Here is a 57,671-nt window from a genome sequence, read left to right on the forward strand (position 1 = left end):
AGAAATTGTTGAAAGTTTTCTGATTCCCGGTTTGTATTTCCATTATCAACGAACTTTTTGTACGCGATTATACCAGTCATAATAAATAGTTATCCATTATTCACTCCATTCTCACCGGACCACCACTAAATCATTTCGGGGGTGCTTCTTTTCAAGTATTTCGGTTTGCTTTTCAGTGCTTACGTGGGTATAGATTTGTGTTGTCAGGATGGAACTGTGCCCTAAGATGTTCTGAATGTATTTGATATCGACATCCTGCTCCAACAGCAAGGTGGCAAACGTATGCCTAAAAACGTGTGGCGTTACGTTCTTTGTGATGTTGCATTTTTTTCGGTATTTCCGAATCATCAACCGGACAGACTGTTCTGACAGCCGGTTACCAAAGCGGTTAATAAAGAAGTATTCCTGTGTCCCAATTACCGCTGAAAACAACCGGTAGTAATTTCTCAAAGCTCTTTTAATGTCTGCATTTATGATTTGAATATTCCGCTCTTTGCTCCCTTTCCCATTCACTCTTACAGATGAAAAATCAATCCCGATATCAGCGTACTTCAGTGAACAAAGTTCAGAAACGCGTACCCCGGTACCAAACAGTAATTCAAATACAGCCACATCCCGTACTTTTTCCATATAAGCATACGAGTCGGGCTTCCCTTCCATATCACGAAGTTCCCGGTAAGCTGCCTGGAACAGTTGGGTAATCTCCTCTATGTTCATGACCCGGGGTAGAACTTTCGGTTCTTTTATCCGAATCCGAACCTTCCGAAACGGATTTGTCTCGATAAATTCTTCAAATTCCAAAAAATTAAACATGGCTTTGGTGGCCGCCAGCTTTCTTTTGATAGTCTTGGGCTTGAAACGAGAGAGAAACTGCACATAATGTTTTAGTTCCTCCTTTCCAATCTGAGACACGTCGGTCAAACCGTATTGCGTAAGCATATGTGATTTGAACTGTGCCAAATCGATTGAATATGCTTTCAATGTTTTGCTACTTAACCGCTTTTCAAACTCACAATGAAATAGGAACTTCTCAATTGCCTCCATGCTATGTTTATGTTTACTATTCAGGAGGACAAATAACGCACTTATTCCTCGCAAACATTCAATAGCAAGTAGTTTTGGTCTCCCAAATAAACGAGAAACCAAGGGGTTCCGGTCTGCCTCGTTACCGCCATGCACTTCAAGGCAGAGAATATTACTTGAACAGCAATATTCCTCTGTGCTAAAACATTATCAAAGTCAAAGGAACAAAAACACACAAAAACAAGGAGAGTAAACTATTACAGGAAATACCAAACGGGTGAGCATTTGCGTTCTTTTCAATAGACAGATGAAGGATGTAAGGGTAAACATCCATCACCACGCGATAGTATATCGTGGTCTTAGTTCAGTCCCTGGAGCCGGAGTGTTTCAGGGGCTTTTTATGGGCTTAAAATTCTTTTTATAGAGAACTTCTTCCTGTACTTTTATCTCTTAAGAAACAATGATTATGTTGATTAATAGAAAGGCTTACAAGCGAATTGTTTCCTTCTTTTGTTGGAAGATGCTAATCTTCCGGGGACTTGTCATAAAAGTACCAAAAGGACAAGTTAAAGTGATCCTGCTACCCGCGTCATGGTTTTGTTTTTTCCGGCCCACATGCCTGAATCCCCATTCCTTTTTGCTGATAATAACCGCTGTAGTTCGTAGCAAGATTTATGTAGCGAATGCAACCGCCTGCTATGTATTGACATAAAAAAGCTCCAACCTAAATGACCGGTCGGAGCTTTCCTTATTATTTAAATCAATCAGATTACCACCTTTTCAAATCAAACCCAATATTCAACTGCAAAGCGATTGGAAAAAAACCATTGTTTCCTTTTGTATCGAAATAGTAAACGGGCCCAACATCAAACAGTAGGTGAAATTTACCGTAGCTACGCTGAAGTCCCCACGTGGGACCAAACGCAAAATCAATATTGTCTTTTCGGATAATATTATGGGAGGCAATCTCTTTAAAATTTGTCAGTAATCTTAATGACCAGTAGTTACCAGAATTGAATGCGATATTTTTTCCTTTTGTCAACCGGGAGTCTCTGTTGTAAAAAAGTTTATATGATAAATCCAGAAATGGTGCTACAAAATACGTAATTCCGGAATTCGTGTAACTCAGGTTTAAATAACTGCCACTTACTCCAACACCTGTATTAGCAGTTAATGTCGTTCTATCTGACACAGGTAACTCACATTCGACACCCGGACTGAGGATATTAGCCCTCAGAATCGTTTGTAAATCCGGAGGTGCTTCCTGACCAAAAACATTAAAACTGACTAAAACAAATAGAAAACACAGTAGTTTCTTCATCGCATATATGTATTATTGGTTATTTAAAAGTAATTCTAACTCCTCTCCATGTAGCTCCCCTTCTGGCAGCACCATACATAATTGTATTTTGCAGAAATGTATATTTTGCCGTGAGATTTTTATATCCGGCAAAACCTAAACCATTTCCACCACTATAAGTTGCTCCAATAGTCCCTCCACTACTATTCGCAATAATCATGGTATACTTATCAGTACTCGATCTGCTATCATAAAAAGGAGCTAAAGAAACTTTGGTTGTAGTAATATAACTACTTCTTGGCAATAAACGAATTGCCTCCAATTGTTTACTCGGATTTGTAAACTTGTTGTTCAAAAACTTAACCGATGCTTTTCCTGCTGCAGTACAGGCATTCCAGAGTGCGCCAACTTTGTCTTTTTGAGAAAAATCAATATCTAATCCCAAAATATCAAACGTTTTCCAGTTTCTACTCAAAAAACGCGATTGACTATATTCAAGATCCTGCACTACTTTGGTCTTATAACGAAATGTAGGAAGATGATTGTTATTTGGGTCAAAATCGGGGCCGAAAATATTCTTAGGCCACTTCTCTTTTAGGTTTAAAACTTCCCATCCGTCAATAATTTCATCACACCCCTGCTTTCGCCAAACACCTGTCCATCCTTTTTTCTGAGTTTTTGTTTTTATCCCCATTTCAGAATAAAAGGGAAATCTCTGTGCATAAAATTTAACGTCAACACGATGTTTGCTGTCAAAATAGTTTCTGACACTTTTGGAAAATCCCCAAATATTGTCCCACGATTTGCCGGCGATTGTTCTACCATCATCGATATCCTGCCACTCAGTATCCGACGGAAAAGATGCTGATTTAATAATCTGTATGTCAACACCAGGCGATACATCTATTGGTTCTTTCTGTCGAAAAGTATCATAGAAGTATAATCCGGAATACTTGCTGACTTTGTACATTCCAGCTTCAATTGAATAGCCAAGAGCATTGGTTACTGGTTCACAATCGTCAAGTATTTTATCATCTATAGTCAATTCTTTCAACCAATCTGAATTTTCCAGGTTCGTGAAAAAAGTACCTTGTTTCGTAATCCTAAAAAAAACATTTCCGATAACAATCTCGTACTGTTCATTTAGAAAATGTTTTAACAAATCACTACAAATCAACGTGTCTTCCTCATCTCCTCCAAGTGTCTCGGATTTCAACGGCTTAGCCTCACTGAGACTCGTTATATGGCTGATCTCTGTGGGGAGCACATTTTCGTTACGAAACTGTTCAACAGAATTTAAAAATTGCTCTTGTGAAGAAAACTGAGCCACGTCTTTTAATTTCTGATTCACTATTAAATTCTCATCTGTCTTGGTTATCTGCTCTCGCTCACAAGAAGAGAATACACCAGTTAATATGATTGCAATATACAAGATTAGATTTAAGTTCTTCATGTTTATTTTATTAAATAAATATTCAAACTACAATGAAAAAGAACAAGTCTTTAAAGCTCTATCTTGGGGTAGTTTTATAGCAACAGAGCCCAACGAAATAAAGACCTTTTAAACGAATTATCTCATAGACAAATAGATTTAGTATGTTTGTACTAAAATGACAAATAGGTATACAAAGGTTTTTGACAAAACCTCTGTATTATTCTATAGCAGCACTATTAAAATCTTTATGATCTCCTAAGAAATAGGTGCGAGAAAAACATAGATACTGACTGAATCTAATTCAATGATCACTAATCAAAAACTAATTATGTTTCGTCGAATCGCAATTCATATCAATTGTAGTGCTAAACGTGTAAATGTTTTGGTCTTTTTTCATTTCTGTTGATTTCGAATGGCGGGATAAAAGTAATTCAAGTATTTGATAAATCAATATTTATTCGTTCACCTCAATGATGTTCTAAATAACATAATTTTTCTTCGCTTAACAGATCTGACCGTTCATCAAAAAAATGCTCACGTTTATCAAAAATTTCGGTTACTCAAAAAAAAATCAAAAAGCTGCATTTTCTTTCGTTCGGGAAATCTTTACTAATGAAATAATCGATTTGTTGGGTCTCCACATGCGAACTTCTGCCCGGGTTATACCGAGACTTCGGGAACTGGCCATCGCACCTATTGCCTTCGGGCGATATGGGGAATGAGAAATTTTGATTGACCCAGGCACCCTGAATAGAAATATCGAGGAACAGGACATTATAACTACCAGCGGAAAATACTTAGTACTACATGGAGTAAAACCTCATAACCATTTGCAGAAAATACTTAGTACCATTTTTGAAGAAGCCTTATAACCACATGTGGCTGGTAGTAGTAAGATAATTTTCCCTGCTGCGAAGCGCTGGAGTTTCTTCTTCATCTCGCAAGGGAAAGTTCTTCATCTTCGTCAGGAAAGTTCTTCATCTCGCGGAGGTGAAATGAGGTTTGGGCTGTGATGGACCCTAAAAAGGCTGATTCCATGAGAATAAAAATACTTCTTTCTGTACTTCTATCTTGTTATAAAAGTACCAAAAGCCCCGATGCTTCGGGGAAGTCAAAGTGATCCTGCTACCCGCGTCATGGTTTTGTCTTTTCCGGCCCACATGCCTGAATCCCCGCACAAAACCATTCCCTTAATTCCACATTTTCTTTCATCTGTTTGAATTTTGTAATTTCACCAAATGAATATAAGCGAAGATTTAAATGCATTTTATCGCAGGATTAAATATGAACCCGGCGAAACCATATCGCGCAGTAAGCCTCATATCAACGTCTTTGAACGAAAATCCTGCATAAGCAACTACCCTTATTCAAGAAGGGATTATTACAAAGTGACACTGATTTTGGAAGAAGGTCAGCTTGATTACGCCGACAAAAGCATCCATATCGATAGACCGGCATTGCTATTTTCCAACCCGATGATTCCCTATAATTGGCAGAGTCTTGCAAATAACCAGGCTGGTTGGTTTTGTATTTTCAACGAACCATTTGTCAAACAACGGGACGAGCTGTTAACCGACCTTCCAATGTTCCGGTTGGGACACGAGAAGGTTTATTTCCCGAACGACACCTCAGTAAAGGAAATAGCCGATATATACCGGAAGATGATGGAAGAAAATGAAGGTACCTATGTTTACAAACAAGACATTCTGCGCAATTACCTGCACCTGATTATTCATCACGCGCTTAAAACGGAACCGGTCAGGAATTATGAAAAGACACAGAATGCTGCATCGAGGATTACCTCTCTTTTCCTTGAACTGCTGGAAAGACAGTTTCCTATCGACTCGATGCAAAATCAGTTACAATTAAAATCGGCCGGCGATTTCGCCCGTCAGCTTTCGGTACACACCAACCACCTCAACAGGGCCGTGAAAGAGATTACCGGCAAAACAACCACCGAACACATCACGAGCCGGATCGTTATTGAAGCGAATGAGTTGCTTGTTCATACTGATTGGCCGGTTGCCGAAATCGCGTACTGCCTTGGCTTCGATTATTCCGCTTATTTCAATATTCTTTTCAAAAAAGCAACAGGCATGACCCCAAAAGAAGCAAGGATGAAAATTGTTTGAATTTTATAATTTTCCGCTTGAATCGTCTTACTTTCCCGTAGATAACTGCCCTAATTTTGTCTTATCATCATTCAAAACATTCACTATGAAGTACAGAGTATTAGGAAGAACAAATGAAAAACTTTCCGCCATTGGATTAGGCTGCATGGGTATGTCTCATGTTTACGGTGAAAGAGATGACAAAGAAAGTATTGCTACGTTGCACAAGGCACTCGACCTCGGCATTAACTTTTGGGATACAGCTGACTTCTATGGAGGCGGTGAAAATGAAAAACTCATATCGAAAGTATTAAAAACCAACAGGGATAAAGTTTTTATTGCCACCAAATTCGGTTTTAAATATACCGGAGAAAAGCATCTTGCCAGCAGTTTCGAAGGCTCTCCTGAGTATATGCGCAAAGCTGTCGAACTTAGCCTGCAAAGGTTGGGCATTGAAACTATCGATTTGTATTATGCACACCGCGTTGATCCGAACGTCCCGATTGAAGAAACAGTTGGTGCGATGGCTGAACTGGTTGATGAAGGGAAAGTACGTTACCTCGGCCTTTCCGAAGCATCCGTTACCAATATCAAAAAAGCAAATGCAGTGCACCCCATTTCGGCATTACAAAGTGAATATTCCCTCCTGACCAGGGATGTCGAGAAAAAGATACTGCCGGAAATCACTGCAATGGGTATCACGTTCGTTCCTTTTTCACCACTGGGCAGGGGTATGTTCACCGAAAATTTCAACATAGCTAATATTCCTACAGGCGATATTCGTCTGGGTTTGCCGCGTTTTCAGGGAGAACACCTGGTGAACAATCAAAAACTGATGAAAGCGTTGGATGAATTTGCCCTCGAAAAAAACATCAATACAGCTCAACTTGCATTAGCCTGGATATTGGCTAAAGGAGAAAACATCATCCCTATTCCCGGCACCAAGAAACGCAAATACCTGGAGTTAAATGCTGCTGCTGCAAACATCGAATTTACGGCAGATGAAGTAGCAGAAATTGAGTCCATCATTACCCGGTTTCCCAATACGGGTGACCGGTATCCTGAATCGGCAATGAGACTGGTCGACAAGGACTAATGTAATTTGAACAATGTTGTCCTCTGTAACCTATAATTGTTTTCATCAAGGTACGGAAATAAAGGATGTCATGGGAAAAGCGACCTTCGCTCCGCGATAGGATATCATCATCCGTATTCAGCCCCTGGAATGCGTTTTCAGGGGCTTTTTATGGGCTTAAAATTCTTTTTATAGAGAACTTCTTCCTGTACTTTTATCTTGTCATAAAAGTACCAAAAGGACAAGTCAAAGTGATCCTTCCTCCCGCCTCATGGTTTGGTCTTTTCCTACCCACTTCCCGGAATCCCTGTGCAAAACACAAGACCCAATATCGATTAATCAGGTCGAAAACAGATAGATAGCCACCAACGCCAATCCAAAACCGATCATCATGGCCGGATTAGGCATAACAGCGTAAATTAACAACGACAATACGATTGTTATCATTGGAGATAGAGACGTCATCGGAGAAACGACAATCGCTTTTCCGTAACGCATGGCATAAACCAGTGTAAGCGCTCCAACAGCGTTCAGCACCTGAATCATGGCGGCCAGATAAGGCCCTTTAAATCCCCAGTTGATATTCTGCTCAAAGTCGGTCATCATTAACGCAAACGGAATTAAAAGGATACCAGATAAAGCCATATAAGTGAAAATACTTTCGGCAGACATTTTATTATTGGCAACTTTCATAAAAAATCCTTGTACCCCCCACATAACAAATACCAAGACCGATAATCCCAGCCATAAATATCCCTTTACTTCCAGTTTCTCGGGTTTCATATAGGAAAGAAGAAATATGGCAAGCAATGCCAGAATAATTCCAATCCAACTTCTTCTGTTGGCCGTCTCTCTCAATATCGAGACTGATAGAATGATAGTGACTACAGGATAAAGCGAAACGATTGGAAAAATGATGTAGGCAGGACCTTCTCTCAATGCTTCGAATAAAATAAGTTGTCCTCCGGCGCCAGTCAATCCAATCAGAGTCCCATAAAAAACAGATTCAAGATTATATTCCAACTTGAATTTTATCAGTTTCAACGCAATCAGCGCACATGGAATCATCGTTAGTGCCCACATTGTATATCCAAGTGTCGCAGGAAATCCGGCTTTTTCCGGGATTTCGATTAAAGCTCCCCATATTCCCCAGGTAATCGTTGTTACGACGGCATAGATTAGCCATAAATTGTTTTTCATTCCAGTTCTGCTCTTCATGCGTAAATTTTCCTTTCCTAAAAAGTCATTTTCCGGCTACAAATATCAAAAACGGGAAAAAGTTCGTTAAAACCAACCTCTTCCCGTTAATTTGACACCTTACTGTTTATCCATTTTTACTACAATCTTATCATCAAAATCAGGTGTGACGAGATTACCAATATCTGACCAATCAGAATTCATAATACTCATATAGAACTGAAATGCATCACTATTTATATTATAGCTTTCCCGTGGAATCCCAAATTCCATTTTTATGACTCCATTCTCTTCCTGAATTGTTCCTGGAATAATAGGATTTGCTGGATTGTATTCAACGAATGGCCAGCCTGAGTCACCATTGACCATATCAACCATCGATGGCCATATGTCACCGGTATAGAAGTTTCCTTCAATGCCGTAGTCAACTCCCATTCCCTTCATCGTGAATCCGGTGGCTATCGAATTGTCGGTATCCATGTAGATACCAAAAATGTGAGAATCCAATCCGGCTCCTTCCACTGCGTTAAATTCGACATATATGTAAACGTTGTTTGCATCATAATCAACTTTCCCTCCAAGCACATTGTCTTTGCCCCCAAGTTGAAAATCGGGATATGTAACACTGTTCCAATCATCAAACGAATTATCATCCAGCTTTATTGATGATGCTTTATCAACCCTTAATACTTTGTGATAATCGTAGGATTGTCCATCAACAGTCGCTGACATAGTAATCAGGTAATTGCCAATTGAGTTATACTGATGAACAACAGAATCTCCCGCCATTGACGATGAGCTATCTCCAAAATCCCATGAAACATCTGTAGCAGATGAAACATTGTTCACAAATGAAACATCCAGTCCGTTGAAATACACTTTAAAATCCAGTGGCGGTGGATCCTGCAACGCGTATTCGCCTTCTTTACTACAAGAGTAAAAGGAAAGAAGAGCCAAAGAGAAAAAGAATATAAAGAATGATTTTATTGTCTTCATGATGTCGATTTTTTAGTTAGGAACAACCAGGTTATTTGTGCTTAACTCACTGCTTGGTATTGGATAAAGCATTCGGGGATCATTCGCTGGAATAACTGCTCCGGGTGCACCCAAACCAGGCTCAGCAGAAGTTGGAATACCATTGTAATTGTCTAAATGGTAGCCCCAGTAATTTCTGACTAACGGTAAGCTGTTTCTTTCGATATCGAATAGTCTGTGTCCTTCAAAAGCCAATTCAATTCTTCTTTCTTTCAACACGATATCCAATATATTATTAGTAGTAATCTGATCCCGGCTTACATCATACAGATAATCATTCATAGTACCGTAATTCCCGGGAATCATACGGTTTTCCCGTATGGTATTAATATCGGATACAGCATCGTTAACTTGCCCCAATTGAGCATAGGCTTCAGCACGATTTAGATAGACCTCAGCCAGACGTAACATTACCGGTGAACTAAGTGTTGCACTATTGTCCTGTCCGGAAAATTTGCTGATGTAATAAATCGTGACTCCGTTTTTAGTTCCCGGTGTTTGGGTATTGATATATTTCCATCGCTGGTCAGCATGTTGAAGGTCGGTTCCATACCCCATCACATTCAACAAAGACGGAGCAGCCCCTTCTTCCCCCCAACAACTGGGACCATTATAAATCATCGATGCAACAGAAGCTTCCTTTTTATCATCGACTGACAAGAAAGGAATGCACCAAATAGTCTCATCAGAGGTTTTGGCATTGGCAAAATAATCGGGGTAAGAATCTGCACTCTCCAAGGCATACATACCCGAATTAATTACTGAATCGGCATAGGCAATCACATTACTGTAATCTGCCTTATACAAATAGCTACGAGAAAGCAAGGCCCACGCTGCGTACTTGGAAGCAAAACCTTTATTCTGACGTTCAGCCGGTATATCTTCACTCATCAGTGACGCTGCTTTTTGCAAACTACTGATGATATAATCGTATGTTTCACCGACCGTAGCCCGCGCTTTGGGTTTCGTGTCCAACGCATCTTCCCGAAGGATAACACCGGGGGCTGAAGCGTTTGCTTCACTGTATGGCTTGGCAAATAGCTCTACAAGACTCTGTGTGGCGAAAGCTCTTAGGAAATACCCCTCACCTTCCAATTGTTTCGTCAGGGCGTCGTCGCCTTTCCGTTCGGCCATTTCAATAGAAACGTTGGCCCCGTATATCACTTTATAGGAAACTTCCCAAAAACTGTTGATATTGGACTTTTCAGAAGACCGGTCATTGTAGCGAAAGCTATTGGTCAAATCGTCCTCCGATTTGTAGCCACAAACGATATCGTCACTAGCAAAATCACTTAACTGAAAGTACTGACGCAAATACCAGTTATTGGTTTGGTTCGGATCCGGATAATCTTTAAACAGAGCATAACTTCCGTTGACCAAACTAGGTAAACCATCTGATGTTGTTGTGATTTGAGCTCCCGTCAACGCATCGCTTGGAACAACGTTCAAATCACACCCTGAGAGCCCAATCAGGACAGCTATTATACTGATATATAAGATTCTATTTTTCATCACAATAAGGTTTTAGAAATTAATATTCACACCCAATACATACTGTTTGCTGTTAGGATATTTAAACTCAGCATATCCTGGTAGTCCATTCAGTGGATTGATAGAAACTTCAGGATCCTGTCCCCAGAACCGGGTAAAGGTGTAAACATTGTCAGCGCTCAATGAGACGTTCACACTTTTCATCTTCAGCCGCTCAATAATTCCTCCGTGAAGTTTATAGGTCAATGAGATATTTCGGATCTTTAGGTAGCTCCCATCTTCGATATACCGGGTTGATGGATCGAACGAGTTACGAGCATTCTGCGGTAATGGATGATTTGCTATATCTCCTGGTTGCTGCCACAGCTTCCAGTCATCCCTCGGCATCATCGTATTGAACTGGGGATCCTGCAGATCATTATCTACATACCTTCTGAAATAGTTATATATCTTATTTCCCGTCACGAATGAGCAATTGGCACTCAAGGTTAAATCTGCATAACGGAAACTGGTTGAAAATCCGCCCTCGATTTTGGGAATAGGACTTCCATATTCGACTTTACGCGCTGCCTGGTATTCATGAGTTGGATTTCCATCTTCTCCAACCCAAAGCATGGAACCGTCCTGAGGATCGACGCCATAGTACTCCTTTGCATACCATGTATAGAGAGAACCTCCATCCCTGTAAATTTGCGTAATACCGTAAGTGTTGGCATTAATAATCGTATCATTGCCAAAATCCGTAAGAGAATTCTTATTGAAGCTGATTGAAAAATCTGTCGTCCAGGTTACTTTTCTTGTGTTAATGTTTGTGGAAGACATGCTCAATTCAATCCCCTTATTAGTAACCGACCCCGTATTTTGCCATTGCTTACTGAATCCGCCTGAAGGTGGAAGATTCCTGTAAACCAGCAAATTATTAGTTAAATTATTATATGCATTCACATTCAGGTTTACGCGATTAAACAATCCAACTTCAAGGCCAACGTTCACCTGGGTCGTCTGTTCCCAGGTAAGATTAGGATTCGCTAACTGAAAAGGAACTGCTGCCACCTGACCATCGATCTGGGTTGTGTAAGCAAACTGCCCAAGATATTTCGAAGCACCGATGTCTTTCATCCCTGTTTTTCCCCAACTGGCTTTTAGCTTCAAATTATCGATAGCTTTAGTAGTTTTCATGAAATTTTCCTGACTTAACAACCATGCACCGGATAAGCTTGGGAAATAAGCCGTCCGATTCTCTGGGCTGAAAGCTGAAGATTGATCGATACGGTACGAGCCGGTGAAGAAATACTTCCCTTTATAGTTATAGTTTAATTGCGAAATGAACGACTGCATGACGGTATGTCCGGGAGCTCCGCTGATAGCAAAATTTGAAGAGGCAACAGACGGAGCAGAAAGTCCTTCCGGCATTCCCTGTCCTGAACCAGTAATATAATCATTGTTCGTTCTTTGAGCTTCTGCACCTACCAATCCATTCAGTGAGTTATCATTCTTATCAAACCGAAACTTGAACAAATTGGTCGTAATACCTCCATATGAGATATTGGATGTAGAGCTTACATAACCGGTACCATAATAAGAGAGGTTATCGGCGTTTTTTGCATAGAATTGTTTATCCATGCCATTGTCAACACTCAAACGATTGGTACTGCTGAATGTAAGCCAATCCAAAAGCTTGATATTTAAGTCAAAATCATAATCTACATTCAGCGCCAGATTGGTAAGATTCGAATTATCAGCCGCCTGAATAGGATTTATTTTATCCTTTGACCATATACCATCTGCTTCTTTAAAACTCCTCGGGTTTCCATTTTCATCATACGGATTATCCCATGGCATATTTACATATGAATAGTAAATATTCATATAGTCAGCACTTCGGGTTTTAGAGCCTGAAAGATTGATGTTATTGACAATTGAAATCCTGTCGGATAAGCGATAAGTTGTATTCGCCCTCAAGTTGATACGCTTAAAGGAAGTATTGATAAAGGTACCTCCCTCGTCATAGTAACTTCCACCAAGGTAAAAGGATAATTTTTTTGTTTTCCCGGTAGATGATACATAGTAATTCTGAACCAATGCTGGTTTGAATGTCTCTTTCAGCCAATTTGTATTGACATCGAGAATGGATTTTGGTCTTGCCTGCAGAAATTTGCTGTCATCAATAACAAACAACTTAGGATCGCGATACAATTCTCTCTGATAATTGTAAAGCGTTCGGCTGTCCATCATGTGCACATTTCCGTGATCAGCCATTCGAATTCCTGTAACAGCTTTAATATTTACAGAAGGGCTGCCCCCCGAAGCCTTTTTCGTAGTAACGACTATCACACCTCCATTGGCCTGAGAACCATACATACCAGTAGCACCGGCGTCTTTTAACACGGTTATACTTTCCACATCGTTGGGATCAAAAGTTCCTCCGATTATTCCATCAACAACATAAAGCGGCCCTTGCGGCGCACTCATGGAAGAAATGCCACGAATGCGTACATCAGGCATAGCTCCCGGCTGACCGGAACCATTGAAAACCTGTATACCGGCAACCTTCCCTTGTAACATGGTTCCTATATTATTTGATGTTACGTCCTTCAATTTATCGGCAGATACGGTAGTCACAGCACTAGTGATTTCATTCCTTTTTTTGTCACTATATCCCATGACAACGACTTCCTCAAGCCCTTTCACATCTTCCTGAAGAATGACGTCTATTACACTATTATTTGCCACCTTTTTTTCCTGGGGTACATACCCGATGAAGGAAAAAACGAGAATATCATCCGGAGAATTAACATGAATCGAGTATTTACCATCCAAATCAGTAATGGTACCTTGTGTTGTCCCTTTAATGACCACGTTAACACCAGTAATTGGTTCGTTGGCATTTGTTTTGACTGTTCCGTGCACAGTAACTCCCTGGGCAAAGACCTGGGTACTCCAAATGCCTAGCAGCATGAATACCAGAACCCATTTTTGAGCAATTTTACTAATAAGTTGATTCATAGAAGCAAGATTTATAGGTGTTTGTTTACATAATATTTGTCTGAAATATTGATTTGTCTCATGAGAGTTCGGAAAACCGGGGGCACTTACACTCTCAATTTCCCAAGCATGAACCTACTCAGGCCTGGCTTCTACGAGACAAGACTTCTTAAAATCAAGGTGCAGATGTCCGACAGGACCTTCTACTTCTCCCAGCACTTTGTCGTGGACGTAGTCATAGATTTGATACTTTTTAGCATCTAATCCCCTGAATTCGACTCCGCCGTTCCACGAATCAGCGTAAAATGCGTAATACAATTGGTGATCACGCTCAATCACATGCGTTTCGGGTTTATCATAACCTATATCATATAATTTCCCCAGGTACTTACCTTTAGAAAGCATCATTTGGTTATAAAGAGCGAACCAGTGTTTCCAAATCTTTTCCCTTCGGGGGGTTAGTAAGAAACTACCGTCTTTGACATAAGGATTATCTTTCGGCCAGGTAAACTTTGTCCCCAGAACAGCACCAATACCAAATGATGTAGCAAAGTCATCTCCCCCGTCACTAAGTTCCACATGGTCTCCAAAATAAGCTAATCCGGGTGCCAGTGCTTTTATCGTTTTACCTTTAAGCCTTATTTGCCAGCTACTTTCAGGATCAGAAGCTACAGCCTGATTAGCATAAGCCAGGTTGAACGGAGACACACAATCGCCGCAGGGACAATACTGTACTACCGCATGAGGATTAATTGATCTGGCCGTGTTGTAAACAGCCTTGAAAAAATCGGGAAGTTGATGAACCGCTTCAAGCGGATTGTTCCCATGGGCAAAGTCTGGTGGCACGGCATTCATATGCTGTCCGTCCAGTTTCAGTCCATCAAATCCATAATCCTTCATAAACTTAACCACCTGCTCCTTGCTGTTATTGATTACGGTAGTATCGACAGGAGACAGATAATAGCTGTCCCACCAGGTAATGTAGCGGGGAACGCCTTCGTCTGACAATAACAGTGTATGAGGATTTTCTTTCAGGTAATTACTTCCTGGATCAGCGGCCAATGGGGCCCACCAAATCTGAGCTTTCAATCCCATTTCATGGACTTTATCCACCAGTTGCTTCATTTGCTTTTCGCCTCCGGGGAATGTGCGGGAATTCAAATTCCAGTCTCCTTCGGCCTGTTGATAGCCATCATCTACAACTACCCATTTTATTCCAAGCTCTTTTACTTTGGGAAGCGTATTCAGAATTTCATCAACGGTAAAATTTCGTTCATAGCCCCAGGCGCACCACATTGGCTCATAGGCCCAATTTTCATCCTGTGGTTGATGAACACCGCGTTGGTAGAGGAAATTTGCATATTCTCGCAATGAAGCGAAGTAGTCGCCATGTTGCGGCATAACAAAGGTTTCAAGAGTTACAATCGAGTCTCCGGGATTTAATTCCAATTCTTTCGAATAATCCTTTTCCACTTTAATTGTGGCACTCTTATCATACTCTCCCATGCCGACAGGTAAGGATACCAGCCGCGGTACCGTATCGCAGTGTCCAATAGCAATACCTCCGTTTTTTCGCCATAAGCTGGTTACCGGAATGCCACCTCCATAGTCAGAGTTATTCATTCCCATGTAATTCTTCTGGTAAAAGCCTGGATTTACTTTCAAAACCCAGTCTGCCCTATGGCTACTCGAACCTCCCTGAAAAGACCAGAAGGCTGGCGAGTCATCTTCGCTTTGAATGGCGTATTCATTATTAATCCAGGACGATACCGGAATATCTCTTTTCCCGGTATTCACATACGTTACCTTCGTGGTCAGCATCCCGGGAAAACGTTCGAACGTATGAATCGTTAGTATCTTCTTAATGGAAATTCCATCCTCATCATGTGCCCCAATAAACTCATATGATCTGCCCGGACCATTTGAAGTTTTAATGGCTGTATTATTTGAGGACATTAAATGGAAATCAGTGATTTTCTTCAAACCTGAAAGCAAATATTCAGAATCTGAAAATCCGGACATCAGAGGCACGTTGGATGGCTGACTCAGAACAACTTTGGTCTGCATGTTCCCGTTCAGTTCAAACTGCAGATCTCCCGTTCTTATGATGTTCTTGTTTGTGCTACTCCAAAGAGCGACAATCAAGAATAACATAGGTTGAATTTTTAGAAGTTTATTGGCAGCCATAGCAGTTAGTTTTTATCGATTAGTTTTTCAGCATTTTTATAATAAACTTTCCGAAGTACCCTATCACTTAACTCAAACCCACTATAGGACCAATGGTAGTTAAATGAAGGATAATAAAAGTGTTCATCAGAGGTTTCAAGAATCCGGAAAGTAATCTTATACATATCCGAATCCATTCCCATGTCAGTTCCGTAAAGCAGTTTGTTTTGGTACTTTTCGTAAAATGATTTCATAAACCGGGGAATCGTGGCCGTTTCACCATAGCGGGCTGATATGTCGGCATAAAAATTTGGGTATTCTTCCAATAATTTCCCCAGCCTCCCTAAATCAAAACTGCAATTTGCCAGGTGACAGGCTATGAACGTTGTTTTAGGGTTCTCCCTAACGGCATTTTCCAGTGTTTGAATTAGTGCATCGAATCCCAACTTTCCCTTTTGATTCAACTCTATATGCCATTCAGCAGCATTCATCAAACCATCATTATGTTTGTCTACCGGAAGATACATCCAGTAAGGATCAGCAACATGAATACTTATCGGCATATGCAATTCAGCACATTTCTCAAGCAACGGTTTCATCCGCGGATCGTCCAGATGCATCCCGAGCGCTTTTGTGGGAAACGAATAAAATAACCCGTCACCTTTGTCCCCCAATTCGCCAACGCCCCTGGCTCCCATATTGTAGCAACGCTGGAGTTCCTTCACGGCTGCCGGACCAAATCCAGGTTTATCATACCCCGTGTAATCGAATCCGCACCACAATTCAAAACGTTTGCCATATTTTCCATACCTGGCTGCCAGCGAATCGAACTTCGCCCCTGTCGTCATCGTCAGTATTATTGTTTTCTGGATTCCCATCGCATCCATTGTCTTTATCCAGCTTTCGATTTCTTCATCTGTAGCAGCATATGGATGGGAATGGATATCGATTACCTTGTAGCGGGCATGCTCAATTTTAGTTTGAGGAATGTTATAAATTGATTTTGGCTGATAATCTTTCAGCAGTATATCTTTACCTTTCTGCGCTGAAGGATCAAGCGAGCCGAAATTGCTCATATCCAACTGAGCCTCTGCCACCAAACTAATCAGTAGAAGTTGCAAAATCAATGCAATGCCAATTATCTTTCGCATCAGAATCATTTTTAGGTTAACAGTAATAGCTTCGATTTAATCAACTCGGTAACCGAAGTAACTGCCAGCGGAAACACTTTTCGCAAATCAATTTCCGATGTTTTTTCCATTTGCTGTCTCAGTGCCCGCATGTAAGTGTCCTTGATTTCAGTAGCCAGGTTAATCTTGGTAATTCCATGCGAAACTGCTTTCAAAAGCATTTCTTCAGGTATACCTGAACCTCCGTGCAAAACAAGAGTCGCGTTAGTTGCCTGACGGATTTTCTCCAGCAAATCAATTTGAAGATTCGGTGGATCTTTGTAAAAACCGTGAGCAGAACCGATGGCTACAGCTAATGAATCAACTCCGGTCATCCGTACAAACCCTGAGGCATCTTCAGGCTGCGTAAACACCTGATTTCCCTGACTTTGTCCGAGTTTCGCCACATAACCAAGTTCTGCTTCTACATGAGCACCATACTTCCGGGCGGCTTCTACAACTTCAGAGGTTATGCTAACATTCTCATCAAAGCTTTTCTCACTGGCATCAATCATTACCGAATCAAATCCCGCCTTCAAACATCGCCTGGCTAGTTCGGGGCTATCTCCGTGGTCCAGATGAATCCATCCTTCAACATTGTATTCTTTCAGACCACTTCTGGCCATATTTACAGCCATTTCCAGTCCGATATAGTCAATCGAGCTTTTTGACAGTTGTAGAATGATGGGAGCTTTAACTTCTCTGGCAGCATTGAGAATTCCTTCCAACGTTTCGAGGTTGTAAAAGTTTGTGGCCAAAATTGCCTTCCCCCTGCCTCTGTATTCTTGTAATTTCTCTTGAAGCTTCATAATCAAAAGTCAATTGATATATTAAACTTTCTCAGGGCAATTTCGCTGAGTAATTCTTTGGAGGCAAAAGCTCCGGTTCCACCTACAGCAGTCGTATTGAGCGCACCCGTCAGGTTCGCAAAATCCAGACATTCTTCCAAAGAAGTTCCATTCACATACTTATAAATAAAACCTGCATTGAAACTATCTCCGGCACCGATGGCATCAACAACATCCGTATTCAGATAACCTGAGAGCTCAAGCAATTCTTGACCGGGTCGGTAAAGGACAGAGCCTTTATTACCTCTTTTAACAGCCAGATTCCTGACATAGGGCTTCAATTTCTCTATTGCAGCCTCAACTGTAGCGGTATTTGTCAGGTGCAGTAATTCCGTTTCATTGGGAAGGAAAACATCGACAAACGGTAGAATGGACTCAAAGTCGAATTCCCATTTTTCTGCCGGATCCCACTGCGTGTCGAGCGAAGTTGTAAGACCAAGCGCTTGAGCTTTGGCAAACAACCGATGAATGTCCTTTTTTAACCCTGCCTGGAGGAATAGCGATGAAAAATGAATATGTTTTGCACTTGCCAAATGCTCATCGGTAATATCTTTCATGCTCAAAAAATCCATTGCTCCGGGATGAGTTACCATTGCCCGGTCCTCGCCATAGTTGAGCACAACGGTTGCACCTGTAGAAAGAGACTTTTCTGCAATCACGAGTGAAGTGTCAATTCCCCTTCCTGCAAGTTTTTGAGTAACGAATTCACCAAATGCATCCACCCCCACTTTCCCCAGGAAACCAACTTTAGCTCCCAGACTCGACAGGTTGGAAGCAAAAATCGCCGTCGAACTTCCCAAGGTAAGCGACATGTTACCTGCCAGTTTTTCCTTGCCAACTTCGACCTCGCCGTCGATTTCATTCAGAATCAAATCGACATTAAGTTCTCCAATGGCTAATACATCCAGCTTATCCATTTTTACAAGTATTTATTTAAACCAACGAGATTAAAACTGTGGAAATAATTGTCCATATCCCGTTCTATTCTGGAAAGTACAATTTCTTCAGCTTCAAATCCATTCGACTTAAGATTCTCATAAAGCTGGTAGCGTGCAATAACAATCTCAGGCTTCTGCCAGATATAGCGACAGCCTGTTGAGATGAGCCATTCCTGACGTTCGGGAGAAATCTGCTCAAACGATTTGCCTTTCTCATCGTCAAACAACCACTTCATCCAACGTCCGGATTCGATCACCGAACTCCACAACAAATCCTTCATATTGGATTTTATGGCAATTCTCCCTTCTTCATACAGCTTTTCTTCAATTTTCTCCAATTCAATGAGAGCTTCGTACTCGCTGATTGTAAATTCCGGTCCAACATTGGCTGCCCCCATGCCGGTAAGTGGATATGCTTCCGGATTGGTGACGCCATCAGTGTAGTGTCCCTTTATCAGACTTCCAAATGGCTTGACTTTTTGGGTCAGAGTACTTGCAACTTCCGGATCGAATGTGGCTGTATGCAGGTCTGTCCCAACTTTACCCACAATAAAACAAGGCCATACATCTTCCAGATTCGCCTCTTTCAGTCCACTTTTCAGCAACTCGAGGAACGTATCGAAAGTTTTTTCATCAGCCAGACCTCCGTGCACCTCTTCCGTACCAACTTCATAGGAAATCGGAGGATATTTATTTTTGCGCCTGAAGTCTTCAATGTGCTTGATGAGTTCAATTGTTCTTTCTGCTACTGCGGCAATTGAGATTGTCTCATTTGGTTCAAGAAAAATATCAACAGTTGGATCCACGTGAATTAAGTCAAATCCAGCTTTTACAGCTTCTTCAAATGACTGTTTTACTCCGTCCATCGCCTCATTCAGCGACCACTTCTCAGTGGATTGCTTGTCTTTAAGCCAGGGACCACCGTGGTCAATAGCAATAATGACCGGTCCACCGAAATTGATTTTCTGACATTCCCGTTCAACATAACGCACAAACTCACTATGAGAGAATCCGGTATAACCTCGATCTGTATCAACCTGATTCAGCGTTGTTGCAAATTTTATCGGAGCATTGTTTCGCTTTGCGGCTCTAAGTGAAGCCTGAATTACCGAAATAGAATTTGGACACGCAGCGAAGAGTGTTCTGGGCGAATGTCCGTCAGCCTCTAATTCTTTAATTCGTTTGAGAACATACTCCGTTTTTGGCATGTCTAATTTCCTCTTTGTCTTATCGATTGCTTTAATCATTTTCTTATTCTTAACGTTCATAGATGATTACACCTTCAACCACTCTCGATATAGTCCCCGACAACGACGGTGCATCAGGATCCAATCCCAGGTTTAGTGATTTATAAAAACCCAGTAATTGCGCCAGCATAATCTCGGCCACACACAGATACTCAATTTCCGTTGTTGAATCAGATGCACTCCCAAAGCGTACATCAAGGTCAAAGGCAACCTGTTCAATGGTCAGCGGCATATGCGAAACAGCTATTTGAGCCATTCCTTTAACACTATCATTTATTTGCCGAACCAAATCGTATTCATACTTTCGGGAATAATCATCATCCGAGAACAAATAGACCAGGAGAGTTTTGTCATTCACAATAGCACGTGGCCCGTGCCGGAATCCAAGGAAGGAATTGAATGCACACATGACCTTCCCATCTGTCATTTCTTGCAGTTTTAAATGGCTTTCCTCTGCTGTTCCCAATAATGGACCTGCTCCAAGAAAGACTGCTCTTTCAAATTCCAGTTCAGCGATCTGGGCAATTTCCTTTTCATATTTAGAAAGGATTAGCTCTCCCCATTTTGCCAGTTGGTTGATTTTAGTCTCTTCTTCCGCCAGCCGATCAACTTTCGCAGTCAAAATATAAGCGAGCATCATCGATGAGAAACTACTTGTCATAGCCAGGCTGACATCATTTGTCTCAGGCGGCAGAAGAATTCGGAGGCTCCTGTTGTTATCAGTCATTAAATAAAGCTCTCCCTCCTCATTGCATGTGATGATCAAATGATAAGCGTCCTGACAGTAAGCATCCAACATTTTTACGACCGCCAAACTTTCCGGACTATTTCCTGAGCGTGCAAAAGAAACCAAAAGAGTAGCCTGCTCTTTTTGCAAAAAATATTCAGGATGGGTCAGTAATTCAGTTGTCGGAATGACACGTCCCTGTTTTTGCTGATACGGCACCCTTATTCCATGCACAGCTCGTCCAATAAAAGCAGAACTTCCAGCTCCTGTGAGAATCACATCAACATCCTTATCAGAAAGTCCCCGAAAAAACTTCTCTATATCGGACTTCCGTTCCTTAATCATCTCATAAGTCCTATTCCACATTTCGGGCTGCTGAGCAATCTCCTTTCGGGTAAACCTTCCTTTTACTTCGACCACATTGTCAATTCTTGCCATAGTAGTATTTGATTTCATTTCTATTATCCACCCAAAGAAACATTTTGTTTTGTTTCGTTTGCTTTCGTTTTGTTTCATACAAATAAATTGAATTATTTTTAAAAAACAAAACGAAACCTTTCGAAATGAATAAAAAATTAAAATTTTAAGTAATATTCGGCTCTATTTAACCAACGTTGCCCCTTACTTCGGATTACTTATTTTCAAATTTATGGGGAATGTTTATATCTTTGAACCAAAAGAAAGACAATATGAATACTGAAAACCTGACCCCCGAAAGAAGGGACTATATACTAAAGAAAATAAGTGAACTGGGTAGTATAAAAGTTAAAGATGTAAGTGCAAAATTCAATGTTTCGGAAGTTACAGTTCGAAAGGATTTGGAACTTTTGGAAAAAAAGAATTTGTTACTTCGCGTAAGAGGTGGTGCAATTCAGCTTAATTATAACCCGATTGAAGAAGACACTCCTATAACAATTAAGCAACAAAAGAATTATCGGGAGAAACAATTAATTGGCAAAGCAGCTGTCTCGCTGATTAAGGAAAATGACACAATAATTCTCGATTCGGGAACAACCACCCTGGAAATTGCTAAAAATCTTCACAAATTCAAGAACTTGTCGATTATCACCAATGCGTTGAATATCGCTTTGGTCTTAAACGAGTATAAAAAATTCCAGGTAATCATTCCCGGGGGTTATTTGCGGGAAAAATCCGTATCGCTTGTTGGCCCGATTCCAGAATCATTTCTTAAGAACTTTTACTGTGACAAGCTTTTTTTAGGTATCGATAGTTTCAATTTGGAAAGAGGAGTTTCCACTCCCAACCTGGAAGAAGCCAGTATGAACCAAATGATGATTTCCATCGCCAAGGAGGTCATTGCTGTTTTCGATTCAAGTAAATTCAATAGAGGTAGTTTTGCATTCATTGCCCCGGTAAATAAAATCAATACCATAATTACTGATTCCGGAATCGATCCCAATATGAAAGAAGAATTGGAAAGACTCGGAATAAAAGTAATAGTCGCCTGAGCTTAGCAGTGATATCATAATCCATACGCTAACCAGGAGTTGAGTATCTCAAGAGCGCTTGGTAATTTAAGCTCTCTTCTCGAGATAGATTTTCTTCTTGCACTCCTACCACGTCATAAGAGGTACCAATCCAGAATTTACGGAGTCAAGTCAAAGTACTTCTTCCACCCGCTTCATGGTTTTGTCTTTCTAGGCCCATACTCTGAATTCCCGCTCACTCCTGCCCTGTGAAATATGAGTTTGATTTCACGGGGGCTGCCCGGGCTATCTCGAATAATTGCAGGGAACGGGCCGCCACACCTATCGTCTCCGGCGATGTGGGAGAATGGAAATGATATTGATAATTGGAACGGCCAGAAGAGTTTTAGATAAAAATCAACGATCGAGCCAAAGTTTAAAATCTTTAGCACGTTCGCGGCTTACAATAATATCCTCCTCCGAATTGGGGGTTATTTCGATTTTGAAGCGACTATTAAACCAAGTATGAATATTCCGGATGCTTTCAATATTTAGCATGTATTTCCGGTTTACCTGGTAAAACAGTGCAGGATCGAGTAGTGATGAAAGCTGGTCGATGGAATAATTAACCGGAAAACGGGTATTATCGAACGTAACGGCAAAAGTCAATCCATCATCATAAATAAACCAGGCTATATCTTCGCTTCTTATCGACCGGTAGCGATCGCCAAGTTTTACCAAAAACCTTTTTTTTATTTCCGGTTTTTCACGGAAAACAATCCTTTTAATCAGTTCACTCTCAGGCGGCAGAAACATTTCCCTGAAATTCCGAAACTTATCCATCGCATCTTTAACTTCATCGTAATCATAAGGTTTTACAATATAATCAATGCTATTCATCTTAAAGGAACGCAACGCATATTCATTGTACGCGGTTGTAAAAATTATCGGTGTTTCCACTTTTACCTCGTCAAAAATATCAAAGCAATCGCCATCGTTTAAAAGAATATCCTGAAAAACCAGATCAGGAAAAGCATTATTCCGGTACCATTGTATACCTTCCTTGACCGAACCGATTACATCGAGCACTTTTATTTCCGAATCATATTTTCCAAGCAATTGAATTAATCGGAGTGCAGTATGTTTTTCATCTTCAAATATTAAAACGTTCATAATCGGAATAATTTAACACCGGTATTTTAACTTCAAATTCACCGTTGGTTTTGTTAACGATTACTCTTTTTTGTGATACCAACTCGTATCTTTTTGAAAGATTTTTTAATCCCGTTTGTGTGGAAAGTCTTTTGGTATCGCGCGGATTCAAATTGTTCCTTACCACAATAAAATCATTCTCTTTGCTAATCGTAATTCTCAACGGATTTTCAGGATTATACTTGTTGTGATTAATGGCATTTTCCACCAGAAGTTGCAAGGTAACCGGGGGAAGAAAGGTATTTTCAGCAAAGGATTTGTCCAGCCTGTTTTCCAAAAAAACGCCATCATCGAGCCTTGTTTTAACAAGGAAAAAATAGGCCTCCAAAAACATCAATTCTTCTGACAGTTTTACCAAATGAAACTCATTCTTTTCAATAATATAACGAAGTGTTCTGGACATTCTGACAATAAAATCAGCTGAAAGATCGGCATCTTCATAAACGAGCGATGAAAGCACGCTTAAGCTATTAAATAAAAAATGAGGCTCAATCTGAGCCTTCAATGCCTTGTATTGGGCCAGAATATTTTCTTTCTCCAACTCTTTCGCTTTTAATATTTCATTTTGAAGGTTCTTTTGCATTTCGTAATAACCATCGAAAGCGAGAATTAACAGGTAAATACTGGTCAGCGAAACAGTTAGTTCAGGATTCAGAAATGAGTTTTTGCTCCATGTCTCCGCATTTCCAAAGAAATAAACATCACCCAAACGGTAGAAATGGTTTAACGAGACTACAAGAATAAAACCAAGAACAGCATGTAAAAAGGTAATAATAACGATTTTAAGACCTACTCTTTTTATATTCCTTGTCCAGCGTTGAAAAAAGCGATTAAAATAACCGGCAATCTTCCAAATTACTAAACCATAAAACACAAAAAAGAGGGTAAACACCAAGCTGCGCAAATTCAATTCAAAAGGCCCATTCGGAAACGACTTGTCAAAACTTTTTATAATGGTTTGAATAAGAAAAACCACCCAAAACCGCAGCCAAAACTTCCTTATCCCTTTCATTCCCTTTATTTTATATAATTATTCTTTCTGAACCACAAGATAGTTTTTTCTATTGACTGATATATCGGAGTCATCTCAAAATCAATTTCATTCATCGCCTTTTGAGCGGTATAGAAATTATTCTCACACAACATTTTTGCATTGACAGCGGTAAGTTGAATAGGAATATGAAATATTTTTTCTAACATATCTCCAACAAAGCCTGCCGTTTTAAGCACCCATGAAGGGATTTGAATAAAAACAGATTTTTGACCTACTACACCCGTAATCATTTTAAAGAACTCGAGGTATGAAAGATTTTCGCCGGCCAGCAAATAACACTCTCCTCTTTTTCCATTAAGCATAGCATTCACCACTCCTTGTGCTGCTGTCTCCACGTCTACAAAATTCTTCCCTCCGGGAGGATAAAAGATTACAGGCTTCTTTAGCACATGAAAGAATATTCGACCACTGCTGGGTTTCGTATCATTATCTCCAATCATAAAAGTTGGATTAACAACCACTGCATTCAGTTGTTGTTTTATTTCCTGTAAAACCATTTGCTGTGCCAGTAATTTACTATAAGCATAGCCCGATTTTTTCAACCAGGGCATAAAAGGCTTTTGCTCATTACCCGGAGCACTTTTCGTACCATTGCCAAAACAATTGGCCGAACTAACAAAAACAAAACGTTTCACTTTGCACCTCAAGCAGGCATCAATCAAATAGCGGGTACTTTCAATATTGGTTTTGTAAAAAGCCTCCACATTTGATGGTGCCTGGGAAGTTTTAGCTGCTACATGTATAACATAGTCGCAACCACTAACCGCTCGTTCCACCTCCTCCTTATCGGTTATTCTGCCTTCGAAGAGTACACAGGTTACTCCTTCCAGCGCTTTACGATTACTGCCTTCACGCACCATCGCACGCACAGCAAATTTCTGTTCGGCCAGTTTTCTTACAACATGTGACCCAAGTAATCCATTTGCTCCTGTTACAAGTACATTCATTTACAAATATTCCCTACGATTGGCTTCGTGCTTTTTATCTCATTCCTTAGTGAAATACGCATTATCTTCAAACGCATCCAAACCGGAACAATTTTGAACATTAGCCAACTTAATTTATTCATGACCCCAGGAATTATTAGCTCGTCATCTCTTAGTAGCTGACGTATACATATTTGCGCAACTTTTGCAGAGGACAGCGCTGTACTACGAATAAAACGATTGTGGCTGTCTATCCGGCGAGTCACATCAGCGTTGGTTCGCATTCCGCCGGGATGAGCTACACTCACCGTTATTCCCGTTCCCTTTAACTCGGCTCCCAATCCACGTGAAAAAGAATACACAAACGCTTTCGAGGCAGGATACACCGTTTTAAACGGCATCGGTCCAAATGAAGCCATGCTTGCGATGTTTAAAATGTACGCCTTACCTTGTCGTTTTAGAACCGGTAAAAGCAACCGGCTTAACAAAACCAGCGCCCGCATATTCAGCATAACAATCTGGTCGATATACTCAGGTGTCGCCTCCAAAAAAGATTGTGTCCCACCAACGCCGGCATTGTTAATTAAGATCTCAATCTCCAGATCATCAATTTTATCCACCAAAAATTCAACTGCTCCAATCTGCGTTAAATCCAGTTCAAACGTTTTCACCTGCACGTGGTACTTCTTCGCTAAATCCAGTCCCATCTGATTAATTTCTTCACCGGGAAGTGCAGTTAATATCAGGTTCTTCCGTAACCGGGCACACTCCAGGGCTAATTCTTTTCCCAGGCCTGTGCTGGCCCCGGTAATAAACGTATATTTTTCAATCTTCATTTTTGGATTTTATCTTTCTTGTTAAAATGGAAAGTGAAACATAGTAACCTAGAAACATGGCTAAAATACCGGTAATAAAACCACCCAAAAGGAGTGAAAGAAATACATCGGAACCGGCTTCAATTACTGTTTTTGCAAAACCTATATTTATTTGCTTCGGGATGTGAAAGGAGGAATCGATTCCGAGAATTTTCTTGCCCAACCAATAATTAAAAGCAAAAACAAATACACCGGTAACAACATTTGTATTAAAAACCCCCGCAATAGCTGCCCCCTTATGGAAACGCAAAAGAGAAGCCAGCACAGCAGAAATCAACATTTGAAAACCGGGAAATGGTAGCATCCCGACAAATGAACCAAGTGCAAAACCACGTGCGACAACCTTAGGATCGCCATTTAAAACGAACAACCGTTTTACCCCATCTATTTTTAGCATTTGAATCTTCATTGTGTCTCAGCCAGATATTTTAATTCATGAAAAGAATCGATGAAAAGTTTTTGAATAACCGGATCCTGTATAAACCTTGGAAAAACAGGTTTTGTGAACGAAACAGCCCTGTAGTCAATTAGGGTATTCCCCTCACCTGCCGAAATAAACTTCCATTCCCCCATATAATTCCGCATCCGCTCTATTCCTTCTTTTTGTGGGAAAGCTTTAGGCTCAGCAGTAATAATAATCTCAGTTTCCGACCTGCCTTTCCTAACAACGTGCCGTGTCACTAAATCTTTTTGTTTCATCGGCCACGGGTAATCCATTAACGCATAGGTCACCCAACTTGAATCGTTGATTGTTTTTATCCGGAACTCTTTAATTCCAACAGCCCAGGAGAGATAGTTTTCTGCTCTGGTGAATTGCTGCAAAATCGCCGGAATTTCAGCGTGGATAAAAAATTGTACGCGCATTTCACGCGTTCTCAATGAATCGGTATTCAACCACCGATAATATATGGAGATGCCTTCAGTTTCCCGGGAAAGTTTCCAGCCTCCCATATCTTTATTTCTATCTGCCGCGGACAATTCTGTGGATATACACAGTAACGCTACAAATAAAATTGTTTTGAGAATGACCATTATTCATTTGTTTACAGTTTCCACCGCTAAAATACCGCGCAAAAGACTGCTCCAAAAGTGAATTTCCGTGAAGCGGCATTTTACTCTTTCAACTGTAAAAAACGCTTGCTGAATTGTTTTCTAGTCTGAATTAATGACAAGACCTTTGGGGAATATCGGGAGTTAGCAGGTGCTATTGCCAAACAGAATACTGTCAAAAAGCGGTGTTGCACTGAGAGAGCAAATTTAGCTGTTTACCGGCAAGAGGAAGGAATGCGTTCCGAGAGACAGCCTTAAAAGTGATCAACAAAAACGAGAAACAGATACATGTCGCGTCTCCGGGTGAGGTTGCATTTAAGATTAGATGCGCCGCGTTTAAGTAGGTGGCCCGGTTCCCATAAATATCGAGGCATTACTGCCATATACATTGAGGTCCAAAAGAACGAATCCCGATGGGAATCGGGACTCGTCAAAGTGCTCCTTTGACCCGCGTCATGGTTTTTTCTTATCCAACCCACTTTCCGGAATTCTCGTGCAAAACGCCAATGAATAACTAAGAATGAGTATGATATATTGAGTAACCTGTCTTCAGTTCTCGGTGTCGGGTCAAAATGATTTTAACTCTCACTCGTTAAAGAAAAGAAGGATGAAACCAGCCTATTTCCTATTTAGAAAGCCGCTCGCCTCCATCCATTTCCGGCAGGCTTCGGGCCAGGTCGATTGAGTGCTTCCCCCGGGAGCCATCCCATATCCATGTCCGCCCGATTGGTACACGTGGAGTTCGCAGGGGATCTTGTAGTTCTTCAAGGCCAACGCATAATCAATGCTGTTCCGCACCGGAACGACATTGTCATCCATCGACTGCACCAAAAATGCCGGTGGAGTTTGCGCATTGACCTGCAACTCGTTTGAAAAATGCTTCACCTGTTCCGGCGTAGGATTGTTGCCAAGCAAATTCACGCGCGAGCCCCAATGGGTAATTGTTGAATCCATGGAGATGACCGGATAGATCAGCAGGGAGAAATCGGGGCGGGCGCTGGTTGAATCTTCGGGGTCATACACCTTTTCATTATAATGGGTTGAAATTGTGGATGCCACATGTCCGCCTGCTGAAAAACCCATGATCCCGATTTTGTCCGGATTGATGCCCCATTCTTTGGCATGGCGCCTGACAATGCGCATCGCCCTTTGCCCGTCCTGCATGGGGGCAATCGATTTGTTTTTCATGATGGCATCGTCTGGCTGACGGTATGTCAATACGAAAGCGGTTACCCCAAAACTGTTGAACCATTGGGCTACCAACAGACCTTCATGCCGGATAGCCAATCCTGCATAGCCACCGCCCGGGCAAATAACAACTGCCGTGCCGTTTGCCTTTTCCTTAGGAGCAGGATAAAAATAGAGATCAGGAGTGGTAATGTCATGCTTATCGATCCAACCTTTGGTTGTATCTACATGCTGCTTGAATTCGTCACTTTGAATAGCTCCGGGAACCTTGCCGTTCCAAATGTCAATTACCTGAATTTGCGCCGACAGACTGCCGATTGTGGCAATTACGTAAATCAATGCCACGACTAATTTTTTTAAATCTAACATGCTCATTTTGTTTTATAGTATTCGTTCATAATGTACCAGGCTTTCTTCTTTTCTCCGTGTTCAGAGATCAGTCCTTTCCTGTTGTATCCTTTCTGATACACCTGATTCATGCGCCCCAACGACCTATAGTCGAACAGAATCCAGGGACACACGCCACAAAGGTTAGGGACTGTGCTGAACATCGTTGTCTGGTCCATATAAATTTGCTTTTGGTAATCTTCGCTCCATTGCCCGGCTTCGTCGCCCGGCCCATCGCTTCCGTACAAAGCGCCACCGCCGAACTCAGAGATAAACACCGGCTTATCGGGCCATGCTATTTTCCATTTAGTTTCCGATGGCTTCCCTTGCCAGGGAATGTACCACCCGATGTATTCATTGAGAGCAATCAGGTCGGAATAGTTATAGAGCGGATCCCACACGTTAAAGGTGTTGTTGTTATAGCTCTGCGTATTTATCACGTGTACAATTAAGCGGGTAGAATCCAATGCCCGGCATTTCTGTGTAAGCTCAATAAGGGCTTCATTGCGGTTCGGTGTTCCGGGGTAGGTCTCGTTGGAAAGGCTCCAAATCACCACGCCACAGCGGTTCTTGTCCCTGCGGACCATTTCTTTCATCATGGTTTCCATTTTTGCGGGAACCAGACTATCGGAAAACTCGATGTGCTGATACACCGGGATTTCATCCCACACCATGATGCCCATTTTTTCGGCTTCCTTCACCATGTTTTCTGCATGCGGGTAGTGGGCCAGCCGAACCAGGTTGCATCCCAGTTCTTTCGCTGCATTGAGCAGTATCTTAGCATCCACCTCCGAATAGGCCCTTGCTGCTTTGTAGGGATTTTCTTCATGAATATTGACCGCTTTCAGAAAAATCGGTTTCTTGTTCAACAACACTTTGCTTCCATCAACTTCAATGCTCCGGAAACCAATTTCATCCGCAACGGAATCTGTTTCACTTTTGATAATTACCTGATAAAGCTTCGGATTTTCAGGCGACCAGAGTTGAAAGTCGGCAGTAAGATCAACTTTTGCCAGCCCATTTTCGTCCGATCGGATTTTATAATCCACGTTGAGTTCCGGAATTTTTACTTCTACAGCCTGCCCTGCTTGCGTTCCATCCAGGTGAACCCAGCCAAGCACTTCATCGAGGCTGCCTTTTTTCAACTGAATAGAATAATCATCGATATAGGTGTTGTTCGTTTCAACCAGTGCGACATCGCGGGTAATTCCACCATAGTTGAGCCAGTCGTAGCCCAAGCCGGGCACCCCGTTTTTCAGACGACGATTATCCACTTTAACGACCAGCGAATTGGCTCCATCTTTGACTTTGCCGGTAATTTCAAACTGAAAAGGGGTAAACCCACCTTCGTGGCTGCCGAGCTTTTCACCGTTCAGGTAGACATCGGCCAAGTAATTTACTGCCCCAAAATAAAGAAACAATCTCTTGTCCGACTTCGCTATATAGTTGAATTGCTTTTTGTTCCAAACAATCCCTTCTGTATATGTCAGGTCACATCGTTGGGAATTAAAGTCTCCCGGCACACTAAGTTCCGGCCCGCCTTCAAAGGAATATTCAATAAAATCGGTCTTTTTTTGTGGTTTCCTTTCCTGCCAAACTTGTCTCCATTGACCGATGTCGGTGGGGTCGATAATTACTTTCCATTCGCCGTTCAGGCTCGTTAGATGCCGGGATTGGTGATTGATCATTGCGGTTTGCGCGCTCAAAAGATCAACGAAAAGAAGAATGATTACAAAAGTCAAAGTTAGTTTCATATGAGCGAAAATTTTTGTTTCCTTTTAATCCTTTTTCCCAGAAATTGCTTTGATCTCAACAGCATTTTTTGCCAGCCCTGGTGACGAAACCGTAAGCTGAATATCGCCTTGTCTATGCATACTTCTAATCACAACCATTGCCCTTCCATGCCATGCCTTGCGGGTATTTCCCACATAAGGATCAGTATCTTTCATATCGCTATTGCACACGCCCGCAATGACACCCGGCCCTTCAATGCTAAACTGCAATCGGTTGGCGGCGTTTGGTTGAACAATCCCATCGTTATCGGTAACTTCAATCGTAATATATGACAAGTCCTGTCCGTTGGCGACCAGCTCGTTTCGGTCAGCCGTTAGTTTCATTTTTGCAGCTTCTCCGGCCGTTTGCAGCGTGGCCGATTCAACTTCCTGATCATTTTCAACCCCGACAGCTTTTAATGTACCGGGCGAATAAGGCAAAGTAAATGTTGCTTTGTGCTCCTCCTTTTCTGTTGTTTGTTGTTCACCCACCAGTTTATCGTTCAGGTAAAGCCGAACTTTTGGGTATTTGGAATACACTTCTACCTGAATGTCCTTTCCTTCGTACCCCGGCCAGGTCCAGCTTTCCCAGGTTGGCCATACCGACCACCAGGTCAGTTTGATCTCACCATTATCCGGATTCGGCTCGCGAACGGCCATGTAGAGCTTTTCAGTATCGTTCCACAAGATGTTACGATAGTGCGAAATAGGTTTTCGCCATCCCGTCAGATCAACATCTCCGCAGTAGGCTCCGTGGACGGGAAAAAAGTCGCCTTCCCAATGCTCGCCCGGAGGATCGTTCGGATAATAATAACGGCCAATACCCGATTCACCCAAATAGTCCATCGCTGTCCAGACAAAATCGCCAATAACGTAGTCGTTGTTCTTCACCAACTCCCAATTTGCAAAAGCATCCCGGGGATACGATTCCGTTTGAACAATGATGCGGGAAGGAACCCGCTGGTGATCGGAAGGTGCGCTGCTCAAATGATAATTGTACCCTGCGACATCGTGTACCGCCATCAATGGGTCGAAAATATCCCAATCGTTTCCCCAGCCAACAATAGCTGATGTTACAGGACGCGTCGGGTCCAATTTCTTGATTTCTTTCACCAGCATCTTTGCCGTTTCAACCGCCTGCGGCTCTTTTCGTTCAGGTATTTCGTTGCCGATGCTCCACATAACAACAGACGGATGATTGCGGTCGCGCAACACCATGGCATCCAAATCGCGCTGCCACCAGTCATTGAAATAGTTGGAGTAATCGTATTTGTTTTTACCAACCTTCCAGCAATCAAACGATTCGTTCATCACCAGCAGTCCCAGCCGGTCGCAGGCATCCAAAAAGGCCTCGGAAGGCGGATTATGGGAAGTTCGAACGGCATTATAGCCTGCTTTCTTCAGCAACTCTACTTTGCGTTCCTCGGCGCGATCGAAAGCGGCGGCGCCCAAACAGCCGTTATCGTGATGTACGCAACCACCGTCAAGTTTTACGGTTTTACCATTCAGTTGAAACCCGTTTTCAGGAGTGAATTTAATGGAACGAATGCCAAAGGTAGTCTTGCTTTCGTCGATGGTTTGACCTTCTTTTAAAACCTGAATTTTGGCCGCGTACAAATTGGGGGTTTCGGGTGTCCAGAGTAACGGATTTGAAACCTGAATCGACCGGGTGACCTCTTTTTCGCTGTTAGCCGGTAACTCGACCTCCGCCTCATCCTGAGCCACGCCTTTCGAGTTTTCAGCCAACAAGTCGGTTTTGAGGGTGATATGCTGCGATGAGTTGGTCCCATTCCTGACGATTGTTTTTAATTGAACGGTTGCATTTTCCGCCGACACTTCAGGAGTCGTAACAGCAACTCCCCATTGGGCCACATGCACTGGGTTGGTGATCCTCAACCACACGTGGCGGTAGATGCCCGAACCACTGTACCACCGGCTGTTGACCTGTTGTGAATTGTCCACCCGCACCGCAACGACATTCTTTTTGCCAAAATCCAGATACGGCGAAAGGTCGTAGCTGAATGATGTGTAACCGTAGGGATGAACGCCCAGCGATTTCCCATTGATGAAAACTTCGGAATTCATATAAACACCTCCAAAATAAATGGAAATGTTCCGGCCTTTCCATGCATTGGGAACACTGAAAGTTTTACGGTACCAGCCAATGCCCGCCGGGAAATATCCTCCGGCAGCACCCATCGGGTTTGTATGGTCTATTTTCCCTTCAATGCTCCAATCGTGAGGCAGGTCGAGGCTGCGCCAGTTTGCGTCGTCGAAACCCGCTGAACTGGCTGCGGCGGTATCGCCCAAAAAGAACCTCCAGTTGGAGTCGAATAATTGCTTTCGCTCAATGTTGACTGATTGCTGCGTACAGCTCAACATACAAACGAGCATGAGCAGCAATGCTGCCGGGATTCCTTTCTTATAATAACGGCATTTTTTTTGTGTGCCTAGCAGGTTCATCGTATTTATTGGTTTGAATTAGTATAAAAGGGACGTTTTCAATTTATTGGTTTATGACCAGCATCTTCGTATCATCCGAATGAAAGACACGAATACCGTCCATATTGATACAAAAGCCGACGTTCTTCATGTACTGCTCAATATCAACGCTATCCTCTATGTACGACATGTGTTTTAACCCGAGAGCTTTCACCGTCACACCATCAATGGTTTGTGTGAGATACTCTTATTTGTTTCGGGCGTGAGCTCACACATCCATTTTCTCACTAAAACACAGCAGCTTCGGGTGCTCCGGCAACATCAAGCACAACAACAGAATCGTCGCCGTCAGGGGCATTAGTAGGTAACGAAATCTGTACTTTCCCATCTTTAACGGAATAATCAAGCGCTTTGTCCGGATCGCCCATCAGGTAAACTTTTGTAATGGAATTTTTCAATGCCGGAATGGAAAGCACTCCATTCTGCGGCCATGCAAAGACATGGGCAAACAATTTACCTTCCTTTTTGGTGTAAAAGCCCCACGCGGGTTCAGTTTTAAATGGACTGCGCGTTGTACCGTAAATGCTTTCCCCATAAACGGCCATCCATTTTCCTATTGCTTTTAAGCTATCTGCTGTTTGTTCGGGAACAGTTCCGTCACCTTTCGGACCAATATTGAGCAAGTAGTTGCCATCTCGCGAAACCACTTTTACCAGTTTCTGAATCAAGGCTTTGGTTGATTTGTAGTCATGATCGTTTTTGTTGTAGCCCCACGAATGATTTATCGTTTGGCAAGTTTCCCAAGGACGGCTCAGAGGAGCGTCGGGCACTTTTTGTTCAGGGCATTCATAATCGCCGAGACCGAAACTACGGCAAACCCGTTCGTTGACCACCAGGTTTGGATCAAGTTTTATCAAGTAATTATACAGATTGACCCCATCCGATTTCGTCCACCATTTTTCAAGGGTGGGCTGGCCGGCATTGTACGTCCAATCACCATCAAACCATAGCGAGGCGGGATGATAGCGATCAATCAACTCCTTGAGCTGTGCTTTCATATCCCGGATATAAGCCGTTCGCGCTTCATCCGACTTCATGGTTGAGTAAGTCGAGCCATTGATATGGCTAATCTCCTGCGAAGAATGGCTCCAGTCAAGGATCGAATAATAGAGACAGAATTTGATCCCGGCAGCATCACAGGCCTTTTTCAGTTCCATCAGCACGTCCCGTTTCCCAAAGGGTGTGAAGCGCTGCAGACTGTACTTTTTTTTACCCGTTACATCTTTAAAGCTTTTCACTTTAGTGTCCCACATGCTAAATCCTTCGTGGTGTTTGGCCGTGATGACAATGTACTTCATGCCGGCATCTTTTGCCAGTTGAACAATTTCATTGGCATCGAATTTCGACGGATTAAAATGAGACGAGACTTGCTGCTGATAATCGGCCTTTTTCCAGTGTTCAATACTGAAAGCCCACTCACCATGCGCCAAAAAAGAATAGCTACCAAAGTGGATGAACATGCCAAATCGGTCATTGTACCACCACTTTAATTTCTGAGGAATGTGATACTGGGCATTTGCCCGGAACGATGGAACAACACCCATCAAGATCATCCATGCGAGTATGATGAAACGCTTCTTCATAAACCTAATTTTGAAAATCTTAATTCCATTCTATCTTTGAGTAATTCCTTTCCAGTCATCCGTTCTGAAAGGCACCGCAGGCAGGCCTGCAGAATTCACCAGGTTGCATTCAGGATTATCCGCCCAGGCATAGCGCACCGCTACCGGTTCGGCAACTTCATCGGAATATACGACAACTTCATTGCTCTCAATCACCGCTTTTGCCCAATGGAACTGCTTGTCACTTCCTGCAATCGCAAAGCCCGTTACATCTTTTCCTTCGCTCGTTGAAAGGCCTGAACCAATATCGGAAAAGCTGATGCGGATTCGATTTCCTTCCTTATGAAAATCTTTGTACATGGGCCCGGATGATACACAATCTTGTTTATACACCATTTTATTGGCAATGAGTGCCAGCCGTCGACCTACCTCCTGCTTGTTAACAGGATGAATACTGCCTGCTTCTCCAATATCAATAGCACAAGCCATTCCTGTATTGGGTTGCGAAAGAGTCATTGTTTGCGCTTCTCTCAGTTCGGCCCATTCACTATCAGATGGAAGCGAATTTCTTTCCATGTAATTAGCCAGTTGAACAAATAAAAAAGGGAGGTTGCCCTGCTGCCAGCGCCGCCTCCAGTCTTTAATCAGCATGGGAAATAATTTCCGGTAATTGTAAGCATCTTCTGCATTCGATTCGCCCTGGTACCAGAGAAATCCTTTGATTCCGTATGGAATAAGCGGGTTTATCATCGAGTTAAAGAGCACTGTGGGATACCCCTGATAATTTATCATTTTCGGGATAGCCGGCTCCAAATCCTTTTTATACAACCATTGCCCGACTAAGGTAATTTTTGATGAACCATCAGTAATAAAAATATCGGTGCCCGGATTCAAACCGCCTCCGCCCCATAACATTGCTATCCTTATAGCAATCGTATTTTCTCCAGGCTGCACCAAATCGGCAGGAATCGTATATGAATGAGTAGCATTGCCATACCATACATTCTTGCATATTTCCTTACCATTGAAATAAAGCGAATAGTTCATTTCCGGATGACCCAGATTAATGGTAAGACCTTTTCCCTTGAAGGATTCAGGCAGCGCTATCTTTTTCCGCAGCCAAACCATTCCTACATAATCTCCGATCCCAAAATCCTTCAGCACTTTAGGCATATCAATTTTTGTCCAACCGCTATCATCATAATCCGGAGCGGGAACTATTTTGTCCGTATTATTTTGCGGATTGTAAACAATGTCCCAAAAGCGGACCTGGTTCAGGCTATCTCGTATAACATCTTCCCTGTTATAATGGAGGGTATCGGCATTCAGAGTTTCTGTTCTGGTAATGGGTGATGTAAGTAACATCTCCCTGCTTGTCCAGGGCTCTATTTTAGTACCGCCCCAGGTGCTTTGAATGATGCCAATCGGGACATTTTGATCAGCATGAATTTTACGGGCAAAAAAGTAAGCTACTGCCGAAAGCTCCTTCACATTGTTAGAATCGCATACTTCCCATCCACCAGTTGATAGATCTGTTTGAGGTTTCACCTCGTTACGATGATCAACAATAAGAAAACGCACTTGTGGAAAATTGGCGCTGGCAATTTCTTTGCCTGCATCTTTAGCCTGTTGTACCTGCCATTCCATATTTGATTGCCCGGAAGCCAGCCAAACATCACCGATGAGGATCCCGTTTAGGTTTATTTTAGTCTCCGGTATTCCTGCTTCAGCAACTGAGAGTATGTAAGGTCCGCCCGCGTTGAATTTCGGAAAATGAACCATCCATTTTCCTGTTTTATCTGTTTTAACTTTAACGGTTCTATTTCCAAGTTGGGCAACGATGTGTGAGCCTGGCGTCGCAGTTCCCCATAGAGGTATCCTGATGTTCCGTTGCAAAACCATACTATCGCCAAAAACTTTGGGCAAGGATATTTGCGCAGAAACCAACGCAACAAAAAAACAAAGTACAATACTCAAAACAATTTTTCTCATGGGTGCGATGCATTACAATTTCTCAAAGCGTGCCGCCCATCCTCCTCCGGGTGCCAAGTTCACTTCAATTTTATCCTTATTGGAAACAATTTTGATTTCACGTTTGTAGTCGGTGGCATCGCGGTCAGCATTCACCCCGTCGCTGAATATTATGGCCTTGTATTCTCCTTCAGGTAAGAATGAAAGATCGATAGTCAGCGACCGGCTGTCCCAATTGGTCATCGCCCCAATATACCAGTCATCACCTTTACGACGGGTCGTTACAATGTACTTTGAAACTTTGGCATCCAATATTTTCGTTTGGTCGAATACTGTGGGCGTTTTGGCAATAAACCGCGCACACTCCGACTCTTTCCGGTAGGCTGTCGGATTATCGGCCATCATTTGCAATGGCGCTTCGAACACCACGTACATAGCCAGCTGGTGGACGCGGGTTCCCTGGCTCATCGGCATTGAATTCGAAGGGTGAAAATTTGCCTTTGTTGCATTGCGCATGGCACCGGGTGTGTAATCCATCGGGCCGGTCATCATGCGCATAAACGGAAGTGTCACATCATAAGGCGGAACATTATCGGTTGCCCATTTGACGTTTTCCATGCCTTTAACGCCCTCGAAATTCAGCACGTTTGGCCATGTGCGTTGGAGGCCCGAAGGTTTCATGCCATGATAATCAAGGATCATTTTGTAATGGGCCGCCATTTCGGCCAACGCGTAACAAGAGTGCATCGCCAGTTGGTCGTCGCGGTCAAAAAAGTCGACCTTGAATCCCTTGACACCCATGGCCGAATATTTGGCAAACGCTTGCTCTTTCACCCTATCGAAGTCGTGCCATGATGCCCACAGGATAATCCCCACATGCTTGCTTTTTGCATAGTCCAGAATTTCTTTCAGGTCTATTTTATCGGAAGGGGTCATCACATCGTGCCCTTTGTACCAGCCTTCGTCAAGCACCACATATTCCACTCCGTAATCTGAAGCAAAGTCAATGTAATATTTGTAGGTCGGGGTATTTATCCCTGCCCTGAAATCGACATGCGAAATATTCCAGTCGTTCCACCAATCCCACGCAACCTTGCCGGGCTTGATCCACGAAACATCGGCAATGCGGGATGGTGCAGCCAACCGTTGAACCATATCATTGTCGGCCAATTCTTTATCGTTATTGCTTAGGAAAACAATCCTCCATGGAAATTGGCGCGGAGCAGTCGTTTTAGCAATAAAATCCGCTCTTTGATCGACCATAAAGTTAAGGTTGTTAAATCCACCGACCCGTTCTTTCAAAGGATATTTTGGAAAAATACCATGAACACCAAATTTTGTAGGGGCGTTTATTTTGTAGTACATCCCGGGATAATCCTCCAGGTCGGTTTCCATGAGCATGGCTTTTTTCTGGTTCCCTAAATCGACCAAAAGAGGCAGAATCGCCAACGAGTCTGCCCTGAAATGGGACAAAGGAATATGGTCGTACACCGCTTCGAATGCCGATTCAAATGGGTCCCCTTCCCTCAAATCGCGCACGTAGGGTATCCAGGCTTCATGATCAGTTTTGAAGTTGAAGTTCGCATCTTCGTTGGCAATGACGATGCCTCCTTTTTTTGATGAAAAGAAACGATAGGCCACCCCATCGTTGTAAGCCCTGAAAATGACGCCAAAATCGCCTTTACAGGTTATTGCCAACTGATTATAGTTGTCGGTGACGCTATCCTTCCGATAATTGATTGCCTTTAGTTCTTCGTTGACTGAAAGCCTTTTGGCTGATCTTACCTGTACATTCCGGCCCAAAGCCGTTCCGTCTGCCAATTGAAGCGAAATCAGTGACGGCGCCAGTACAGTATCACCAGCATTTATCAATGTCCATGACAAATCGGCACCAGCCTGTATGTGCAAAACAATTTGCTTGTCAGGTGATTCCAGTTGGTACACTTTCGGTTTGGTTGTAGCATTGCAGTTGAAAATAAGAAGAACTACAAGCAAAAAAGGGGCAAGCGAATAGGTTGCTTTTTTCATTATGTATACATATTATTTTGTTTCAAAAGCGCAATTTATTTGAATCTTTTGCTCTGAAATTGAAGATTTACATTCATCAGTTTAAGACTTCATATTGAGAATTTTACTTCTTCAACGATTGAAGCTATGCCTGCAACGGGTTAGATGTTCCAAGCCCCCATGCATTCATACCCACGAGTGGCCAAAATGAAAGAATTGTACTTTTTAAACTCATTTTCAATACTGTGATGATTTAAAGTCTTGTTTAATTTGATTTTTATTGGTTTGCTCCTGCCATGATAGCATCAAGAGTGCGCTGATCTTTTATTGTGTAGTTTGACCTATCAATTACACTACCTGTATCCCACCAGAATGGAATTAAGCCATTTTCTAATGCTTTTCTTGTTACATAAGTAATCCAATGATCCACTGAATTATTGTGTTTCTCCAATTCTTTAGGTACATTCTGGGTATTACCCCTCCTGTAAGCTCCATACTCACCCATGATTACCGGGATACCCTTATCTACAAACTTGCTTTTTGCCAAACTAAACGACTGATCTACTGCATCCTCTTCCCCGTATGTAGCATTGCGTTCAGGCTCAATATCAGAATGATAATCTTTACCCCAGTAATAAACCATTTTACCCCAGTCCACGTCTTCATTCAATATGCAGAATTGAGAAGGACTGTAAAAATGTACCTCAGCCATCAAACGCCCCTCAATCTCATCCGTAGGCATGTGCATCAAATCATTACTTTTCTCAATATTCGTACTTGGCCCCTGAACTACAAGCACCCTATAGCTGTTTCTTCCTCCGGTGGAGCGAACTGCGTTTACAAAAGTTTGATGATAGGAAAGTAGTACTTCCATTTGTTCGGCGTTCTCTACATGTGGCTCATTGGCGCTGGCAAACATCAGGTGTTCGTCAAAATCGCGCATGGCCGTTGCGATTTGCTCCCAGTAAGCTTTTTGTTTGGCGTTTACCGAATCCTTTTTCTCCGGTATACAGTTGTTCTCGAGCCAGCCTCCATCCCAATGGATATTTAGGAGCACATACATGTCATTGTTCACACAATAGCCAACCACTTCTTTTACCCTGCTGAGCCAGGCAGGATCGATGCGTGCAGTTTTTTTGTCCACCACATGGTGCCAGTCCCAGGCGCAAGGAATGCGAATAGCATTGAAACCTTGCTGCTTTACAAATTTTACATAGTCTTCTGTGATAACAGGGTTTCCCCAACCTGATTCTCCTCCGGGAGCTTCCATCGTGTTGCCGATGTTCCAGCCCAGTTTCATTTTTGCTGCCAACTCCATTGCGGTACTGGCCATTCCAGTATTATCGGGCGCCTGGGGCGATGCATTGTAAGAAGGGAATAACTGGCTGGGCTGCGAAACTGCAATCCGGCGAGATTGGCCGTTTGAGGAGATAACGACAATGGTCGTCGAGCGAGTTGCTCCTGTACTGTTAACCGTTGTTGACAATACAATGGAAATGCTGCCGCTATTGCCGGACATTTGGCTTAATTGTACCCATGATGCGGAGTTGTTTACACTCCATGAGTCATTGGAGTCGATTATTATCGTTGACTCCCCCCCTTCTGCTTCAAAAGTTAGCTCATTGACAGAAACCGTCAGGATGGGATCCACCCGGTCGGTGCCCTCGCAGGAAACAAAAAACAGAAAGACACTGAGAATAACTAAAATTTTCTGATACAGTCTGAACATCGTTTTACTATAAAAATTTAATAACCAGTTCAAGAATAGAACTCTGTCAGGTAAAAGCCCCGACAGATTTATTAAATAAAGTTGTGGACAAACAGGACTCTCCTGCCTGTCCACAACATAAAATGCTATCGTCTTACCACCCTGAAGTTATCAAAGGCAGCTTCAAAATTGTCAGTAGTTGAAGTGCGATAGTTATGAAGATAAATTCTAAAGTATGTCTTTCCTGAGCTCGCATCTAACAAATCCGAGACTTTTGAAATAGAATCACCTTCTCCGTCTTCAAGACGGAACGAGGATAACGGGATAGTTACGGTTTGCCACCCGTCAGTAGTAACGGTAACAGACTTAGATACTGATACTCTCCACGGTTCATATCGGGCTATATAAGTACTTGCACTTTGAGTTCTGAAACAAAGCGTACCTCCGCTCCATGGTTTCGTAACATTCATTTCAAATTTCAAGGCCCATTTGTCGCCCGAATCATCCAGGTTCTCTGATGGTACCCACTGACCACCGCCATCGCCAATAAGAATTTGATTTCCTCCCCAATCTTCAAGATAACCATCTTCTCCGGCAGCCAGAGGAACGCTCTTATAGACAAGGTACATACCGTAACCAACACCATAGTCAGTATTATAGGAAGGCCAGTCTGAATTAGGGTCTGAGCTATAAAGATTCACATCGCCATTACCCCAGCCCCAGCCGAAATAATCGCCCCACTCCATATTGGCCAAAATGCCTACGCCACCGGAGTTTATAAACGCAATATCATTCACATTATAAGCAGTTGTAAATGAACCCGCCTGTGTTATAATCTCAACCGGACCGCTTTGTAACAATGCCGGGGAAACAAAACTAAGAACAGACTCATCTGCCGATACTTCGTAGTCGGTTATTTCTGTACCAGCAAAAGTAAAATTTTGAATTGCGGTAAAGTTATACCCGTATAAATGAACCATATCACCTTCATGGGGCACCTCTAATGAGATATATGATATTACCGGAGGACCAACAATTTTAATTGAGAAATTAGTTGACCCTACCTCGGTGGTATAAGTAATGGTATTTGCCAATAAAGCATTGGAACCCGATAAATCAGCAGGCACCTGGACTATTGCGCTTGTGTCGGTATAAACCACCTTGCTCAAATCGGCAGCAATACCCTGAAATGATATTTCTGTGGCATTCTGGAGGTTATATCCGACAATATTGATTTCATCGCCGGGGTACAACACATTAACAACCGTATCATTTGGAGAAGTTTCATTATTTCTCACACGAGTAATCAATGGCGCGCCAATAATATTGATATTAAATGTAGCCGTCCCCCCTTCACTGATTGCGGTTACGGTATTTAGTTCATCTGCCGGAACTGATTCAAACGGGATATCAGGCAATTGCACAACAAGGCTTTCGTCGGAAAAAAGCGCTGTGTTGATTCTAGCAGGTACAGAGCCAAAATACACCTGCCTAACTCCACTCAGGTTATGTCCCAACAAAACGACCCATTGGCCGGTCTGTATCGTTGTAACAACCGTATCATTGGGAGAAGCGGCATAATTTACGACACCCGTAATAACCGGTTGTTCTACTTTTTCCTTCTGACAAGCGGACACAAATAAGATCACCGCTGCCAGAAAAATTGCCTGCCAGTAATAGGTGTATTTATCTATTCTATTTTTCATAGTTGCTATTTTTTTCTTTTATACTAAAAATAAGGTACGGGTGCGTCTAACAACTTTGGATTAGCCGTTATTTCAGATGATGGGATCGGGAGCCTGAATGAATTAGCGGTAGCCGGTGTAATAACGCCAAAGGGATTCTCCGGTTCCGCGACTCCGTCATTATACGTGAAGGGAACACGCTCTCCTCCATTCAGAAGGCTGATTGCTTTCTGCGGGTTGTAGTATGAAAGGCTCACTAAATCACCCCAATACTGACTTTCTGCAGCCAGCTCGATCCTTCTTTCTTTAAGCAGGATATCGGCATCAATCGAATTTACCGGCTGTACCCCGGCTCTTGTGCGTACTTTGTTGAAATACATCAGCGCATCGCCATCTGCGGTTGAGCTGTTGTTACCCAGAATTGCTTCGGCGTAAACCAGGTAAACATCAGCAAGTCGCAGCAAGGCATTTTGCTCGGCAGAAGAATACAAGGTCATGATTGGTACATTGTTATCTTTTTTCGTTCCAATAATGTGTTTCTTCATTCCGGATTCGCCAGTAAAAGTATATCCGCCGGCAGCGGCGTTTAACTCCGGATAATAATCGCCCTTTAGCATAAAGGTTGCTTTGCGCCTGATAGTATCATCTGCGGAGTATTGCAAGTACATGTCGTAGCTAGGGCGTATCCCAAACCAACCGGCCTGTCCGTCGGCAGAAATTTCAGTACCGCCCGGAGAATAGATTTGCAACATGTTCCCGTGAAACCAATCACTGGTGGTGGGATCCCAACGCAAAGCGAACAGCGCCTCATCGTTGTAATTGTTCTCGGTTTTGAACAGATCGGCATAGTTATCCATCAATTCCAGTCCACTGTTTTTACAAACATTGCCCGCGTATAGTTTGGCGCTATCTAAAAGCGCCTGATCGCGTTCCCCGATGCTTTGCGAAGCTAAGCCGGACCATGATAAATAGACTTTAGCCAACAACCCCTGTGCAGACCATGTGGTAACCCTTCCGCGCTCCCAGTCTGAACCCACTGCCTCAGGAAGATTTTGGACTGCAAATGTCAGGTCGTTCACAATAAACTGGTAAACATCATTCACCAGGTTCCGGGGAACTAAAGGTGAACTAATTAGTTTGGTATTGTCTTCGATGATAGGAACGTCGCCCCATAACAACCCCAGGTTGTAGTAAGCATATGCACGAATAAACCTGGCTTCGGCAAGAGCCGCATTTTTATCTGCTTCGGGAACAGATTCCGGAGTTTTTGCGTTTATAGCGTTAATAGTGGTATTACAATGGGCAATTACCTTGTACATACCTCTCCAATTGGCAACTACGGCTCCGTTTAAACCAGTAACCGAAAAGGTATTGAGCTGAACAGCATCATCATTATATCCCAGTACCATATTTCCACTCATCACATCACCTATGGTCAAATAACTGGTATAAGTATATTCGGCCCAGGGCGTACCGGCATATAAAGCGGCGGTTGCCAGCTTTAAATCAGAAGTAGTTTGATAAAAGTTTTCCGTACTGATCTCCGATAGTGGAGGACGATTGAGAAAGTCCTTACTGCAGGAGGCCAATAGCCCGGCAACCAAAAGCGCCAGATAAAATATTTTTGATTTAAAATTCATAGCATTCGTTTTTTTATTTCGACAAGGTGATGTTTAAGCCAAATGTAAACCTCCGGGCCTGAGGATAGTACCCGTTATCAATACCCGCATTAATCGGGTCCCAGGAACCAACTTCAGGGTCCATACCGGAATAGTTTGTGATAATAAAGGCATTGGTTACGTTTGCATAAACCCGCAAAGAATTGATGTGGATCCGTTTCAGCAGGTCCCTGGAGAAATTATACCCCAATGAAATGCTTTTGCACCTTACAAAAGACCCGTCTTCTATAAATTTATCGGAGAACCTCATGTTATCATTTGTATTGTCATTCCGAACTCCCGGGATATCCGTGTCGGGATTGGTAACAATGACATTGTAGGGATCAGTATCCGAACCCTCAGGATCAATCAATTCAAGTTTGGCATAATTGCTTAACGTACGGAAATAGCCATAACTTGATCGCGGATTTTCAGCAGTAACGCGCAATTGATTAAATACCTTATTACCGATACTGGCACTGAGAAACATGTTTAAGTCGAAGTTTTTGTAGGTAAACGTATTGTTGAATCCCAGTTGCACTTTCGGAATTGGCGAACCTAGATACGTTTGATCGTTCTCATCAATTATTCCGTCACCATTCAAATCTTTAAACTTGAGGTCGCCATACCAAATACTTCCGGAGGCATTTGCAAATGGCAGTATTTCGCCATTTTTCGATGGCCTGGCGTGGGGCTTAATGCCCTTTTCTTCATCGCCGTAAACATCAACGGCAGATGCAAATACGCCGCCATCAACAACGTACCCGTAAAAATCGCCAATGGACCTTCCAACCACCGTCTTACTGAATTGGCCCATGATCGGCGCACCGTCAGCATTAAGTTTTAACACTTTATTGATGTTACGCGATACGGTCAGGTCTGTCTTCCAGGTGAAGTTCTTTCCCTTGATATTGGTGGAACTGATCCTAAAATCAAATCCTTTGTTTTCCATAGAACCCACGTTTACCCATGGTGCGTCCAATGCTCCGGGACTCCAGCCAATAGCAGTTCCGGAGTACATGGGCAGCGACGTTTGCATGGCCAGCCCATCCGTTTTTTTCAGATAAAAATCGACTGAAAAATTCAATCGCCAGTTAAAGAAGGCTCCGTCAAGCCCAATGTTGGAACTTTCGGTTTGTTCCCACTCCAGATCGGGGTTCGCAATGTTTTGGGTAAGTTGCGATACCGTGCTCACACCGGTCGGCACCGTGGCCAGCGTTGACGTGTAAACGTAATTACGTCCGGCCTGCCTGTTGGTCAACCCGTAACCCAGGCGCAGCTTCAGTTCGTTAACATTGTTCGAACCTTTCAAAAAGTTCTCATTATTGATTTTCCACGCCAGCGCGCCGGAGTATGACAAAATCCAGCGTTTATCTTTGGCATACATCGAAGCCCCATCCTCGCGAATGTTTCCGGTAAGTAGGTATTTATCGTTAATCCCCAAATTCAACCGGCCAAAAACCGATTCTTTAGAACTATGGAATTTTGCTCCCCCGTTTGTTGCGGTTGTAGGATCGCCCCCATCAATAACCTGCACATTGTTGGACGGGTAATTTTTACGGGAGGCTTTTAACGTTTGCGATTTATCCAAAGAAGCTTCATGCCCGGCCATTGCCTTTACACTGTATTTTTCGGCAAACAGATGGGAGTAGGTGAGGTAATTCTTTAACGAGGTATATACGCCCTCACTAAAGTCAGAAGAACCCTCGCTTATAAGTCTTTCCAGGTTCCCCATCTTGTAGGATGGCTGAAAGATATCCTGTGTGGCTATGGTGAAATTACCGGCAGCTTCATTGCGCAGCACCAGGCCCTTGGCAAAGGTAATTTCGGCGTAGAGGTTGCTAAAAACCTGTTTCCGGTTGACCTCATCTTTATTAATTAACGCGATTGCGTAAGGGTTTACTTTTTGAGAGACCCAACCAACAGTGCTGGTAGAGCCTCCCCAACTGCCATCGTTGTTCTGTACGGGAATATCAGGGGTTTGCTCCAGCGCTGCCCGAACTACGCTACTTACGGTGCTATTGATATTCTCATCGATATTTACCATTTGAAGGCTGGAGCCTATTTTTAACCAGTCCGTCGTTTTATTGTCCAGGTTTAAACGGAACGAAATCCGATCAAACTTCGAGCCCAACGCAATCCCTTCCTCGCTCTGGTAAGACCCCGACAGCAAATACTGGGTCCGCTTATTACCTCCGCTCATGGTAAGCGTGTGTTTTGATGTAGGGGCGTTTCGGAACATGACGTCCTGCCAGTCGGTGCCTTCGCCCAGATATTTAGGATTAGCCAGCTCAGGCCGTTCGTCAAACCCCCAGCCAATACCGGCATTCCGTGCATTGACAAAGGTGGCAAATTCCCGCAGGTTCATCACCGGAAGTTTTTTTGTCAACTGTTGGGTACCGGCAGAAAATTCGTAGGTAATTTTAGGAGGGGCTATCCGGCCTCTTTTGGTTGTGATAATAATAACACCATCGGTACCTTTTGATCCATAAATGGCTGTGGCGGACGCGTCTTTCAACACGTCAACCGATTCAATATCCGAAGGATTTATCCCGGCCAGGGGGTTTGTACCGGTTCTATAAGAGTCTCCCGGGGAAGCAATTCCCTGCAGTTCCACCCCATCCAGCACGTACAAGGGGCCTGAACTGCTAAAGCCGGTTATCCCGCGAATTTGCACGGATACCCCGCCCCCGGGTTGTCCAGACGCCTGCGTTACCACCATCCCCGGAATCCTTCCCTGGAGGGATTGCTCAATGGTTACCGGCTGCGTCCTGGTGATTTCATCGGCGCTAACAGATGATATCGCGCCGGTAACATCCTTTCGTTTTACCGAACCGTAGCCAACAGCAACCACTTCATCCAGTCCGATAGCCTCTTCTTCCATTGTAACATCTATTTTCCTTCTTCCATCGACCTTAATTTCGGTCCTTTTCATCCCCACGAAGGAAAAAACGAGAACACCATCTCTGGGAACATCTCCCAATGAATATTTTCCATTAGCATCAGTGATTGTTCCTCGATCTGTGCCTTTTATTATAATGCTAACACCAGGCAAAAACTCTCTATCGCGCTGAGATTTTACCACCCCGGAAATTGCAATGTTTTGTCCGAAGGTAGGAACGCCCCATATTACCACTAATAAAATGACATAAAGACTCCTAATTATAGCCCCACGCCATATTAAAAAACTATACGTTTTTTTCATAAAACATAGATTTAGATTATTAAAATTAGCTTTTAGTCAGCTCGAAATCAGCCGACAAATTAAATCCAACAACATCCACAGAGGGGTCGCCATGTATTTTATGAGGGATGGTGATGTGTTATTTGAAAAATCACAGAAAAAAAGAGACAGATCGTTAAAAAAACAACCTGTCTCCCAGACAAATAACAAATTATAATCGTTTAAAGAGCATCATAATAGTCTTTAGCAACATAGTTCCAGTTTTCCCAAAGAACACCACTATCAACGACGAGAATAAGCTGTAGCGTATTTTCAGTCAGGCTTCCGATCATCATTTTTGCGATCCAGTCGTCAACACGGGCTCCTTGGCGCCTGTTACCCCGTGAATCAAAACATGTGCGCCAAGCACCTGTAATTGTTCATCATTCGGGAACAACATAAACGTGCCGGTTGCCTGTTCTCCCGAAACCATAATCATGGAACTGACCGATCATGAAATTGACCGCCCCGTTTGCCTCGGCTACATCCGTACCATCAGGATTGGCCAGAGGAGTGTACTTTTTATTGACATAACCGGTATACTCGCGTTGATCAGATTTATTGGTATGCCATGTGTTTAATAAAGAACATCTATGTCTTATTCGGGATTATTTAATTTGCGCAAATAGTCGGAAGGAGAAAGACCAAATTCATTTTTGAAGTTAACAGAGAATCTTTTAGGGGAGTTGAAACCGACTGAGTAGGCAATTTCGGCTATATGTAGCTGACTTTTCTCCAAAAGCTGGCGCCCACGTTTTAAACGAATTGTACGGATAAACTCAGCGGGCCCTTTACCTGTAATGCTCATTAATTTTTTATACAAGTGTCCCCTGGTAAGGCCAACGGCAGCACTAAGAGCCTCAACAGAAAATTCTACATCCTCAATGTGTTCTTCCACAACCTTAATTGCCTTATCAATTAACTGTTCATCTAGTGGAGTTATCGTGATTTCACCAGGAGAGACATCCATTTTCTGGCTGAAGGAGAGGTGACTTTTTTTAGTCCATTCCATAAATTTTCGGATGCGCAGTTTTAGCACATTGAAATTAAATGGTTTGGTCAGGTAATCATCCGCGCCCAACTTCAGACCTTCTATTTGATATTCTTCGGCAGTACGGGCAGTGAGCAAGATAACCGGAATATGCGACCATTGTACGTTTGTTTTTATTCGATTGCAGAGCTCCGTTCCGCTCATAACAGGCATCATCACATCGCTTATAACAATGGAAACGTCATTCTTTTCCAGCATCTCTAGTGCTTCTTGTCCATTAAAGGCAACTAACACGGTGTAATCATCCGAGAGGTTATCTGCCATAAACTCGCATAAGTCTTTGTTATCATCAACAAAAAGCAATACCGGATTGGTTGGATGATTTTGGTCGTCATACTCTTCTATTAATTCTTCTGCTGGCTCTTTTTCGGAATCCAATTCTTCAATTATACCGTCGGCTTCTAAAATTGGAAGCTTAAAAGTAAACACAGTACCTTGAGAGTCATTATCCATGACTTCAATAGTTCCTTTATGCATTTGAACGTACTCTTGTACAATATGTAAGCCAATTCCACTACCGGTTTCATCCTGTTGTTTTTGTGAAGCCTGAAAAAATCGTTCAAAGACATGTTTCTTCTCCGAATCGTTGATACCTTGTCCGGAATCAGAGATACTAACGCATACTTGATCTTCCTCCCGGAAAACATGGGTACTAACACGTCCTCCATCCGGTGTGTATTTGAATGCATTGGAAAGTAAGTTGAATAATATCTTTTTAACTTTGTCCCGATCGAATTGCATTGATTGTTTTTCAATTTCACTGGAAAAAGAAAAGTCCATTTTACGGTCAATCGCGTAAGCATTGAAAGGAACACAGATTTCGTTAACAAAATTAACGAAATCGCCCACCTGCAGGTGCAAAGTTTCAGCTCCAACATCTAATTTGCGAAAATCCAATAATGTATTAATCAATTGCAGTAGTTGCTCCGCATTTTTATTTATTGTATTTAGCTTCCTTCGCAAACCATCCTCAACCTTACCACTCAATATCGTTTGCAAAGGTGTAAGAATAAGCGTAAGTGGAGTTCGCAAATCATGACTGATATTGGTGAAAAATCTTAATTTCATTTCGTTCAGGTATTCCTTCTGTTCCCGCTCCAGCAACACCTTTTGTCGTTCCAGCTTTGTCCGATGCCGCTTTCGGATTCGATAAAAAATAAAAACAATCAGCCCAATTACCAATAGCGTGTATATTGATATTGCCCAACCGGAAAAATAGAATGGAGGCGTAACCGTAATATCCAAAATAGTGGCTTCCGTATTCCACACACCATCACTATTACAGGCTTTGATAAAAAGCTTATAGTCACCAGGAAATAATGAAGAAAATGCAACTTTATTTTCTCTAGTCGTAATCCATTGATCATTAAAGCCTTCCAATTTATAAGCATATTTTACCCTATCAGCGTTAAGTAAATCTCCGGTAGTAAACTGAAATGCGATTATCTTATCTTTGTAACTAAAAGTCAATGAAGAGGTTTGCTCCATAGAGTGATTCAACAACTTTTTGCCATTGTACAGTGAATCTACCTCGATAACATTGTTTTCCACGCTCAATCCTGTGAAGATTACCTTGGCAGGAAGTTGGTTCTTTTCAGTCAATTTATTTGGATTTACAATCGTATACCCTTCGGTCCCGCCTAAAAGAATATCTCCATTGCTGAGTTTACAAATAGAATGATTGTTAAAATAGTTTGTTATAAGCCCATCCTTAGTGGAAAAGTTCCTGCTCGAAATTTTCAACACGCCTTGAGCATCACGCTCGACAGAAAGAACTGATAATCCGTTGCTTGTTGTAACCCACATTTTTCCATGTCCATCCTCAACAATACCTCGAACAATGTTATTACACAAGCCGTTTTTTTGATCAAAGTTATAAAGTGTGTCTTTCTTCAAATCCCACAATGTCAATCCTTTCGGGTGTCCTAGCCAAATAACGTCTCTATTGTCTTTAAACACGGTTGTTATCAACATTTGCTTGTATGTCTGAGTCCACCGGTAATTTCCCATATAAGTAATGAGTTTACCGGAAGTAATATCAACAACATCGAGCCCATAAGTAGTCCCAACGTACAACTTGTCCCCACCATCGTAGTACATATCCAAAGCATAGCTCATGTTTTTGGGAGCCATGATGAGCGAATCCAGATTCGCACCGTCTCCACGAAAACACAGTACTCCCCCCCCAAGGGTCCCGATCCACAAATTCCCAAACCGATCTTTCTTCAAACCCCAAATATCATTGGAGGTCAGCAGACTGTTTTCCTTGGTAAAATGTTTAATTTTTCCGTTTTCGTAGCAAAACAGACCGTTTAGGTAGGTTCCAATCCAAACACGTCCCTTCCGATCCTCCACCAACGAGACAATGGCATTGTTCTGCATGGGAATTTTTTCCATTTGGCTTTTGAGGGCATCTTGTTTCATATACAATCCATTTCCATCAGTTCCCAGCCAGACACGGCCCTTCCGGTCTTGCATAATCACACTGACATCCTTGCAATCCGTATTGGCAACGTTAGTGAACTTGTGAAAGCTATCATGATAATACGAAATCCCCTTTTTGTTGTGTCCCATCCAAATCACCCCATTGTCATCCCGGAACAAACACGTTACATTGTTCGATGCTATAGAGGAATTTACCTCTTCATGCAGTAAATTGGTTAATTTACCGTTGACTGTGTTATAAATAAACAATCCAGCATGGTCCGTACCTATCCAAATATTTCCGTTATCATCATCCAGTATATCCAGCACAATATTATTTTGAACTTTCAAAGAAGAATTCAGAACTAATTCTTTCCAATCCGAATGAAGATCTTTCCGATAATAAACATGGTTAGTCTTGCCGGAATAGAGCCAGACCCCACTATGACTATCTACATATATTTTGTTGTACATGGCAAGAACTTCCGGTTTAATAAAGTCCTTTAAATCCACTAAAACCTGGGTACCTGTATATTTGTCCAATTGCAAAAGCCTCCCCGATTTCAGGATGCCATACAAATAATGCCCATCGTCGCTAAACTCCGTGGTGACGATCTCATCAATCCAGGCTTTTATCCCGAAAACTTTCAGTTTCTTTTTACGGGTATTATAAAAAAACGCCTTTTGCTCACTTAGCACCCACAGGTCTTTCTTTTTGTCTACATAGATTTTGTAATTGCGATCGACCTGGATGCCTAATTTTTGAAGCAGGTTCGGAATATCAGTGACAAAATAATCCTTATCCCTTTTGTAAACCGCATAGCTGTATCCGCTATTTATCCAGATATTTCCAAGACCATCTTCCTGTAAACCCAAAATATTGTCTGTCAGCAACGAGTTAGGCGACTCCGGGGTCATGGTATACACTTTAAATCCGTATCCGTCGTAACGGTTTAACCCGGATTCTGTTCCGATCCAAAGAAAGCCCAAACTATCCTGTAAAATGGCTTGAACATTGCTGTTGGAAAGTCCGTTTTCGGTTGTTAAGTGATGAAATATATACGAAGGTTGCCCTATTCCCTGAAACGAAACAGAAAAAGTTAAGATCAGCAGACACAATAGTTTTTTAATACGTCTTATTCCCATCGTCATTATATTGCAGGAAAAACATTTCAAGATATGAACAATAAGTTTTAATGGCCATGATTGATAGGTTATTTTCATTTACGGTTGGCGTTTACCAAATCATATTAAAGTGTTACAATAAATATCGAGAACACAATTATTTGCTTTATGCCGTACCTTTATAAAGAAGGATGCAACTTCTATTTCTACACATGGATTGTCAGTTTGTGTCCGTCATAATGTACCTGCTGTCCCTGCGCATCCGGATCAAAACCTTTGGGGGCTGCTTTGCTTACAGGCACTATCACAAATGTCCGCTCCTTCAGCATCCCCTTGAACTGCCCTTTTCGTTCGCCAATGGTCAGGGTTTCGTCTGCATCATTGTAGCTGAACGGGATATTGGAATAGGCACCTTTTTCGTAATCATAATTTACCCCTTCATCTTCGTAAAGCGTGAAATGGCCGTCTTTCCCACGATAGACGTACAACACGATTGGATCTACAGGTTTTTCGCCGGTATATTGGATCTCTGGCCCCACCGGAATGATAGCCCCTTCGTGTACAAACAATGGCATGCGATTATAGGGAGCATCCACAGTTAAAGACTGACCTCCCTGAATCAATTTTCCCGTATAGAAATTGTACCAATCGGTGCCTTTGGGAAAATAAACCTTACGACTGCGTGCCTGGTAGGTGTAGACCGGACAAACCATAAATGCCGGACCAAACATATATTGGTCGCCTACATTCTCAACCTTTTTGTCACCCGGAAAATCCATCACCAGTGGGCGCATGATGGTGTAATCATCGAACCAGGTCATTCCGGCCAGGGTATAGATGTAGGGCATCAACCGGTAACGCAATTGGGTGTAATACAAAATAGAATTGTAGGTAGGAGTGCCTTTCGGAGCGATGTTCCAGGGTTCACGATAAGGGTATTGCCCGTGTGCCCGGTATAAAGGAGCAAAAGCCCCGAACTGGTACCAACGGGTGTTCAGCTCCCGCCACTCTTTGTAATCAGCATCTACTTTGCCTGTCCGGTTATACACCATCTGACCTTTGACATACCGGTCTTCAACGCAAAAACCACCGATGTCCATTGTCCAATACGGAATACCACTGATGGAGAAATTCATTCCGGCTGCAATCTGTGCTTTCATATCTTCCCAACGGGTAGCGATATCACCACTCCAGGTGGCCGTGGAGTAATGTTGCAATCCGGCAAAGCCAGAACGGGTTAACAGGAAAACACGTTTGTTGGGAGCTACCCCTCGTTGCCCGTTATAAATTGCTTCTGCATTCATCAAAGCATATGCATTGAAATACTCTGCTGAAGGGCCTAAAGCGGTAGGTCCGCATAAAGCCTTTCGGTATTCCATATCAGTACAGTCGAGTACATTAGGCTCGCTGGCATCCATCCACCAGGCATCAATCCCCAACGGATACAAATTGTCATACATCTGTTTCCAGAACAACTTACGCGCGCCGGCCGAATAAGCATCATAAAATGAACCAACATAACCAGGCCCAACCCAGTCACGAATGCTATCTTTTACAGCCTGCATATACATCCAACCATGCTGCTCGAACTCCTTAAAATGCTTGGTGTTCGCATAAAACTTCGGCCATACGGAGATCATCATATGAGCATGCATCGCATGAATAGAGTCGACCATCGCTTTCGGATCAGGAAAACGGTTCTTATCAAATTGATGGCTTCCCCATTTGGTTTCCGGCCAGTAAAACCAGTCAAGTACGATGTTGTCGATTGGAAAGTTAAGGGTCCTGAATTCTTTCAGGGTACTGAGTATCTGGTTTTGCGTTTTATATCTCTCGCGACTTTGCCAGAAACCCATGGCCCATTTCGGCATGATCTGCGACTTCCCGGTCAGTGTGCGGTAGCCTTTGATGATTTCGTCCATGGATTTGCCATATACAAAATAGTAATCCATTTTCTTATTCATTTCACTCCACCAGACCTGGCTGTTCTGCTCTTCCTCTGGTTGAGGAGTCTGGACACGCAAACCACAGTAAGACTTTCCACCATTCGGTTTCCATTCAACACGTAAAGGCACCCTTTGTCCAGCTTCGAGGTTGAAAGTAAATTTGTAGCTATTGGGGTTCCATGCCGTTCTCCAACGTTCGGGAACCACCAACTCATTGTTAATATAAACCTTTATATATCCTGCATAATACAATATGAAGCGATAAGTTCCGCTTTCAGATGCCTCAATCTCTCCTTCATAGGTCACATTAGCGTCTTTTAAAGGGAAATTTTCCGGTAAGTTTTTTATCGTTTTAATATCTTCAAAACAAAGCGAATCTTCTGCGCGAACCAATTGTTTCAAGTCTCCGGTCCAACGCTGATATGTACCGGTCAGGCTACCACCTTCACCTTTTTTATCATACAAATTAAAGACCCTGTTCAATTGTTTATATTCCCGGCTGTCACCAAAACGGCTCAACGAATAGCTGTCCCACAAAAGACCGTAATTCTTATTGGAAACAACAAATGGCACGGAGACTTTTGTATTGTATTGAAACAGTTCTTCACTTTTCCCTTTATAGTTGAACTCATCCGATTGGTGCTGTCCCAGCCCGTAAAAAGCTTCATCAGCAGGTGAATCAAACAGTTGGCGGATGGTGTAGCCTTTTGTTCCGTCAACATCAATCGGGGTAAAGGTCCTGCCTCCACCCTTCTTTTCAGCTAAAATCAGCTTACCTGTCTTATCCTTAAATTTGATTCCCCCATCTGCTTTGGAAATCATGACATTTAACTTTGCTGTACTTAACCGGATAGAATCCCCCTCATTGTCCACCGCAAAAGGCACGGTTTTTAAGCCCGGAACAACAATTAAACTTGAATCTTTGGGGAAATCTCCATCTGGTGTTGCTGAAACGTGGATCAACTCATCACCCAGAACTTGCAAGCGAAGCTTACTGGCTTCTGCCTTATTTTCTTGCCTTAAATTTAAAATGACACCATCATCTGTCAACTGGTATTTCGGCTGAGTGCATGCAGCAAATAACAACCCGGCAAGTAGACAGAGGTGTATCCGTTTATTTTTCATTCAACTGGTTAGGTTTAAATAGAGTTATTTAGGATACCAAAATCACAAAAAGCATCGGCTTTAGAGGGTTATTATGTATCAAAGAGAGTGTGCTTATGTCGTAAATGGCAACACACATCGACTATTAACCATTTTTGCACCCCGAATGAACACCGGAATTCCTCTTTCATTTATGATAGCATATCCTCGTTATGGGCTATTCAAACTCATTATACTCACCCGTTTTTAATTACAGGCTGCAGATCGTCTGGTGTCCGCTACAAAAACAGGTTCATTTTGCAGATCCAAACACGACTCGATTTGGTCTATAGGACTTTCACATTCATAGTACCTTTTATATCACGGGATGAATTTCCCAGCAAAAGTGTATAGCTTCCAGGCTCCACATCCCAGCCGTTTTCCTTTTCGTTGTAATAAGCAAAACTGCTTACCGGAACTTTCAGCGTTACCAACCGGCTTTCTCCGGCTTTGAGAAACACTTTTTTGAATGCCTTCAACTCTTTGGCTGCACGAGTCACTTCAGATTTGGGCTTGCTTACATAAAGCTGGGCTGTTTCTGCCCCATCCACTTTTCCGGAATTGGTCAATGTAAACGACACTATTACTGTTCCGTCGGTTTTCACATCAGTTCTGTCAACAGACGGTTTCGACCAGGTGAAGGTCGAATAGCTCAGTCCGTACCCAAAAGGAAAAAGCGGTTCAAGCTTTTTGGTATCCAACCAACGATAACCGACCAGGATATCTTCTTTATAATAAACATTGACACTGTCTCCCGGATAACAAAGTTTATCGAACGAGTGGGCGCCAATATCTTCCAGTTTTTTCGGGAACGAGACAGGGAGTTTGCCCGAAGGGTTCACATCTCCTGAAATAATATCAGCCAAAGCATTTCCTGCTTCCGAACCAAGGTACCATCCCTGTACAATGGCCGGAACCTTGTCTACCCACGGCATAGCCACCGCATTTCCGCTAAGCAGAACAACGGCTGTGTTCTTATTTACTTTAAGAAGCTCTTCAATCAATTTATCCTGTCCGAAAGGGAGGCTGAGCGACTTACGGTCGCCACTTTCACAGTCCTGAAAGTAGTTTTTGTTGAGGCCACCCACAAAAAGCACTACATCGGCATTGCGGGCAACTTCGATAGCTGCATTCACCAGTGAATCGGCATTTAGCTTCGAAGGTTCTGCCCGTCCGTAGAGTGATGGCCCGGATGCGTAGCCCATGCTGTACACAATGTTGGCTTCGCCGTATTTGTCTTTCAACCCTTGCAAAGGCGACTCTTCATATGCCACTTTTAGCGAAGTGGAACCGCCACCCACAACCAGACTGCGGGAAGCATTTTCGCCGATAACCGCAATTTTTTTGTATTTACCGACGGCTATGGGAAGGAACTGATTGTCATTTTTCAAAAGCACGATTCCCTCGCGGGCGATCCTACTTGCTGCCTGGCTGTGTTCGGGCGATACAAATTTCCCGAACGGACGGTTGGCACTCATGGTGGTTCGGAAAATCATCCGCAGGATGCGACGCGCTTTATCATCAAGCACTGTCCTATCATACTTCCCTGATTTAATCCCCTCCAGAAAGGGATTGGCCAGGTAATAGCTTGAAAACGGGAAATGTCCTTGTGTTGTTAAACCATTGGTATAGGTCCCCATTTCAATATCAAGACCATTGTTGACTGCCTCGTCAGTGCTGTGAACACCGCCCCAGTCGCTAATCACCACGCCATCGAACTGCCAGTCATTCTTCAGTATTTTATTCAGTAAAAAGTCACTGTGACAGCAATGCTCGCCCCGCACTTTGTTGTATGCTCCCATAATCGACCAGACTTTCCCCTCTTGCACAGCCGCTTTAAAAGCCGGAAGATAAATTTCGTGCAGGGCGCGGTCGCTCAAATTTACATTGATTTCGCCCCGGCAGATTTCCTGGTTGTTCAATGCAAAATGTTTGACACAAGCTGCAACACCATTTGATTGAACTCCTTTAACGTAGGGCACCACCATTTGCGAAGCCAGGTACGGGTCCTCACCCAGGTATTCGAAATTCCGTCCGTTCAGGGGCGTGCGGTAAATGTTTACCCCCGGTCCGAGTAATACCGTTTTGTTGCGGTACCGGGCTTCTTCGCCAATTGACTTACCATACAACATAGCCATTTCCGGGTTGAAAGTCGCAGCCAAAGCGGTGAGGGCCGGAAACGCAGTACACGAGTCATTGGTCCATCCTGCCCCGCCCCATTCGTCCCATATTTTTTCATCGCTCACGCCATGAGAACCATCGGATGACCAAACTTCCGGTATCCCGAGGCGGGCAACCCCTTTTGAACTAAATTTTGACTGCGCATGGCACAAGGCCACTTTTTCATCGGTAGTCATCAACGAAAGTGCATTCTCCACTCGCTCTTCTATCGGCTTGGTGCGATCCAGATAAACCGGTATTTTCGGTTGTGCGGTGACCACTGACAAGACACCCATTACGATTGAAAAAAGAAATGTCAGTACTATTCTTAGTTTCATAAGCTATTTTTATTAGGTTGATATTCCATATTCTCACCTTTCCTTCATGAGGAAAGACAAAGGCTAATGCATTTATCAAAAATGTTTAAACTGGCGTTGATTTTTAGAAAATCCCCAGACGGGAGGCTGGTTTTCCATTCAATCAGGAGCATCTGAAATAGGATGTAAATCGACAACTTCTCCAACTCAGGAAAACCTAAGTCAAAAATAGTCACCCACGAAGCGAATAAGGGACTTTCATGTTTCTCTATAGGTGCGATCAAGTATTTTTTTACGATTTTATCCCACTATCAAACGCAAATACGCCGCAAACTGGTTCTTTCAACTTACGGCGTATTACGATAATTAATCTTGTTTTTATTTGCTCCAAACCAACACCTCCGCTGGTTTCAACGTTTTTTCACCCACCCGAATTTTCGCATTTTCCGGTACATTCATGGTATAATTTTCAGACGAATAATTGACCGCAATGGAAAATCCATCGCGCCAGTAAACGTAAACACCCTCCGGATAATCTTCGGTAGTCGCTC

At 42.7% G+C, this 57,671-nt stretch carries 36 protein-coding genes (1 of these 36 only partly in view); 3 read left to right on the forward strand and 33 right to left on the reverse strand.

Annotation, left to right across the window (positions count from 1 at the left end):
- Nucleotides 1-111: 111 nt before the first annotated feature.
- From T426_RS0118445 to T426_RS0118455, 3 genes are all read right to left on the reverse strand, one after another.
- Nucleotides 112-1,044 carry a tyrosine-type recombinase/integrase gene (locus T426_RS0118445; RefSeq protein WP_036985202.1) on the reverse strand — a complete coding sequence of 311 codons (933 nt, stop codon included), beginning with the start codon at nt 1,042-1,044 and terminating at the stop codon, nt 112-114.
- 748 nt (nt 1,045-1,792) lie between these two features.
- Nucleotides 1,793-2,344: a hypothetical protein gene (locus T426_RS0118450; protein ID WP_027586092.1), complete on the reverse strand. Its 552-nt coding sequence runs from the start codon at nt 2,342-2,344 to the stop codon at nt 1,793-1,795.
- 19 nt (nt 2,345-2,363) lie between these two features.
- Complete coding sequence (locus tag T426_RS0118455) at nt 2,364-3,776, reverse strand: hypothetical protein (protein ID WP_025866320.1); 1,413 nt, start codon at nt 3,774-3,776, stop codon at nt 2,364-2,366.
- A gap of 1,220 nt (nt 3,777-4,996) precedes the next feature.
- On the opposite strand from T426_RS0118455, the gene T426_RS0118465 reads away from it, so the two are divergent.
- Together T426_RS0118465 and T426_RS0118470 are read left to right on the forward strand one after the other, a co-directional pair.
- Nucleotides 4,997-5,890 carry a helix-turn-helix domain-containing protein gene (locus T426_RS0118465; protein WP_027586093.1) on the forward strand — a complete coding sequence of 298 codons (894 nt, stop codon included), beginning with the start codon at nt 4,997-4,999 and terminating at the stop codon, nt 5,888-5,890.
- A gap of 85 nt (nt 5,891-5,975) precedes the next feature.
- Entirely contained in the window at nt 5,976-6,965 is a 990-nt protein-coding gene (locus tag T426_RS0118470; protein WP_025866317.1) for an aldo/keto reductase, read from the forward strand.
- Nucleotides 6,966-7,283: 318 nt separating this feature from the next.
- Here T426_RS0118470 and T426_RS0118475 read toward each other — a convergent pair whose 3' ends face one another.
- From T426_RS0118475 to T426_RS0118520, 10 genes are all read right to left on the reverse strand, one after another.
- Nucleotides 7,284-8,162, reverse strand: a complete 879-nt coding sequence (locus tag T426_RS0118475) for a DMT family transporter (protein ID WP_211253573.1) — start codon at nt 8,160-8,162, stop codon at nt 7,284-7,286.
- 99 nt (nt 8,163-8,261) lie between these two features.
- Nucleotides 8,262-9,137 carry a PKD domain-containing protein gene (locus tag T426_RS0118480; RefSeq protein WP_027586095.1) on the reverse strand — a complete coding sequence of 292 codons (876 nt, stop codon included), beginning with the start codon at nt 9,135-9,137 and terminating at the stop codon, nt 8,262-8,264.
- Nucleotides 9,138-9,149: 12 nt separating this feature from the next.
- Nucleotides 9,150-10,688 carry a RagB/SusD family nutrient uptake outer membrane protein gene (locus T426_RS0118485; protein WP_025865758.1) on the reverse strand — a complete coding sequence of 513 codons (1,539 nt, stop codon included), beginning with the start codon at nt 10,686-10,688 and terminating at the stop codon, nt 9,150-9,152.
- Nucleotides 10,689-10,700: 12 nt separating this feature from the next.
- Complete coding sequence (locus T426_RS0118490; protein WP_025865757.1) at nt 10,701-13,673, reverse strand: SusC/RagA family TonB-linked outer membrane protein; 2,973 nt, start codon at nt 13,671-13,673, stop codon at nt 10,701-10,703.
- 114 nt (nt 13,674-13,787) lie between these two features.
- Nucleotides 13,788-15,806: a glycoside hydrolase family 36 protein gene (locus T426_RS24265; RefSeq protein WP_159103372.1), complete on the reverse strand. Its 2,019-nt coding sequence runs from the start codon at nt 15,804-15,806 to the stop codon at nt 13,788-13,790.
- A 38-nt stretch (nt 15,807-15,844) separates the two neighbouring features.
- Nucleotides 15,845-16,969 carry an amidohydrolase family protein gene (locus T426_RS0118500; protein WP_199898695.1) on the reverse strand — a complete coding sequence of 375 codons (1,125 nt, stop codon included), beginning with the start codon at nt 16,967-16,969 and terminating at the stop codon, nt 15,845-15,847.
- 11 nt (nt 16,970-16,980) lie between these two features.
- The gene (locus tag T426_RS0118505) at nt 16,981-17,796 is read right to left on the reverse strand and encodes a class II fructose-bisphosphate aldolase (RefSeq protein WP_025865754.1); all 816 of its coding nucleotides are present in this window, start codon (nt 17,794-17,796) and stop codon (nt 16,981-16,983) included.
- Nucleotides 17,797-17,798: 2 nt separating this feature from the next.
- Entirely contained in the window at nt 17,799-18,752 is a 954-nt protein-coding gene (locus tag T426_RS0118510) for a carbohydrate kinase family protein (protein ID WP_025865753.1), read from the reverse strand.
- 2 nt (nt 18,753-18,754) lie between these two features.
- Nucleotides 18,755-20,020: a class II D-tagatose-bisphosphate aldolase non-catalytic subunit gene (locus T426_RS0118515; RefSeq protein ID WP_211253574.1), complete on the reverse strand. Its 1,266-nt coding sequence runs from the start codon at nt 20,018-20,020 to the stop codon at nt 18,755-18,757.
- A gap of 10 nt (nt 20,021-20,030) precedes the next feature.
- Nucleotides 20,031-21,185, reverse strand: coding sequence for an AgaS family sugar isomerase (locus tag T426_RS0118520; RefSeq protein WP_036984939.1), 1,155 nt, complete (start codon nt 21,183-21,185; stop codon nt 20,031-20,033).
- Between the two features lie 251 nt (nt 21,186-21,436).
- On the opposite strand from T426_RS0118520, the gene agaR reads away from it, so the two are divergent.
- Nucleotides 21,437-22,216, forward strand: a complete 780-nt coding sequence (agaR, locus tag T426_RS0118525) for a transcriptional repressor AgaR (protein ID WP_025865751.1) — start codon at nt 21,437-21,439, stop codon at nt 22,214-22,216.
- Nucleotides 22,217-22,591: 375 nt separating this feature from the next.
- Here the strand turns inward: agaR and T426_RS0118530 are convergent, their stop codons facing one another.
- The 20 genes from T426_RS0118530 to T426_RS0118640 form a co-directional block, all read right to left on the reverse strand.
- Nucleotides 22,592-23,347, reverse strand: a complete 756-nt coding sequence (locus T426_RS0118530; protein WP_025865750.1) for a LytR/AlgR family response regulator transcription factor — start codon at nt 23,345-23,347, stop codon at nt 22,592-22,594.
- Nucleotides 23,328-24,398, reverse strand: a complete 1,071-nt coding sequence (locus T426_RS25300) for a sensor histidine kinase (protein WP_025865749.1) — start codon at nt 24,396-24,398, stop codon at nt 23,328-23,330. Before T426_RS25300 ends, T426_RS0118530 begins: the two co-directional genes overlap by 20 nt.
- A 5-nt stretch (nt 24,399-24,403) precedes the next feature.
- Entirely contained in the window at nt 24,404-25,387 is a 984-nt protein-coding gene (locus T426_RS0118540) for an NAD-dependent epimerase/dehydratase family protein (protein ID WP_027586099.1), read from the reverse strand.
- Entirely contained in the window at nt 25,384-26,202 is an 819-nt protein-coding gene (locus T426_RS0118545; protein WP_027586100.1) for an SDR family NAD(P)-dependent oxidoreductase, read from the reverse strand. The genes T426_RS0118540 and T426_RS0118545 overlap by 4 nt, the downstream gene beginning before the upstream one ends.
- Nucleotides 26,192-26,638 carry a DUF2062 domain-containing protein gene (locus T426_RS24275; RefSeq protein ID WP_169737700.1) on the reverse strand — a complete coding sequence of 149 codons (447 nt, stop codon included), beginning with the start codon at nt 26,636-26,638 and terminating at the stop codon, nt 26,192-26,194. The genes T426_RS0118545 and T426_RS24275 overlap by 11 nt, the downstream gene beginning before the upstream one ends.
- A gap of 8 nt (nt 26,639-26,646) precedes the next feature.
- Nucleotides 26,647-27,192, reverse strand: a complete 546-nt coding sequence (locus tag T426_RS0118555; protein WP_025865746.1) for an SRPBCC family protein — start codon at nt 27,190-27,192, stop codon at nt 26,647-26,649.
- A gap of 717 nt (nt 27,193-27,909) precedes the next feature.
- Nucleotides 27,910-28,848 (reverse strand): alpha/beta hydrolase, encoded by a 939-nt coding sequence (locus tag T426_RS0118560; protein ID WP_025865745.1) that lies wholly within the window; start codon nt 28,846-28,848, stop codon nt 27,910-27,912.
- A 2-nt stretch (nt 28,849-28,850) separates the two neighbouring features.
- A complete protein-coding gene (locus tag T426_RS0118565) occupies nt 28,851-30,620 on the reverse strand; it encodes a glycoside hydrolase family 2 protein (RefSeq protein ID WP_025865744.1) in 1,770 nt (589 codons plus the stop codon).
- Between the two features lie 24 nt (nt 30,621-30,644).
- Complete coding sequence (locus T426_RS0118570) at nt 30,645-33,101, reverse strand: glycoside hydrolase family 2 TIM barrel-domain containing protein (RefSeq protein WP_025865743.1); 2,457 nt, start codon at nt 33,099-33,101, stop codon at nt 30,645-30,647.
- 266 nt (nt 33,102-33,367) lie between these two features.
- Nucleotides 33,368-34,723 (reverse strand): alpha-L-fucosidase, encoded by a 1,356-nt coding sequence (locus T426_RS24280; protein ID WP_025865742.1) that lies wholly within the window; start codon nt 34,721-34,723, stop codon nt 33,368-33,370.
- Nucleotides 34,724-34,753: 30 nt separating this feature from the next.
- The gene (locus tag T426_RS0118585; protein WP_025865741.1) at nt 34,754-36,694 is read right to left on the reverse strand and encodes a sialate O-acetylesterase; all 1,941 of its coding nucleotides are present in this window, start codon (nt 36,692-36,694) and stop codon (nt 34,754-34,756) included.
- A gap of 12 nt (nt 36,695-36,706) precedes the next feature.
- Complete coding sequence (locus tag T426_RS0118590; RefSeq protein ID WP_051569025.1) at nt 36,707-38,701, reverse strand: retaining alpha-galactosidase; 1,995 nt, start codon at nt 38,699-38,701, stop codon at nt 36,707-36,709.
- 256 nt (nt 38,702-38,957) lie between these two features.
- Complete coding sequence (locus tag T426_RS0118595) at nt 38,958-40,409, reverse strand: cellulase family glycosylhydrolase (RefSeq protein WP_025865740.1); 1,452 nt, start codon at nt 40,407-40,409, stop codon at nt 38,958-38,960.
- Between the two features lie 125 nt (nt 40,410-40,534).
- The gene (locus tag T426_RS0118600) at nt 40,535-42,094 is read right to left on the reverse strand and encodes a glycan-binding surface protein (RefSeq protein ID WP_025865739.1); all 1,560 of its coding nucleotides are present in this window, start codon (nt 42,092-42,094) and stop codon (nt 40,535-40,537) included.
- Nucleotides 42,095-42,117: 23 nt separating this feature from the next.
- The gene (locus T426_RS0118605; protein WP_025865738.1) at nt 42,118-43,713 is read right to left on the reverse strand and encodes a RagB/SusD family nutrient uptake outer membrane protein; all 1,596 of its coding nucleotides are present in this window, start codon (nt 43,711-43,713) and stop codon (nt 42,118-42,120) included.
- 13 nt (nt 43,714-43,726) lie between these two features.
- Nucleotides 43,727-46,936, reverse strand: a complete 3,210-nt coding sequence (locus T426_RS0118610; protein ID WP_025865737.1) for a SusC/RagA family TonB-linked outer membrane protein — start codon at nt 46,934-46,936, stop codon at nt 43,727-43,729.
- Between the two features lie 616 nt (nt 46,937-47,552).
- Nucleotides 47,553-51,575 (reverse strand): hybrid sensor histidine kinase/response regulator, encoded by a 4,023-nt coding sequence (locus T426_RS0118625; RefSeq protein WP_211253575.1) that lies wholly within the window; start codon nt 51,573-51,575, stop codon nt 47,553-47,555.
- Between the two features lie 185 nt (nt 51,576-51,760).
- Nucleotides 51,761-54,625, reverse strand: a complete 2,865-nt coding sequence (locus T426_RS0118630) for a TIM-barrel domain-containing protein (protein ID WP_027586107.1) — start codon at nt 54,623-54,625, stop codon at nt 51,761-51,763.
- A gap of 305 nt (nt 54,626-54,930) precedes the next feature.
- A complete protein-coding gene (locus T426_RS0118635) occupies nt 54,931-57,141 on the reverse strand; it encodes a beta-glucosidase family protein (protein WP_025866290.1) in 2,211 nt (736 codons plus the stop codon).
- Nucleotides 57,142-57,498: 357 nt separating this feature from the next.
- On the reverse strand, nt 57,499-57,671 hold the 3' portion of the coding sequence (locus T426_RS0118640; RefSeq protein ID WP_025866292.1) for a beta-galactosidase. 1,924 nt of this gene lie beyond the right edge of the window; only the last 173 of its 2,097 coding nucleotides appear in the window; the start codon falls outside the window, past its right edge — the gene reads right to left on this strand; the stop codon is at nt 57,499-57,501.

It is taken from the genome of Prolixibacter bellariivorans ATCC BAA-1284 (assembly GCF_000621705.1).
GTDB lineage: Bacteria > Bacteroidota > Bacteroidia > Bacteroidales > Prolixibacteraceae > Prolixibacter > Prolixibacter bellariivorans.

Excerpts from the sequence above, each read along its gene's own strand:
- T426_RS0118490 (WP_025865757.1), bottom strand. The coding sequence starts at position 13,673 with ATGAATCAACTTATTAGTAAAATTGCTCAAAAATGGGTTCTGGTATTC.
- T426_RS0118570 (WP_025865743.1), bottom strand. The coding sequence starts at position 33,101 with ATGAACCTGCTAGGCACACAAAAAAAATGCCGTTATTATAAGAAAGGA.
- T426_RS0118605 (WP_025865738.1), bottom strand. The coding sequence starts at position 43,713 with ATGAATTTTAAATCAAAAATATTTTATCTGGCGCTTTTGGTTGCCGGG.
- T426_RS25300 (WP_025865749.1), bottom strand. The coding sequence starts at position 24,398 with ATGAAAGGGATAAGGAAGTTTTGGCTGCGGTTTTGGGTGGTTTTTCTT.
- T426_RS0118485 (WP_025865758.1), bottom strand. The coding sequence starts at position 10,688 with ATGAAAAATAGAATCTTATATATCAGTATAATAGCTGTCCTGATTGGG.
- T426_RS0118455 (WP_025866320.1), bottom strand. The coding sequence starts at position 3,776 with ATGAAGAACTTAAATCTAATCTTGTATATTGCAATCATATTAACTGGT.
- T426_RS0118595 (WP_025865740.1), bottom strand. The coding sequence starts at position 40,409 with ATGTTCAGACTGTATCAGAAAATTTTAGTTATTCTCAGTGTCTTTCTG.
- T426_RS0118530 (WP_025865750.1), bottom strand. The coding sequence starts at position 23,347 with ATGAACGTTTTAATATTTGAAGATGAAAAACATACTGCACTCCGATTA.
- T426_RS24265 (WP_159103372.1), bottom strand. The coding sequence starts at position 15,806 with ATGTTATTCTTGATTGTCGCTCTTTGGAGTAGCACAAACAAGAACATC.
- T426_RS0118635 (WP_025866290.1), bottom strand. The coding sequence starts at position 57,141 with ATGAAACTAAGAATAGTACTGACATTTCTTTTTTCAATCGTAATGGGT.
- T426_RS0118555 (WP_025865746.1), bottom strand. The coding sequence starts at position 27,192 with ATGGGAGGCTGGAAACTTTCCCGGGAAACTGAAGGCATCTCCATATAT.
- T426_RS0118585 (WP_025865741.1), bottom strand. The coding sequence starts at position 36,694 with ATGAGAAAAATTGTTTTGAGTATTGTACTTTGTTTTTTTGTTGCGTTG.
- T426_RS0118520 (WP_036984939.1), bottom strand. The coding sequence starts at position 21,185 with ATGGCAAGAATTGACAATGTGGTCGAAGTAAAAGGAAGGTTTACCCGA.
- T426_RS0118590 (WP_051569025.1), bottom strand. The coding sequence starts at position 38,701 with ATGAAAAAAGCAACCTATTCGCTTGCCCCTTTTTTGCTTGTAGTTCTT.
- T426_RS0118510 (WP_025865753.1), bottom strand. The coding sequence starts at position 18,752 with ATGGATAAGCTGGATGTATTAGCCATTGGAGAACTTAATGTCGATTTG.
- T426_RS0118630 (WP_027586107.1), bottom strand. The coding sequence starts at position 54,625 with ATGAAAAATAAACGGATACACCTCTGTCTACTTGCCGGGTTGTTATTT.
- T426_RS0118610 (WP_025865737.1), bottom strand. The coding sequence starts at position 46,936 with ATGAAAAAAACGTATAGTTTTTTAATATGGCGTGGGGCTATAATTAGG.
- T426_RS0118505 (WP_025865754.1), bottom strand. The coding sequence starts at position 17,796 with ATGAAGCTTCAAGAGAAATTACAAGAATACAGAGGCAGGGGGAAGGCA.
- T426_RS24275 (WP_169737700.1), bottom strand. The coding sequence starts at position 26,638 with ATGCTAAAAATAGATGGGGTAAAACGGTTGTTCGTTTTAAATGGCGAT.
- T426_RS0118540 (WP_027586099.1), bottom strand. The coding sequence starts at position 25,387 with ATGAATGTACTTGTAACAGGAGCAAATGGATTACTTGGGTCACATGTT.
- T426_RS0118515 (WP_211253574.1), bottom strand. The coding sequence starts at position 20,020 with ATGATTAAAGCAATCGATAAGACAAAGAGGAAATTAGACATGCCAAAA.
- T426_RS0118500 (WP_199898695.1), bottom strand. The coding sequence starts at position 16,969 with ATGCGAAAGATAATTGGCATTGCATTGATTTTGCAACTTCTACTGATT.
- T426_RS0118475 (WP_211253573.1), bottom strand. The coding sequence starts at position 8,162 with ATGAAGAGCAGAACTGGAATGAAAAACAATTTATGGCTAATCTATGCC.
- T426_RS0118625 (WP_211253575.1), bottom strand. The coding sequence starts at position 51,575 with ATGGGAATAAGACGTATTAAAAAACTATTGTGTCTGCTGATCTTAACT.
- T426_RS0118450 (WP_027586092.1), bottom strand. The coding sequence starts at position 2,344 with ATGAAGAAACTACTGTGTTTTCTATTTGTTTTAGTCAGTTTTAATGTT.
- T426_RS0118470 (WP_025866317.1), top strand. The coding sequence starts at position 5,976 with ATGAAGTACAGAGTATTAGGAAGAACAAATGAAAAACTTTCCGCCATT.
- agaR (WP_025865751.1), top strand. The coding sequence starts at position 21,437 with ATGAATACTGAAAACCTGACCCCCGAAAGAAGGGACTATATACTAAAG.
- T426_RS0118565 (WP_025865744.1), bottom strand. The coding sequence starts at position 30,620 with ATGAAACTAACTTTGACTTTTGTAATCATTCTTCTTTTCGTTGATCTT.
- T426_RS0118560 (WP_025865745.1), bottom strand. The coding sequence starts at position 28,848 with ATGTTAGATTTAAAAAAATTAGTCGTGGCATTGATTTACGTAATTGCC.
- T426_RS0118465 (WP_027586093.1), top strand. The coding sequence starts at position 4,997 with ATGAATATAAGCGAAGATTTAAATGCATTTTATCGCAGGATTAAATAT.
- T426_RS0118480 (WP_027586095.1), bottom strand. The coding sequence starts at position 9,137 with ATGAAGACAATAAAATCATTCTTTATATTCTTTTTCTCTTTGGCTCTT.
- T426_RS24280 (WP_025865742.1), bottom strand. The coding sequence starts at position 34,723 with ATGAAGAAGCGTTTCATCATACTCGCATGGATGATCTTGATGGGTGTT.
- T426_RS0118600 (WP_025865739.1), bottom strand. The coding sequence starts at position 42,094 with ATGAAAAATAGAATAGATAAATACACCTATTACTGGCAGGCAATTTTT.
- T426_RS0118445 (WP_036985202.1), bottom strand. The coding sequence starts at position 1,044 with ATGGAGGCAATTGAGAAGTTCCTATTTCATTGTGAGTTTGAAAAGCGG.
- T426_RS0118545 (WP_027586100.1), bottom strand. The coding sequence starts at position 26,202 with ATGAAGATTGAAAAATATACGTTTATTACCGGGGCCAGCACAGGCCTG.